The organism is Brevibacterium sp. FAM 27836 (genome assembly GCF_051351055.1).
Lineage (GTDB): Bacteria > Actinomycetota > Actinomycetes > Actinomycetales > Brevibacteriaceae > Brevibacterium.
In genome coordinates, this window is sequence record NZ_CP195711.1 from 3957320 (window position 1) to 4014990 (window position 57671).

The 57671-nt window shown below is 64.4% G+C and carries 50 protein-coding genes and 2 pseudogenes (2 of these 52 running past the window's edge); 30 read left to right on the forward strand and 22 right to left on the reverse strand.

Translation table 11 applies throughout. The features are described from left to right. The 6 genes from ACSE4D_RS17670 to ACSE4D_RS17695 form a co-directional block, all read left to right on the forward strand. On the forward strand, window positions 1-594 hold the 3' portion of the coding sequence (locus ACSE4D_RS17670) for a DUF5058 family protein (protein ID WP_135540835.1). The gene continues 153 nt to the left of window position 1, outside the view; only the last 594 of its 747 coding nucleotides appear in the window; the start codon falls outside the window, past its left edge; the stop codon is at window positions 592-594. 10 nt (window positions 595-604) lie between these two features. Further along, window positions 605-1333: a hypothetical protein gene (locus ACSE4D_RS17675; RefSeq protein ID WP_135540833.1), complete on the forward strand. Its 729-nt coding sequence runs from the start codon at window positions 605-607 to the stop codon at window positions 1331-1333. Between the two features lie 77 nt (window positions 1334-1410). Then, complete coding sequence (locus ACSE4D_RS17680; RefSeq protein WP_436326333.1) at window positions 1411-2643, forward strand: amidohydrolase; 1233 nt, start codon at window positions 1411-1413, stop codon at window positions 2641-2643. Window positions 2644-2647: 4 nt separating this feature from the next. Next, a complete protein-coding gene (locus ACSE4D_RS17685) occupies window positions 2648-4081 on the forward strand; it encodes an amidase (protein WP_436326334.1) in 1434 nt (477 codons plus the stop codon). 137 nt (window positions 4082-4218) lie between these two features. Then, window positions 4219-4734 carry a ferritin gene (locus tag ACSE4D_RS17690; protein ID WP_135540827.1) on the forward strand — a complete coding sequence of 172 codons (516 nt, stop codon included), beginning with the start codon at window positions 4219-4221 and terminating at the stop codon, window positions 4732-4734. Between the two features lie 295 nt (window positions 4735-5029). Beyond that, complete coding sequence (locus ACSE4D_RS17695) at window positions 5030-5515, forward strand: Hsp20/alpha crystallin family protein (protein WP_135540826.1); 486 nt, start codon at window positions 5030-5032, stop codon at window positions 5513-5515. 94 nt (window positions 5516-5609) lie between these two features. On the opposite strand, the gene ACSE4D_RS17700 is transcribed toward ACSE4D_RS17695, so the two are convergent. Beyond that, complete coding sequence (locus tag ACSE4D_RS17700; RefSeq protein ID WP_135540824.1) at window positions 5610-6344, reverse strand: class I SAM-dependent methyltransferase; 735 nt, start codon at window positions 6342-6344, stop codon at window positions 5610-5612. Between the two features lie 154 nt (window positions 6345-6498). Here ACSE4D_RS17700 and ACSE4D_RS17705 point away from each other — a divergent pair, with 154 nt between their 5' ends. Continuing rightward, the gene (locus tag ACSE4D_RS17705) at window positions 6499-7758 is read left to right on the forward strand and encodes an aminotransferase class I/II-fold pyridoxal phosphate-dependent enzyme (RefSeq protein WP_135540823.1); all 1260 of its coding nucleotides are present in this window, start codon (window positions 6499-6501) and stop codon (window positions 7756-7758) included. Window positions 7759-7924: 166 nt separating this feature from the next. Here the strand turns inward: ACSE4D_RS17705 and ACSE4D_RS17710 are convergent, their stop codons facing one another. From ACSE4D_RS17710 to ACSE4D_RS17720, 3 genes are all read right to left on the reverse strand, one after another. Continuing rightward, window positions 7925-8779, reverse strand: coding sequence for a 3-hydroxybutyryl-CoA dehydrogenase (locus ACSE4D_RS17710; protein WP_135540821.1), 855 nt, complete (start codon window positions 8777-8779; stop codon window positions 7925-7927). 70 nt (window positions 8780-8849) lie between these two features. Continuing rightward, a complete protein-coding gene (locus ACSE4D_RS17715; RefSeq protein WP_135540819.1) occupies window positions 8850-9356 on the reverse strand; it encodes a peptide deformylase in 507 nt (168 codons plus the stop codon). Further along, complete coding sequence (locus tag ACSE4D_RS17720) at window positions 9349-12750, reverse strand: pyruvate carboxylase (protein WP_135540817.1); 3402 nt, start codon at window positions 12748-12750, stop codon at window positions 9349-9351. The genes ACSE4D_RS17715 and ACSE4D_RS17720 overlap by 8 nt, the downstream gene beginning before the upstream one ends. A 176-nt stretch (window positions 12751-12926) precedes the next feature. On the opposite strand from ACSE4D_RS17720, the gene ACSE4D_RS17725 reads away from it, so the two are divergent. Further along, the gene (locus tag ACSE4D_RS17725) at window positions 12927-13769 is read left to right on the forward strand and encodes a ParA family protein (RefSeq protein ID WP_135540815.1); all 843 of its coding nucleotides are present in this window, start codon (window positions 12927-12929) and stop codon (window positions 13767-13769) included. 212 nt (window positions 13770-13981) lie between these two features. Here the strand turns inward: ACSE4D_RS17725 and ACSE4D_RS17730 are convergent, their stop codons facing one another. Then, window positions 13982-14563 carry a MerR family transcriptional regulator gene (locus tag ACSE4D_RS17730; protein WP_135540813.1) on the reverse strand — a complete coding sequence of 194 codons (582 nt, stop codon included), beginning with the start codon at window positions 14561-14563 and terminating at the stop codon, window positions 13982-13984. A gap of 227 nt (window positions 14564-14790) precedes the next feature. After that, the gene (locus ACSE4D_RS17735; protein ID WP_135540812.1) at window positions 14791-15624 is read right to left on the reverse strand and encodes a lysophospholipid acyltransferase family protein; all 834 of its coding nucleotides are present in this window, start codon (window positions 15622-15624) and stop codon (window positions 14791-14793) included. 105 nt (window positions 15625-15729) lie between these two features. Here ACSE4D_RS17735 and ACSE4D_RS17740 point away from each other — a divergent pair, with 105 nt between their 5' ends. The 3 genes from ACSE4D_RS17740 (at window position 15730) to ACSE4D_RS17750 (ending at window position 18834) form a co-directional block, all read left to right on the forward strand. Continuing rightward, a complete protein-coding gene (locus ACSE4D_RS17740; protein ID WP_135540810.1) occupies window positions 15730-16521 on the forward strand; it encodes an alpha/beta hydrolase in 792 nt (263 codons plus the stop codon). Between the two features lie 28 nt (window positions 16522-16549). Next, window positions 16550-17002 carry a hypothetical protein gene (locus ACSE4D_RS17745; RefSeq protein WP_135541117.1) on the forward strand — a complete coding sequence of 151 codons (453 nt, stop codon included), beginning with the start codon at window positions 16550-16552 and terminating at the stop codon, window positions 17000-17002. 74 nt (window positions 17003-17076) lie between these two features. Then, complete coding sequence (locus tag ACSE4D_RS17750) at window positions 17077-18834, forward strand: DEDD exonuclease domain-containing protein (RefSeq protein WP_135540808.1); 1758 nt, start codon at window positions 17077-17079, stop codon at window positions 18832-18834. Here the strand turns inward: ACSE4D_RS17750 and trpD are convergent. Continuing rightward, complete coding sequence (gene trpD, locus ACSE4D_RS17755) at window positions 18802-19923, reverse strand: anthranilate phosphoribosyltransferase (protein WP_436326335.1); 1122 nt, start codon at window positions 19921-19923, stop codon at window positions 18802-18804. The genes ACSE4D_RS17750 and trpD overlap by 33 nt on opposite strands. A gap of 215 nt (window positions 19924-20138) precedes the next feature. Between trpD and ctaE the strand changes: the two genes are divergently transcribed. The 6 genes and pseudogenes from ctaE to ACSE4D_RS17785 all read left to right on the forward strand — a co-directional run. Then, window positions 20139-20777 carry an aa3-type cytochrome oxidase subunit III gene (gene ctaE / locus ACSE4D_RS17760; protein ID WP_436326336.1) on the forward strand — a complete coding sequence of 213 codons (639 nt, stop codon included), beginning with the start codon at window positions 20139-20141 and terminating at the stop codon, window positions 20775-20777. A 57-nt stretch (window positions 20778-20834) separates the two neighbouring features. Further along, window positions 20835-21620 (forward strand): cytochrome bc1 complex diheme cytochrome c subunit, encoded by a 786-nt coding sequence (qcrC, locus tag ACSE4D_RS17765; RefSeq protein WP_135540804.1) that lies wholly within the window; start codon window positions 20835-20837, stop codon window positions 21618-21620. 49 nt (window positions 21621-21669) lie between these two features. After that, window positions 21670-22713, forward strand: coding sequence for a cytochrome bc1 complex Rieske iron-sulfur subunit (gene qcrA / locus ACSE4D_RS17770; protein ID WP_426936287.1), 1044 nt, complete (start codon window positions 21670-21672; stop codon window positions 22711-22713). Continuing rightward, window positions 22710-24335 carry a cytochrome bc1 complex cytochrome b subunit gene (qcrB, locus tag ACSE4D_RS17775; RefSeq protein WP_135540800.1) on the forward strand — a complete coding sequence of 542 codons (1626 nt, stop codon included), beginning with the start codon at window positions 22710-22712 and terminating at the stop codon, window positions 24333-24335. Before qcrA ends, qcrB begins: the two co-directional genes overlap by 4 nt. Window positions 24336-24537: 202 nt before the next feature. Further along, on the forward strand, window positions 24538-25008 hold the full coding sequence (locus tag ACSE4D_RS17780; RefSeq protein ID WP_425119425.1) for a hypothetical protein: 471 nt from the start codon (window positions 24538-24540) through the stop codon (window positions 25006-25008). Window positions 25009-25212: 204 nt separating this feature from the next. Beyond that, a pseudogene (locus ACSE4D_RS17785) lies at window positions 25213-25374 on the forward strand (ISL3 family transposase); the annotation flags it as partial. 243 nt (window positions 25375-25617) lie between these two features. Here ACSE4D_RS17785 and istB read toward each other — a convergent pair. Continuing rightward, a complete protein-coding gene (gene istB / locus ACSE4D_RS17790) occupies window positions 25618-26394 on the reverse strand; it encodes an IS21-like element helper ATPase IstB (RefSeq protein ID WP_426936288.1) in 777 nt (258 codons plus the stop codon). Further along, the gene (gene istA, locus ACSE4D_RS17795) at window positions 26394-27923 is read right to left on the reverse strand and encodes an IS21 family transposase (protein WP_426936289.1); all 1530 of its coding nucleotides are present in this window, start codon (window positions 27921-27923) and stop codon (window positions 26394-26396) included. The genes istB and istA overlap by 1 nt, the downstream gene beginning before the upstream one ends. A 349-nt stretch (window positions 27924-28272) precedes the next feature. Between istA and ACSE4D_RS17800 the strand changes: the two are divergent. Next, window positions 28273-28419 (forward strand): annotated as a pseudogene (locus ACSE4D_RS17800) (ISL3 family transposase); the annotation flags it as partial. A 98-nt stretch (window positions 28420-28517) separates the two neighbouring features. Here the strand turns inward: ACSE4D_RS17800 and ACSE4D_RS17805 are convergent. The 6 genes from ACSE4D_RS17805 to ACSE4D_RS17830 all read right to left on the reverse strand — a co-directional run bounded on the left by ACSE4D_RS17805 (window position 28518) and on the right by ACSE4D_RS17830 (window position 34112). Next, a complete protein-coding gene (locus tag ACSE4D_RS17805; RefSeq protein ID WP_426936290.1) occupies window positions 28518-28919 on the reverse strand; it encodes a cytochrome c oxidase subunit 4 in 402 nt (133 codons plus the stop codon). After that, window positions 28916-30613 carry an aa3-type cytochrome oxidase subunit I gene (ctaD, locus tag ACSE4D_RS17810; protein ID WP_426936291.1) on the reverse strand — a complete coding sequence of 566 codons (1698 nt, stop codon included), beginning with the start codon at window positions 30611-30613 and terminating at the stop codon, window positions 28916-28918. Before ctaD ends, ACSE4D_RS17805 begins: the two co-directional genes overlap by 4 nt. Beyond that, the gene (gene ctaC, locus ACSE4D_RS17815) at window positions 30610-31482 is read right to left on the reverse strand and encodes an aa3-type cytochrome oxidase subunit II (RefSeq protein ID WP_135542340.1); all 873 of its coding nucleotides are present in this window, start codon (window positions 31480-31482) and stop codon (window positions 30610-30612) included. Before ctaC ends, ctaD begins: the two co-directional genes overlap by 4 nt. A 110-nt stretch (window positions 31483-31592) precedes the next feature. Then, the gene (gene aat / locus ACSE4D_RS17820) at window positions 31593-32270 is read right to left on the reverse strand and encodes a leucyl/phenylalanyl-tRNA--protein transferase (RefSeq protein WP_135542342.1); all 678 of its coding nucleotides are present in this window, start codon (window positions 32268-32270) and stop codon (window positions 31593-31595) included. 32 nt (window positions 32271-32302) lie between these two features. Continuing rightward, the gene (locus ACSE4D_RS17825; RefSeq protein ID WP_135542344.1) at window positions 32303-32656 is read right to left on the reverse strand and encodes a HesB/IscA family protein; all 354 of its coding nucleotides are present in this window, start codon (window positions 32654-32656) and stop codon (window positions 32303-32305) included. A gap of 79 nt (window positions 32657-32735) precedes the next feature. Beyond that, window positions 32736-34112 (reverse strand): dipeptidase, encoded by a 1377-nt coding sequence (locus tag ACSE4D_RS17830; protein ID WP_426936292.1) that lies wholly within the window; start codon window positions 34110-34112, stop codon window positions 32736-32738. 23 nt (window positions 34113-34135) lie between these two features. Here ACSE4D_RS17830 and ACSE4D_RS17835 point away from each other — a divergent pair, with 23 nt between their 5' ends. Beyond that, the gene (locus ACSE4D_RS17835) at window positions 34136-34747 is read left to right on the forward strand and encodes a DUF3043 domain-containing protein (protein ID WP_425120066.1); all 612 of its coding nucleotides are present in this window, start codon (window positions 34136-34138) and stop codon (window positions 34745-34747) included. Here ACSE4D_RS17835 and ACSE4D_RS17840 read toward each other — a convergent pair. Further along, window positions 34722-35828, reverse strand: coding sequence for a quinone-dependent dihydroorotate dehydrogenase (locus tag ACSE4D_RS17840; RefSeq protein WP_425120065.1), 1107 nt, complete (start codon window positions 35826-35828; stop codon window positions 34722-34724). The genes ACSE4D_RS17835 and ACSE4D_RS17840 overlap by 26 nt on opposite strands. Before the next feature lie 97 nt (window positions 35829-35925). Here ACSE4D_RS17840 and ACSE4D_RS17845 point away from each other — a divergent pair, with 97 nt between their 5' ends. The 3 genes from ACSE4D_RS17845 (at window position 35926) to sucB (ending at window position 40824) form a co-directional block, all read left to right on the forward strand. Next, the gene (locus tag ACSE4D_RS17845; protein WP_426936293.1) at window positions 35926-37401 is read left to right on the forward strand and encodes a leucyl aminopeptidase; all 1476 of its coding nucleotides are present in this window, start codon (window positions 35926-35928) and stop codon (window positions 37399-37401) included. A 153-nt stretch (window positions 37402-37554) separates the two neighbouring features. Beyond that, on the forward strand, window positions 37555-38943 hold the full coding sequence (gene lpdA, locus ACSE4D_RS17850) for a dihydrolipoyl dehydrogenase (protein WP_135542354.1): 1389 nt from the start codon (window positions 37555-37557) through the stop codon (window positions 38941-38943). 21 nt (window positions 38944-38964) lie between these two features. Further along, window positions 38965-40824 (forward strand): 2-oxoglutarate dehydrogenase, E2 component, dihydrolipoamide succinyltransferase, encoded by a 1860-nt coding sequence (gene sucB, locus ACSE4D_RS17855; RefSeq protein WP_425120062.1) that lies wholly within the window; start codon window positions 38965-38967, stop codon window positions 40822-40824. A gap of 94 nt (window positions 40825-40918) precedes the next feature. Here the strand turns inward: sucB and ACSE4D_RS17860 are convergent, their stop codons facing one another. Next, window positions 40919-42427: a hypothetical protein gene (locus tag ACSE4D_RS17860; protein WP_436326337.1), complete on the reverse strand. Its 1509-nt coding sequence runs from the start codon at window positions 42425-42427 to the stop codon at window positions 40919-40921. A gap of 157 nt (window positions 42428-42584) precedes the next feature. On the opposite strand from ACSE4D_RS17860, the gene lipB reads away from it, so the two are divergent. The 3 genes from lipB to ACSE4D_RS17875 are packed head-to-tail and all read left to right on the forward strand — an operon-like array spanning window position 42585 to window position 45079. After that, window positions 42585-43223: a lipoyl(octanoyl) transferase LipB gene (gene lipB, locus ACSE4D_RS17865; protein ID WP_135542360.1), complete on the forward strand. Its 639-nt coding sequence runs from the start codon at window positions 42585-42587 to the stop codon at window positions 43221-43223. 10 nt (window positions 43224-43233) lie between these two features. Then, window positions 43234-44286 carry a lipoyl synthase gene (lipA, locus tag ACSE4D_RS17870; protein ID WP_135542362.1) on the forward strand — a complete coding sequence of 351 codons (1053 nt, stop codon included), beginning with the start codon at window positions 43234-43236 and terminating at the stop codon, window positions 44284-44286. Window positions 44287-44341: 55 nt separating this feature from the next. Then, the gene (locus tag ACSE4D_RS17875; RefSeq protein WP_135542364.1) at window positions 44342-45079 is read left to right on the forward strand and encodes a DUF4191 family protein; all 738 of its coding nucleotides are present in this window, start codon (window positions 44342-44344) and stop codon (window positions 45077-45079) included. A 208-nt stretch (window positions 45080-45287) separates the two neighbouring features. On the opposite strand, the gene ACSE4D_RS17880 is transcribed toward ACSE4D_RS17875, so the two are convergent. Further along, entirely contained in the window at window positions 45288-45728 is a 441-nt protein-coding gene (locus ACSE4D_RS17880; protein WP_135542365.1) for an RDD family protein, read from the reverse strand. Window positions 45729-45871: 143 nt separating this feature from the next. On the opposite strand from ACSE4D_RS17880, the gene glnA (ACSE4D_RS17885) reads away from it, so the two are divergent. Both glnA (ACSE4D_RS17885) and ACSE4D_RS17890 read left to right on the forward strand, forming a co-directional pair. Beyond that, on the forward strand, window positions 45872-47296 hold the full coding sequence (gene glnA / locus ACSE4D_RS17885) for a type I glutamate--ammonia ligase (protein WP_425120057.1): 1425 nt from the start codon (window positions 45872-45874) through the stop codon (window positions 47294-47296). Between the two features lie 126 nt (window positions 47297-47422). Further along, on the forward strand, window positions 47423-48889 hold the full coding sequence (locus ACSE4D_RS17890; RefSeq protein WP_135542369.1) for a mycothione reductase: 1467 nt from the start codon (window positions 47423-47425) through the stop codon (window positions 48887-48889). 27 nt (window positions 48890-48916) lie between these two features. Here the strand turns inward: ACSE4D_RS17890 and ACSE4D_RS17895 are convergent, their stop codons facing one another. The 3 genes from ACSE4D_RS17895 to ACSE4D_RS17905 are packed head-to-tail and all read right to left on the reverse strand — an operon-like array spanning window position 48917 to window position 53530. Further along, window positions 48917-51958, reverse strand: coding sequence for a bifunctional [glutamine synthetase] adenylyltransferase/[glutamine synthetase]-adenylyl-L-tyrosine phosphorylase (locus ACSE4D_RS17895; protein ID WP_135542371.1), 3042 nt, complete (start codon window positions 51956-51958; stop codon window positions 48917-48919). 5 nt (window positions 51959-51963) lie between these two features. Next, the gene (glnA, locus tag ACSE4D_RS17900; protein WP_135542373.1) at window positions 51964-53322 is read right to left on the reverse strand and encodes a type I glutamate--ammonia ligase; all 1359 of its coding nucleotides are present in this window, start codon (window positions 53320-53322) and stop codon (window positions 51964-51966) included. A gap of 4 nt (window positions 53323-53326) precedes the next feature. Then, a complete protein-coding gene (locus ACSE4D_RS17905) occupies window positions 53327-53530 on the reverse strand; it encodes a hypothetical protein (RefSeq protein WP_135542375.1) in 204 nt (67 codons plus the stop codon). A gap of 297 nt (window positions 53531-53827) precedes the next feature. Here ACSE4D_RS17905 and ald point away from each other — a divergent pair, with 297 nt between their 5' ends. Then, the gene (gene ald, locus ACSE4D_RS17910; RefSeq protein ID WP_425120055.1) at window positions 53828-54946 is read left to right on the forward strand and encodes an alanine dehydrogenase; all 1119 of its coding nucleotides are present in this window, start codon (window positions 53828-53830) and stop codon (window positions 54944-54946) included. 124 nt (window positions 54947-55070) lie between these two features. Here ald and ACSE4D_RS17915 read toward each other — a convergent pair whose 3' ends face one another. Then, entirely contained in the window at window positions 55071-55796 is a 726-nt protein-coding gene (locus ACSE4D_RS17915; RefSeq protein WP_135542379.1) for a FadR/GntR family transcriptional regulator, read from the reverse strand. Between the two features lie 209 nt (window positions 55797-56005). On the opposite strand from ACSE4D_RS17915, the gene map reads away from it, so the two are divergent. Beyond that, window positions 56006-56914, forward strand: coding sequence for a type I methionyl aminopeptidase (map, locus tag ACSE4D_RS17920; protein WP_135542380.1), 909 nt, complete (start codon window positions 56006-56008; stop codon window positions 56912-56914). 1 nt (window position 56915) lies between these two features. Continuing rightward, a protein-coding gene (ppgK, locus tag ACSE4D_RS17925; protein ID WP_135542382.1) for a polyphosphate--glucose phosphotransferase crosses the window boundary here: on the forward strand, window positions 56916-57671 show its 5' portion. 87 nt of this gene lie beyond the right edge of the window; 756 of the gene's 843 nt are visible here — the first part of the coding sequence; the start codon lies at window positions 56916-56918; its stop codon lies beyond the right edge, outside the window.

A 57671-nucleotide genomic window follows, 5' to 3' on the forward strand; every position in this document is an offset into this window, starting at 1 on the left:
CAACGGGAAGTGCGCACTGCCTTCCGTGCCGGAGGTGTGGCCGCGATCGGCCCGTCCCTGTCCGTGGTGCTTGTGGCCATCGCCCTTCTGCCGCTGTTCGGCACTCCCCCGGTCATCGTCCGCGTCGGCCTCATCGGCTCGGCGGCCACCGAGGTGGCGTCGGCCTCGCTGGCCGCCGGCACGATGGGCGCGAACCTCGGTGACGAAACCTTCACTCGCGGTGTCTTCATCGTCGCGCTCATGGCGATGAGCCTCTCGGGTGCCGGATGGATGATCTCCACCCTCATCCTCACTCCGATCTTCAAGCGCAGCACCCACAAGCTCGAGAAGGTCAACCCGGCGCTGATGTCGATCATCCCCGGTGCCGCACTGCTCGCGGCCTTCGCGGCACTGACCTTCCGCGAGATCCCGAAATCGCCCACTCATGTCATCGCCGTCATCGTCTCGGCCGTCGTGATGAGCATCTGCCTGTTCCTGGCCAAGGTGCTCAAAGCGAACTGGCTCAAGGAATGGGGGCTGGGAATCTCCCTGCTCGTCGGCCTCGTCGCCGCCTACTTCGCCCACTATGCCGGTCTCGGCCTGCCCGAAGCCTGAGGAGCACATCATGTCATCGATCATCACTTCGCCTTCGCACGCGGCCTTCGAACGCACCACGACTCGCTGGGGCTCGATCACGCTCTTCATCGGCTTCCTCATCGCCACCTCGGTGCCGTTCTATCTCCTCTTCGTCGCCGACGCGAACGTCGACTTCGGAAACATCCTCAAGGGATTCCTCGCGGTCTTCGCCGTCTACGGTGTCTTCTACATCGTGGAACCGCTCACCTACTTCCCCATCCTCGGCCCGGCCGGTATGTATCAGGCCTTCATGATCGGCAACGTGTCGAACAAGCTGCTGCCCTCGGCCATCGTCGCGCAGGACACGATCGGCGCGAAGCCGGGCACCCGCAAGGGCGAGTACGCGGCCACCATGGCCATCTGCGGTGCCGCGATCATCCACGTGGCCTCGATGGTCATCTTCGTCGGCATCCTCGGAACCTGGCTCGTCGCCCTCATTCCCGCACCGATCACGCTCGTGGCCAAGCTCTATATCCTCCCGGCCATCCTCGGCGGCGTCACCGTTCAGCTCATCGCCTCCCTCCGGCAGGTGAAATCGACGCTCATCGCCCTCGGATTGGCGGCTCTGGTCATCCTCGTGCTCATACCGCTGGTGCCGGTGCTGGCTCCCGGCGACGTCGCCATCGTCGTCTTCCTCACCATCCTCATCACGTGGTTCACACGCAACAAGAAGGTCACGGACACGAGAAGCGGTGGAGACACCGTGGGCATCAACTGAGGTCCGGACCCCGAACACCGAAGACGAAACCGCAGACACCTGCCAAGATGGCAGAAGACCGGTTCAGAAAGGACACCATGTCTCTCAACCCCGTACTCCGCCAGTCACTCACGGCCGACCTCGGCCAGATCGTCGCGGACTACAAGGACTTCCACCGCACCCCCGAACTGTCGATGCAGGAGACCCGCACCGCAGCAGAGATCGACTCCCGACTCACGGCGATGGGACTGACCACGCACCGCTTCGGCGGCACAGGAGTCGTCGCCGTCATCGAGAACGGCAGCGGACCGGTGGTCGGCTACCGTGCGGACACCGACGGACTGCCGATCGCCGAGGACACCGGACTCGACTACGCCTCCACCGCCGAAGGCACCCTGCCCGACGGCACGACGACGCAGGTCATGCACGGCTGCGGCCATGACACCCACATCACCGTCGGGCTCTACCTCGCCAAATACCTCGTTGAGCACAAGGATCTGTGGACCGGCAGCGTGGTCATGCTCTTCCAGCCCGGTGAGGAGACCGGTCAGGGGGCCCGCGCCATGCTCGACGACGGACTTTGGGACCGGATCGTGCGCCCCGAGGTCATCTACGGTCAGCACGTGTGGCCCGTTCCTGCCGGACACATCTACGTCAGCAAGGGCACCGCGATGGCGATGTCCGACTGTCTGCGCGTGACGGTCAAGGGCAAGCAGGCCCACGGCTCACAGCCGGAGAGCGCCATCGATCCCATCGTGCTCGGCGCCTACATGATCACCCGTCTGCAGTCGGTCGTGTCCCGTGAGATCGCCGGCAACGACATGGCGGTCGTGACCGTCGGCACGTTCCACGGCGGGCTCAAGGAGAACATCATTCCGGATTCCGCGGAGTTCAAACTCAATATCCGCACCTTCACCGAGGAGGTCCGTGAGGTCGTCCTCGACCGAGTCCGACGCATCATCCTCGCCGAGGCGCTGGCATCCGGTGCTCCGGAGCCCGAGATCGAGGAGATGTACGGGTTCCCCCGCTGCTTCAACGACCCGGAGGAGACGGCAGGCTTCCTCGAGCATGTCGGTGCCGAGCTGGGAGCCGAACAGATCCACCTCCAGAAGCCGGCCACCGGCAGCGAGGATGTCGGTGCCTTCGGCGACGACATCGGAGTCCCGTACGTGTATTGGTTCTTCGGCGGCTACTCCCCCGCCAAGTTCTCCGGCTCCGAAGCCCCGGCCGGCAACCACTCCCCGTTCTTCGCCCCCGACGACGTCGAGACCACATTGGAAACGGGCATCCGCGCCGCGCTGTCGGCGGTGCTGAGCAAGGTCGGACGGTGATCCGATGAGTGAGGAATCGCTGTGGTGGTCGACCCGGGAGCTCGCCGCCCGGATCGCTGCCAAGGAGATCTCGGCCCGCGAGGCGCTGGAGGCCCACCTTGAGCGCATCGATGCGGTCAATCCGATCCTCAACGCGGTCGTCACCCGCGATGACGAGGCGGCTCTCATCCAGGCGGAGGCGGCGGATGCGGCTGCGGCGCGCGGGGAGAGTCTCGGGGCCCTTCACGGGGTGCCGATGACGCACAAGGACACGCATGACACCGCCGGGATGCGCACAACCTGGGGCTCACCGCTCATGGCCGACCGTGTGCCCGAGTCCGACTCGCTCATCATCGCCCGGCTCAAGCGGGCAGGGATCACAACGACGGGCAAGACGAATGTGCCTGAGTTCGCCGCCGGTTCGCACACGTTCAACCCGGTGTTCGGTACGACCGTGAATCCCTATGATCCGACGAAGTCGGCGTCAGGGTCCTCCGGAGGGGTGGGAGCGGTGCTGGCCGTCGGCATCCAAGCGTCCGGCGACGGTTCGGACATGGGCGGTTCGCTGCGCTCCCCGGCCTCGTTCAACAATGTCGTGGGGATGAGGCCGAGCAACGGTCGCATCCCGCACATACCTCCGGCCGATCCGTATGCGTGGCTGGCTCAGGGCGGCTTCATGGCCCGCACGGTCTCCGACGTCGCTCTGCTCATGTCCGTGGCCGCCGGCCCCGATCCGCTGTGCCCTCGGTCCTGTCCGGAGCCCGGCAGCGTGTTCGACCTTCCTCAGTTCGCTCTCGGCGCTTCCCACTCCCCCGACCTCACCGGAGTCAGGGTCGGGTTCTCCCCGGATCTCGGCGGGCTCTTCCCGGTCGCCGAGGAGGTGGCCCGGATCGTTGCTGACAGTGCCGGCGTCTTCACCGATCTCGGTGCGGACGTCGACGACACGATTCCCGACCTGCGCGACGCCGATGAAGTCTTCGGTGTCCGCCGCGCGCTGGACTTCGTCGGATCCTGGGGGCGGCTGGCTGCGGCCCATACCGACCAGGTCAAGGCCTCGGTCCGCTGGAACATCCGCATGGGGCTCGATCTCACCGGCGCCGAGGTGGCCTCGGCGGAGGCGGCCCGTGCGCGTCTGCACAGCGAAGTCGAACGATACTTCGCCGACCATGACGTGCTCGTGCTCACAACCTCTCAGGTGCTGCCCTTCGACGCGGGCATCGAATACCCGACCGAGATCAATGGCGTGCAGCTGGAGAACTACCTCGACTGGATGCGGTCCCTGTGCCTCATCTCGGCCACGGGCTGTCCGGCGATCTCCGTCCCTGCGGGCTTCTCCGCTTCGGGACTGCCGGTGGGCGTGCAGATCGTCGCCAGGCCGGGCGCCGATGTCGATCTGCTGCGCATCGCCCACGCCTTCGAAGTCGCCACCGGGCACCACGCTTCACATCCGCGGCTCTGAGGGCGAGTGCGGAGAGGTTTGGCAAACCTGCGTGGAGTTTGCCGAGCCTTTCCACACTGGAACGGTTCTAGAAAAGGTGTCACTATATTCTTGTACAGGCGGAATCGATCCGCTTGAGAATCGCAAAGGAGTAACAGATGCACCTGAGCCCCGCCATGCAGAAGGTCCTCAACGAGCAGGTCACCCTCGAACTCGAGGCCTCGCTGGTCTACCTGCAGCTGTCGATTCAGCTCGACGACCTCGACCTCCCCGGAATGACTCGCTGGATGCGCGCCCAGTCCGAGGAAGAGCAGGTTCACGCCGCCAAGTTCACTCAGCACTGCCTCGACCGCGGATTCGCTCCTCAGATCGGCGATATCGCTGCTCCGAAGGTCTCCGGCTCGCAGCCGATCGACTTCTTCAAGGCCGCACTGGCCCATGAGGAGAAGGTCTCCGAATCCATCCGCAACCTCTACCGCACCGCTCAGGCCGAAACCGACCTCGACGTCCTGCCGCTGCTGCACTGGTTCATCGACGAGCAGGTCGAGGAGGAGTCGAGCATCTCCGAGATCATCGGCCGCCTCGAGCGCGTCGGCGAAGACGGCTCGGGCGTGCTGCGCATCGATTCCGAACTCGGATCGCGTCACCCCGACATCACCGCCGACGGCGAGTGATCAGAACTCACGACGGTTGAGCCCGCTGCGCCCGCAGTGACGAAGGGCGGTCGATTCCCAGTGAATCGGCCGCCCTTCGTCATCGTCGGAGACGAAACCAGAGCCCTCGGCTCGCTGGCCAGCGCACCGGAAGGAACGACTCCGCGAAGGACCGCCTCAGCGATGAGCACGGTGACGGCGGGCCGGTCACGCAGCACCCGAACCGGACTCGCAGAACTGTGAGTTTCATGAGTTCGGAATCATTTCAAAGTTGAGTGTGTTTGACTCAATAGAGCAACCGAACGAAAGGACGCACATGGCTACACGATTCGATCCCATCCGTGACCTCGACCGCTTCTTCTCCGAGGTCACTCGCACCCCGAACTCAACGACCCTGCCCATGGATCTCTACCGCGACGGCGAGGTCTTCATCGCCCGCATCGACATGCCCGGCGTCGACCCGAGCAGCATCGATGTCGATGTCGAGGACCGCACGCTCACGGTTCGCGCACGCCGCGAATCCGAGGTCGCGGACAAGGACGTGAAGTGGCTGACCCGGGAACGGACGAACGGCACCTACGCGCGCCAGCTCACGCTCGGCAACCGCGTGGCACTCGACCGCATCCGCGCCGACTACAGCGACGGCGTGCTCACCCTGACGATCCCCGTCGCCGAGGAGGCCCGCCCCCGGAAGATCACCGTGTCCCACACCTCCGCGTCCGGCAGCGCCGAGGTCGTCGAATCGACATCGACCGACGGCGGACCGGCCGCTGACACCGCGACCGGCGGCTCTGCCGACTGATCGACCGGCAGATCCGACACGGCGGGCCGCACCTCGGGTGCGGCCCGCCGTTCGTCGTTGTCGGACACTCCTGCCCTTCCAGACAGCACCGCGCTCATGACAGCTCGAGCAGGTAGGCCAGACACATGTACGGGACATCCACGGTGCCTGAGACCGGATGTTCGTCGCGGAAGTATCCGCGCAGATTCGTCTCCACCCGGGTGCGGGTCGCTTCGTTCGATCGCAGCCAATAGGAGCGGGTGCGAGCGAGGTCGACGATGCCGTCGACGTCGAGTGGGGTCGTGAACTCGACGAGCCGATCGGCGATGAGTTCGAGCCCAGCACCCGGCTGCGGACGATACTGCGGACGGTAGACGTCACCGGCATGCATGATCCGGCTCAGACGAAGCACCCAGTCGACGCGCACGTCGAGCTGGTTGATGAGGATGAGCAGCCTGCCGCCGGGCACGAGGATCCGAGCGATCTCGGCGGCCGCGGCCGCCTCGTCGAACCAATGCCAGGCCTGCGCGACGGTGACGAGGTCGACGCTGCCTGCTTCCAGTCCCGTCGCTTCGGCCGTACCGACCCGACTGGGTGCTCGATTGCTCTCGAGTGCCACCGTGTCGGGGTCGACGGCAGTGACCTCGCTTCCGCGTTCGAGCAGCTCTCGGCTGAGAATTCCCGTTCCCGCGCCGAGATCGCACACCCGCAGACCGGCCCAGCCGTGTGTCCGGCCGGTGAGGGCGAGATCGACAGCGGACCCGGGATAGCCGGGACGGACCTCCTCGTAGATCTCGGCCTGGGCACCGAAACCGCGCCCGTGTGAGGCCCGCGCCCGTGGTCGCACCATCGTGTCCGCCTTTCGACTCATCGGTTTCGGCGCTCGACGTCACCGCTGTGCACAACTCTATCCTTGCCGCTCAGAACTGGGTCGATAGTCCACCGCGCCGGGCGGGGTCGTTAGGATGGAGGCACCGGCCCGATCCCAGCTCGAAGGAGCCCTCATGTCCTCACCGTCCGATCTGCAATCACGCCTCGATGAGGCGTCCGCCGCGTACGAGGAATTCGCTTCCCGTGGACTCAAGCTCGACATCACCCGCGGCAAGCCCGCTCCCGCACAGCTCGATCTCGCAGCCGATCTGCTCACCATGGTCTCCGGTGACGATGTGTTCACGCCCAGCGGGGTCGACACCCGCAACTACGGCGGCGCGGAGGGGCTCATCGAACTGCGCGAGATCTTCGCACCGCTGCTCAAAGTCCCGGCCGCTCAGCTGCTGGCCGGCGGCAATGCCTCGCTGACGTTCATGACCCAGGCCCTGACGTTCGCGCTCCTGCACGGAACCGCCGTCGACGATCGTCCATGGGGTCAGGGACCGCATAAGCTGCTGTGTCCCGTGCCCGGCTATGACCGGCACTTCACGCTGGCCGAATCACTCGGATTCGAGCTGCTGTCGATTCCCATGGACGATGAGGGTCCTGACCTCGCCGAGGCACAGCGTCTGGCCGAGGACCCCGCAGTCAAGGGGATGTGGGTGGTGCCGATGTATTCGAACCCCACCGGAATCACCATCACGGACAAACGCGCCCGCGAGCTGGCGCAGATGCCGGCCGCTGCCCCGGATTTCGCGCTGCTGTGGGACAACGCCTATGCGCTGCACCATCTGCGGGAGGACCATCCGGACAACGTCGACATCCTCAGCCTGTGCGCCGAGACCGGACACCCCGAACGTGCGTGGATCTTCGCCTCCACCTCGAAGGTCACCCATGCCGGTGCCGGTGTCTCGTTCTTCGGCGGAGGACCCGCCACCGTCGGCTGGATGACCGCGAACCTCGGCAAGGTCGCGATCGGCCCGGACAAGATCAACCAGCTACGCCACGTCCGCTTCTTCACCGACTCCGCCGGTGTCGAGGCGCATATGCGCAGACACGCTGAGATCATCGCACCGAAGTTCGACGCCGTGCTCAAGGCCCTCGGAGACGGGCTCGGACCCGATGACCTCGCTCGGTGGACCTCCCCCGAGGGCGGGTACTTCATCACGCTGACGACGATGGACGGCATCGCCGACCGGGTCGTCAAGCTCGCCGCCGAGGCCGGAGTGAAGCTGACTCCGGCCGGGGCCACCCACCCCTATGGGCTGGATCCGAGCAACAGCATCATCCGCATCGCCCCGACGATGCCGACCCTCGAGGAGGTGGAGCTCGCCGCCCAGGGTCTCGTCGCCTGCGTGCGCCTGGCGAGTTTCGAGAAGCTCAAGGTCGGCTGAGCCCATTCGATCGGAGTCCGACGCACACCACGGGCTCGGACGAGCAGAGAGGAGGGCCGCTGCGAACCCATCGGTTCGCAGCGGCCCTCCTTCTCTGTGTGCGAGTCTCTGTGCGCGAGGCCCGAACCGAGAAGCTCGGTGCAGGCGCCTCCACGGCCGCGCAGGCTCAGTATTCGTAGAAGCCGCGTCCGGACTTCACACCGAGCAGACCGGCGTCGACCATGCGTGAGAGCAGCACGGGCGGCTTCGCCGCCGGGTCACCGGTCTCTTCGAAGATGCTCTGCGCCGCGTACAGGCACGTATCGAGCCCGACGAGGTCGGTGAGCTTGATCGGACCCATCGGGTGGGCGCAGCCGCCGACCATCCCCGCGTCGATGTCCTCCTTCGTCGCGAACCCGGACTCGAGCATCCGGATGGCGCCCAAGAGGTACGGGATGAGCAGCGCGTTGACGATGAAGCCGGGACGGTCCTCGGCCTGGATCGGGTTCTTCCCGAGCACATCGGCGACGAACGAGGTCACGGTGTCACGGACATCATCGGCGGTGAGCACGGAGGACACGATCTCAACCAGCGGCTGCACGGGAGCCGGGTTGAAGAAGTGCACACCGAGCACGCGTTCGGGACGCGCGGTCGACTGGGCGAAGCGGACGATCGGCATCGAGGATGTGTTCGAGGCGAGAATCGCCTCGGGGTCGGTGACGACTCCATCGAGTTCGGCGAAGATCGACTTCTTGATCTCCTCGTTCTCGCTGGCGGCTTCGATGACGAGCTGACGATCGGCGAGTTCGGCGATGTCAGTGGTGAACCGCAGACGGCCCAGGGCTTCGTCTCGGGCCTTCTCGTCGAGCTTGCCCTTCTCCACGGCACGGCCGAGCGACTTCTCGATCCGGGCGCGTCCTGCGGCGGACGCCTCTTCGTTGATCTCACGGACGATCACGTCGAGCCCGGACTTCGCGAGCACCTCGGCGATACCTGCTCCCATGAGCCCGCTGCCGATGACTGCTGTGCGCTGAATATTCACTGGCGTCTCCTTCTTTGTTCATAGTTGATGATCGGGGACCGTTCGAGGTGCGGTCGGGACGATGCGTCGATCAGGCGTTGCGGCTGAGGAACCAATCGGCCGACCGGATCGCCTTCATCGCCTCGCGGCGGCGCTCGGTGGGCAGGGTCTGGATGTAGACCTGGCCGTCGAGGTGGCCGACTTCGTGCTGGAGCATCTGGGCGAACACCTCGCGGCCCTCGATCTCGACCGGACGGTTCTGCGCATCCACCCCGCGCACTCTGGCGAATTCGTAGCGTGGGGTGGGGAAGAACAGTCCGGGGACCGACAGGCAGCCCTCTTCGATGTCGCGCAGCTCTCCCCCGACTTCGACGATCTCCGGGTTGATGACATAACCGGTGCGTCCGTCGAGGTCGTAGCCGAAGGCGCGCAGCCCCACACCGATCTGTGGGGCCGCGACGGCGGCACGGCCCTCCGGCCGTGCCGTGTCGACGAGGTCGACCGCGAGAGCTTCGACGCTGTCGTCGAAGACCGTCACCGCTTCGCAGCGGCTGCGGAGGACGGGATCGCCCCACAGCCGGATATCGCGCTCAGGCATCGATCACCACGACGAGGTCGCCGCCTTCGAGCTGCTGGACATCGGAGATGGCCACCCGGGACACGGTGCCGGCCGTCTGCGTGGTGATCGTCGCTTCCATCTTCATCGCTTCGATCGTGGCGACGGTGTCGCCGGCCGCGACCCTGTCCCCCTCATGGACCTGCATGGTCACGACGCCGGCGAAGGGACTGCCGACATGGCCGCGGTTGTTCGGATCGGCCTTCTCTGCGGTCTTGACTTCGCTCTCGACGGAGCGGTCGCGCACCTGCAGCGGGCGCAGCTGTCCGTTGAGGGTGAACATCACCGAACGCATGCCGCGTTCGTCGGTGCCGCCGACGGCTTGGACTCCGATGAGCAGGTTCTTGCCCTTGGACAGTTCGACCGCGTGTTCCTCTCCGGCGGTGAGGCCGTAGAGGTATTCGGAGGTCTCGACCACGGAGAGGTCTCCGTAGTTCGAGCGCATCGACTCGAATTCCTTCGTCGGTCCGGGGAACAGAAGCTCGTTGAGCTTGTCCTTGCGCTCCCGGCCCGGGGTCTCCAGTGCGGCCGCGTCCTCGGGTTCGAGGTGTTCGGTCAGCGGTTTGGGCGAGCGTCCGGCCAGGGCCTTGGTCCGGAACGGCTCGGGCCATCCGCCCGGAGGGTCACCGAGGTCGCCGCTCAGGAAGCCGATGACCGAGTCCGGGATGTCGAATTTATCCGGGTTCTCCGCGAACTCCTCCGGTGAGACACCGGCTCCGACGAGGTGGAGCGCGAGGTCGCCGACGACCTTCGACGAGGGGGTGACCTTGACGAGGTGGCCGAGGATCGAATCGGCGGCAGCGTACATGTGCTCGATGTCTTCGAACCGCTCCCCCAGACCGAGGGCGACGGCCTGCTGACGCAGGTTCGACAGCTGTCCGCCGGGGATCTCGTGGCGGTAGACGCGACCGGTGGGTCCGGCGAGACCGGACTCGAAGGGTGCGTAGAGTTTGCGCACGGACTCCCAGTAGGGTTCGAGGTCGCTGACGGCGTCGAGGCTGATACCCGTGTCGCGTTCGGTGTGCTCGAAACCGGCGACGAGGGCCGAGAGGCTCGGCTGGCTGGTCGTGCCGGCCATGGCCGCCGAGGCGGCGTCGACGGCATCGGCGCCGGCAGCGGCTGCCGCGTACAGAGTGGCCAGCTGTCCGCCCGCGGTGTCGTGTGTATGGACGTGGACGGGCAGGTCGAAGTTCTCGCGCAGTGCGGTCACGAGCTTCACCGCCGCCGCCGGACGCAGCAGTCCGGCCATATCCTTGATCGCGAGCACGTGGGCACCGGCCTCGACGATCTGGCCCGCCAGACGCAGGTAGTAGTCGAGGGTGTAGAGCTCCTCACGCGGATCGAGGATGTCCGAGGTGTAGCACAGGGCCACCTCGGCGAGCGAGGAATTCGTCGCACGCACCGCTTCGATCGCCGGACGCATCTGTTCGACGTCGTTGAGTGCGTCGAAGATGCGGAAGATGTCGATGCCGGTGCGGGCGGCTTCGTCGACGAAGGCGTCGGTGACCTCGGTCGGGTACGGGGTGTAGCCGACGGTGTTGCGCCCGCGCAGCAGCATCTGGAGGTTGATGTTGGGCACCGCCGCACGCAGAGATTCGAGACGCTCCCAGGGGTCTTCGCCGAGGAAGCGCAGGGCCACATCATAAGTGGCTCCGCCCCAGGCCTCGATGCTCAGCAGCTCAGGGGTCATCCGCGACACGTGTCCGGCCACGGCCAGCAGGTCGCGGGTGCGCACACGGGTGGCGAGCAGGGACTGGTGGGCGTCGCGGAACGTCGTGTCGGTCACTGCCAGTGCGGTCTGCTCACGCAGGGCGCGGGCGAATCCCTCGGGGCCGAGCTCGGCGAGGCGGTCGCGGCTGCCGGGTGCGGGAGTCGCCGACAGGTCGATGTCGGGAAGCTTGTCGCCGGGGCGGATGCGCAGCCCGGGCTCGCCGTTCGGGCGATTGACCGTGACGTCGGCGAGGTAGTCGAGCAGCTTCGAACCGCGGTCGGCGCTGACACGAGCGTCGAGCAGCTGCGGGCGCTCTTCGATGAACGAGGTGGACAGGTCGCCGGCGACGAACGAGGGATCGTCGAGGACGGCCTGGAGGAACCCGATGTTCGATGACACACCGCGGATGCGGAACTCGGCGAGGGCCCGCTTGGCGCGGCCGACGGCCTGCGGGAAGTCACGCCCGCGGCAGGAGAGTTTGACGAGCATCGAGTCGAAGTGGGGGCTGACGGCGGCCCCGGCGTGGACGGTGCCACCGTCGAGGCGGACACCCGCACCGCCGGCGGACCGGTAGGCGGTGATCGTGCCGGTGTCGGGCCGGAAGGAGTTCGCGGGATCCTCGGTGGTGATCCGGCACTGCAGGGCGGCGCCCTTGATGCGCATGTCCTCCTGGTGCAGGCCGATCTCGTCGAGGGTGGCACCGGCGGCGACGCGCATCTGCGAGGCGACGAGGTCGATGTCGGTGATCTCTTCGGTCACCGTGTGCTCGACCTGGATGCGCGGGTTCATTTCGATGAACACGTGTTTGCCGGCGCGCGGGCCGTCGGTTTCGAGCAGGAACTCGACGGTTCCCGCGTTCTGGTAGCCCAGTGCCTTCGCGAACTTCAGGGCATCGGCGTGCAGCTCGGCCGCGATCGCGGGATCGAGGTTCGGTGCCGGTGCGATTTCGACGACCTTCTGGTGACGACGCTGGACCGAGCAGTCACGTTCGAACAGGTGGATGGCGTTCGAGTCGTTGTCGGCCAGCACCTGGACCTCGATGTGGCGCGGACGCTGCACGGCCTGCTCGATGAACACCGTCGGGTCGCCGAAGGCGCCTTCGGCCTCACGCATGGCGGCCTTGAGAGCATCTTCGAGGTCGGTCGGGTCGGCGACACGGCGCATGCCGCGACCGCCGCCGCCGGCGACGGCCTTGACGAAGAGGGGGTACTCCATCGATTCGGCATCGGCGAGCAGCTGCGCGATATCGGCCGAGGGACGTGTCGAGTCGAGCACGGGAATCCCGGCGTTGCGGGCTGCGGCCAGGGCCTGGACCTTGTTTCCGGCGAGTTCGAGGACATCGGCCTGCGGGCCGATGAAGGTGATTCCCGCCTCGGCGCAGGCGCGCGCCAGGTCGGGGTTCTCCGAGAGGAAGCCGTAACCGGGGTAGATGGCGTCGGCACCGCTCTCCTTGGCCACCCGCAGCATCTCTTCGATGCTGAGGTAGGCGCGGACGGGATGGCCCTCCTCACCGATCATGTAGGCTTCGTCGGCCTTCATTCGGTGCTCGGAATTGCGGTCCTCATACGGGAAGACCGCGACGGTGGAGGCTCCGAGCTCATAAGCGGCACGGAACGCACGAACGGCGATCTCTCCGCGGTTGGCCACGAGAACTTTAGAGAACATAGGTGTCTCTCACTTCTGTAACGGCCGCACTGGGCGACTGGTCGACAAGCTGTCGGGAACATACTCTACTCAGTGACCTGAGACACCTTCGCGGGCGGGGGTCGACTTCGGACTGAGACGTGAGTCTCGGCGTGGTCGGCTCAGCCCCGCAGGCCCCGATACGTTACCGTAGGAGAGTGCTTGTCCTCAGTATCAGCAGCCTCAAAGGCGGAGTCGGTAAGACGTCCGTGACGCTCGGTCTAGCTTCGGCGGCCTACAACAGGGGAATTCCGACCTTGGTCGTCGACATGGATCCGCAAGCGGACTCGTCGACGGGGCTCGATGTGCCGACCTCGACGCGCGTCGACATCGCCGACGTCCTCGCTGCCCCGAAGTCCCAGAAGATCCTGTCCGAGGCCATCATCCCCTCGGGGTGGGTCGGTGACAGGCTCGGTCATCTCGATGTGATCTCCGGTTCGCCTCGGGCCGCGGAGTTCGATCGCCCGTCCTTGTCCGAACGCTACCTGCGTCGCCTCGAGGATGCCCTGGCACGGATTGCCAAAGGCTACCGGCTCGTCCTCATCGACTGCCCGCCGAGCCTCAACGGGCTGACCCGGACGGCCTGGACGGCGAGCAACCGGGTTGCCGTCGTCACCGAGCCGAGCCTGTTCTCCGTGGCGGCCGCCGATCGAGCCCTGCGCGCCACGGACGAGCTGCGCCAGCGCGGCGCCAGCGATCTGCAGCCTCTCGGCCTCGTCGTCAACCGCGTTCGGGCCGGTTCGACCGAACACGACTACCGCATCCAAGAGATGCGTGAGATGTTCGGTCCCCTCGTTCTCAACCCGCCGCTGGCCGAACGTGCCGTCATGCAGCAGGCCCAGGGTTCGGCGCGTCCGATCCACTCCTGGCCCGGCAAGCCCGCAGAAGAGGTCGCCGGCTCCTTCGATGCCCTTCTCGAACGAGCACTGCGTTCGGAGAACATCCGGGGACGCCGCGGAGGCGATGCGAAGCCGACCAGGACGGCGTCGGAGAAGAAGTAGCCACTCCCCCAGATCAGAGATCTCAGAAGTGCCGCCCGAGCTTCCGTTCGGGCGGCACTTCTGTATCTGCCAAGCACTCACTTCTGTATCTGCGCAGCACTTCAGGTGACATGCCGCGGCCACACACCGGGCCGGCGGTGAACGACTAAGGCGGCCCATCCTTTCCGGATGGACCGCCTCGGCGAATCAGGTGCAGTGGAGCGCTGCGGAGGTCAGCCGCTCTTACGGGCGCGACGGGCCGCGAGCTCGTCCATCGCTTCGATGGCCGCATCGTCTTCGGGGATGCGCTCGCTCGGCAGCTCTGACAACGTGCCTTCGACTTCGTTCCAGACCCGACCGACGGCGATTCCGAACACGCCCTGTCCTCCCTGGAGGAGGTCGACGACTTCGTCGGGTGAGGTGCATTCGAAGACGCTGGCGCCGTCGGACATCAGCGTGATCTGAGAGAGATCTTCGACGCCGCGGGAACGCAGGTGCTCGACCGCGGTGCGGATCGACTGCAGCCCGACGCCGGTGTCGAGGAGCCGTTTGACGATCTTGAGGACGAGGATGTCGCGGAAGCTGTAGAGCCGCTGGCTGCCGGACCCGGTGGCATTGCGGATCGACGGGGTCACCAGGTCGGTGCGCGCCCAGTAGTCGAGACGACGGTAGCTGATGCCGACGACCTTGCAGACGGTGGGACCGCGGTAGCCGGCCTCTTCGTCGAGAACGGGCAGATCATCATCGAACAGCAGCCCTTGGGCCGCTGACGGCATCGGCGTCATGTCGACGCTTTCGTGACTTGAGCGGTTCACACCGACTCCTCCTTAAAGTCCCTGGGGGAAGCGAAGGTCGCTTGGAAGGACCGAGAACATAGTCATTCTAGCCCTCTTCCCAGCGAACCTACAGTGGGATTCAACAACTCCAAGCTATTCTGCCGGGCCGGTCTGGACAAACACCCCAAGGTAACAATTTCTGCGTGTCGCCGTTATCGCAGTATTCGAACATGTCATCCAGCCGCCATGGGGCCGGAACCGACAGCTCATTCGGCCGCGTCAGAGCGGCCCTCCGGCTGGCTGTCCGGATCGGATGACGTCCGGTCGGAGTCCTTGGCCTTCTTCGGCGAATCGGCCTTTCTGCCGGAGCCGGACTTCTTCGCCGTGTCCTTCGCCGACTCAGCCTTCTTCGGCTTCGCACTCGTCAGCAGCTTGGTCTTGACGGTCGAGGCGTAGGTGTCGACGTATTCCTGGCCCGACAGCCGCATGATCTCGTACATGATCTCGTCGGTCACCGAACGCAGGAGGAAACGGTCGGTGGGCAGGCTCGAGTACTTCGAGAAGTCCATGGGAGTTCCGAAGACGACTCCCACTCGGCGCAGCTTCGGCACGAGGCGACCGGCAGGTTGGAGTTTGTCCGTGCCGATGATCGCCACCGGGATCACCGGTGCTCCCGATTCGAGGACCAGCCGGGCGATTCCGGTCCGGCCCCGGTAGAGCTTGCCGTCAGGTGAGCGCGTTCCCTCCGGGTAGATGCCCAGGGAGTTGCCTTCTCCCAGGACCTTCAGCCCCGATTCGAGTGAGGCCTGGGACCCTGAGCCGCCGCCGCGGTCCATGGGCAGCTGATTGTTGAGTTTGAAGAACCATCGGGTCACAGCCCCTTTGATGCCGCGCCCGGTGAAGTAGTCCTTCTTCGCCAGGTAGACGACGGGCCGCGGTGCGAGCAGCGGGACGAAGATCGAATCCATGAAGTGGTTGTGGTTTCCCGCGATGATCGCTGGGCCGTCCGCCGGAAGATTGTCCAGGCCGCGCACCCATGGACGGAACAGGATCCGCAGGATGGGTCCAGCGAGGACTCGCTTGAGAAACCAGTAGAACACGCGCACCCTTCCATGTACGACCCTTTGTCGTCCTCGGCAATCATATATCGTCACCAACTGTGAAAAGCCATGCCGGGATCATCTCATCCGTGCCATGCTGGTTGCATGGAGATCGATTTCACTGTGCGGTCCGAGCCGAGATCTGCCTACCGCAGTCTCAGTGCCGGATCATCGACCGCGGTCCTCTTTCTGCACGGACTCACCGGTTCTCCCGTGGTCTGGGTGCCGATCGCCCGCGCGCTCGCGGCCGAGGGCATCGATGTCGCTGTGCCCTGCCTGCCCGGGCACGGCACGACATGGCAGGACATGGCTCGCACCGGCTGGTCCGACTGGCTCGGCGCGGCACGCCTGGAGCTGAGTCGGCTGCAGGCCGACCACGAACGCGTGGTCGTCGCCGGTCTGTCAATGGGCGGATCTCTGGCATTGGCCCTGGGCACGGCTGGGGCGGCCCCCGATGAGATCGTCGCCGTCAATCCGGCACTCTACGTCGACTCCCCTTTCGCACCTCTCCTGCCCGTGCTCCGCCACGTGGTCCGCACGATTCCAGCGATCGGCGGGGACATCGCCCACCCCGAACGCGATGAATACGCCTACCATCGGACCCCGCTGGCCCCCTTGGCCTCGTTCCACCGAGCGCTGAAGATTCTCCGCGAGGATCTGTGGAAGATCGAGTCCCCGGTGACCGCGATGATCTCCGGTGAGGACAACGTCGTCGGGCCTCGCACCCTGCGTGTCCTGCGGTCCGATCTGCCGAACCCGGCCCGGATCGTGGCGCTGCGGCAGTCGCGTCACGTGGCGACTCTCGACTTCGATGCCCGAACCATCGCCGAGGCGGTCCTGGCCAAGGCGCGCAGCGGTGCCGCCGAGTCGGCCCCGTCAGACACTGCCGGGGAATAGCCGTGACCGCAGAATTGCTGTGACAGATATGGACGACGAGGGCAGCGCTTCGAATTCCGGCGAAGAGGGCCGGGACGATTGGCGGCAGGACGTTCCCGATCCGGAGCGGATCGGCAATGACCGTTCGCGCATCAGCGATGAAGAGTGGGACGACCTCATCCAGCAGATCTCCGAACCGGCGGCGACGATGGGCGATATGCCCGTCGAGGACGTCCGTGAGGCGCTCGCCGACACCGAGCACTGGCATCCCGAACCTGCCGAGCCGATCGGTTGGCGCACTGCCTCGCCCACGCTCGTGCTCTCTTGGGCTGCGGCCCTCAGCGCGGTGGTGCTCCTGCTCATCGGAGTCGTCTTCTTCCGCCCGCTGCCCGGCTGGTACCTGCTCATCGGCCTCGCCGTCGGAGTCGGCGGAGCCGTGGGCCTGTTCTTCCATCTGCCCTCCCACCGTTCCGTCGATGACGGCGACGGCTCCTCCGTCTGAGCGGCGATGTCCGCATTCGCCCGACGGGACAGTCCGACCCTCCCGTGTCACCTGTGCCTGACACACTGGGCACCATGACCGTCCCATTCGATCGGGCTCCGACCGCCCTGGAGAACACTCAGCTGTCCTTCGACAGCCTCGGCACTGACCTGTCCGCTGTCACCTTCGTCATCGTCGACCTCGAGACCACGGGAACGCGCGCCGGCCAGTCGGAGATCACCGAGATCGGTGCGGTCAAGACCCGCGGAGGTGAGGTCATCGGGGAATTCCAGTCACTGGTCAAACCCGAACAGTCCGTGATCAGCCCGTTCGTCGCCCGGCTCACCGGAATCACCCACGCCATGGTCGACGATGCTCCCTCGATCCGCTCGGTGCTGCCCAGCTTCCTCGAGTTCTCCCTCGGCGCTGTGCTCGTCGCCCACAATGCGCCCTTCGACATCGGATTCCTCCGCTCGGCCTGCGAGAGGCTCGACTACCACTGGCCGGCACCCACGGTGCTCGACACCGTCACCTTGGCCCGCCGCGTCGTCGGACGCGATGAGGTGCGCAACCACAAGCTTGCGACCCTGGCCGCGCATTTCGGCACCGAGGTGGCCCCCGACCACCGTGCGCTCTCCGATGCCCGCGCGACCGGTGAGCTGCTCCATCACCTGTTCGAACGTTTCGGCGGTTACGGAGTGACCACCCTCGAGGAGCTCTCGACCGTCCGGCAGGCGGGGTGGGCCAAGCGGCAGGCGAAATCCCATCTGGCCAAGGGCGTGCCGGCCGAGCCGGGAGTGTATATGTTCCTCGATGGGACCCGCCGCGTGCTCTACATCGGCAAGTCCGGCAATATGGCTCGCCGCGTGCGCGCATACTTCACTGCTTCGGAGAACCGCGGTCGGATGGCCGAGATGATCACGGCAGCGCAGGAGATCAGCTGCCTGCCCTGTGCACACGCCCTTGAGGCCGAGGTCCGAGAGATCAGGCTCATCGGTGAGCTGGCCCCGCCCTACAACAGGCGCTCGAAGAACCCCGAACGGAACTCGTGGATCGTACTCAGCGACGAGCTCTTCGGGCGCTTGTCGGTGGTGCGCGCGAATTCGGCGATCGAACGGTCACCCGCCCCGCCGCTGGGGCCGTTCCGGTCGCGGAAGAGCGCCCAAGCAGTCAAAGAGCTCCTCGACACCCTCTACCCCGTCAAGCGGTGCACGGCGAAAGTCACGCAGCGCAACCTCGGTGAGCATCGGCCCTGTGTGAGTGCTCAGGTCGGCCAATGCGGAGGACCGTGCGCGGGCATCACCGATGCTGCGGCCTATCGAGACAGCATCTCTGAACTCCGCGACCTCCTCGACGGAGATCTGGGGTCTCTGCAGCGCTTGGCCGCCGCACGGATGCGGCGATTGGCCGATGAGTCCCGGTACGAGACGGCAGCAGAGGTCCGTGATGCCATGCGATCAGCTGTGGCAACCGCGTCCCGAGCAGAAGAGGTGGCGGCTCTGCGCGCAGTCCCGGAGCTTGTGGCTGCGGCTCCCGGATTCGACTCGGGATGGGACCTCGCCGTCATCCGCCACGGCAGACTCGCCAACGCCGGTCATGTCACGAGCAGGCAGGGATTGTCGGAGTCCATAGCAGCTCTGCAGTCCACCGCCGAATGGGTGCCCGAGCCGGGACCGCTGCCCCGTGACACCGATTCTCTGCCGGAGGAGACACGCCTGCTTGCAGGCTGGCTGGAGACCGCAGAGCTGCTCTCCGCGTCCGTTCGGGGCGGGGCGGGCTGGTCGCTGCCCCGAAGCGGAGCGACCAGCCACGCACGATCCTCAGGAGCGGTTCGCCTCGGCCAGTCGGTGTGAGACCTTGATGAGCTGATCGAGCTTCGCGGCCCCGCCGCCGTTGTCGATCGTGGCGATGGCAGTGTCGAGTTTGGCGGCGAGACGTTCGGTGAAACTGCCGACCGCCGATTCGTCGGCCGCGACCAGCGCGGCGGCGGCGTTGATGGCGACGATGTCACGGACCGCGGACCGTTCGCCGGCGAGCACGGCACGAGTGATGCCCGCGTTCTCCTCCGGCCCGCCACCGCGCAGATCGTCTTTCGTCGCGCGTGCGATGCCCAGGTCGAGCGCATCGAAGGTCGTGTGTTCGATCTCTCCGTGGCGGACTTCCCAGACATCGTTGACGTCGGTGTTGCTCAGCTCGTCGAGCCCGTCGCGGGAACGGAACACCACGGCCTGGTGACCGCGTTTGGCCAGCGTCCCGACGACGAGCGGTGCCATCTGGGCGTCAGCAACTCCGATCGCGGTGTGACGAGCACGTGCCGGGTTGGTCAGCGGGCCGAGGATGTTGAACGCCGTGGGAACGCTGATCTGACGGCGCACAGCCGCGATGAACTGCATCGAGGGATGGAAGACGTTGGCGAAGCAGAAGGCCAGACCGACCTCGTGTGCGATCTGCCCGGTCTGTTCCGGAGTGATGTCGAATCGGACGCCGAGTGCTTCGAGGACATCGGCAGAGCCCGACGCCGAGGATGTCGCGCGGTTGCCGTGCTTGACCACGCGCTGGCCGGCGGCCGAGATGATCATGGCCGCCGTCGAGGAGATGTTCGCGGTCTTCGCGCGGTCGCCTCCGGTGCCGACGATGTCGACGGAGTCCTCGAGACCGGGCAGGGGCACCGCATGGTCCATCATCGCGGCGACCAGACCGGCGATCTCTTCGACCGTTTCACCTTTAGTGTGATGTGCGGCAAGGAATGCGGCCATTGTCACATCGGGAGTCTTGCCGGACATGATCTGGTCCATCGCCCAAGCGGCCTGATCCCCCTCGAGGTCCTGTTGGTGCATGAGCGCCATGAGCAGATCGGGCCAGTTCTGCGGGACTGCCTCGACCTCGCTGCGGGCCTCGGACACGTGCGCTGCCGGGGCGGTCAGGGGCTTGGAATCGGTCATCCGTTTGAACTCTCACTAGGCTTTGCCGCCGTCCCGGAACACGGAACGGACCTTACCTGCGGCATCCTATCCTGAGTTCGACACGCTGACAGAAGCAGCTTCCGGATCGAGACTTCGGCACCAAATCGGGCTTTTCGCTACATCGTGTAGAAATTTCTTTCTCGAAACCTGGGTAAAAGATGAAAACTCACCCCGAGACGGGTAATAATGGGGTTGTGTCAACTGCCACTGCATCTCAAACAGCGCCAACGCATCCGGTTGTCAATCGTCCGAATGTGACCACGGTGGGCTTCATCGTGTTCCTCGCGAGCGACCTGATGTTCTTTGCCGCGCTCTTCGCCATGTACTTCACCATCCGGTCCGTTGTTCCGGAGCTATGGGAAGCGAGGACCCAGATCCTCGACATCCCCTACGCTCTCGGCAACACGTTGATCCTGGTGTCGTCTTCGTTCACCTGCCAGATCGGTGTGTTCGCAGCCGAACGGTTCCGCCCCCGGCGGACCGGTTCCCTGTTCAACATCGCCAAATGGGGAATGGTCGAGTGGTTCTACCTGACCTTCCTCCTCGGCGCGATCTTCGTCTCCGGTCAGGTCATGGAGTACGCGACTCTCGTCAGCGAGGGAATCGCGATCAACTCCGACGGATACGGTTCCGTCTTCTACTTGACGACAGGGTTCCACGGCATTCACGTGACCATCGGGCTCATCTGCTTCCTCCTCGTCATCGGACGTGCCTACGGAGCGAAGAAGTTCGGTCATCACGAGGCCACATTCGCAATCTGCGTGTCCTACTACTGGCACTTCGTCGATGTCGTCTGGATCGGTCTGTTCGGCGTCATCTACCTGCTTCAGTAAACGGCCAGAGATGCTCGGCCCCCAGGACTCACAACACTTCAAGCAAAGGACGATCAAGTGAAGCTTCTAGCAGATCGCCGCAGACATCCCATGGCGCTGGTCGCGCTGCTTCTCGTGGGACTGCTGCTGACCGGCGGAGCCTATGCACTCTTCACGCAGACTTCGAGCGCCAAGGCAGACACAGCCAGCGCCTCTGACATCGAAGAAGGCAAGAAACTCTTCGCGGCCAACTGCGCTACCTGCCACGGACTCAACGCCGAAGGTTCGAAGGCCGGCCCCGGCCTCATCGGTGTCGGCGCCGCTGCTGTCGACTTCCAGGTCGGCACCGGTCGTATGCCGTTGCAGGCCAACGGCCCGCAGGCGCGTGTCAAGGAACCGCAGTTCGATGAAGAGCAGACCGCTCAGCTCTCTGCCTACGTTGCTTCGCTCGGTCCTGGACCGGCAGTTCCCGAAGACGAGTACCTCGATGCGTCGAAGGGCGACCCCGCAGCCGGCGGTGGCCTTTTCCGCACCAACTGCGCCATGTGCCACAACGTGGTCGGCTCCGGTGGTGCACTGACTCGCGGTAAGTATGCGCCGAACCTCGCCGATGTCTCGGAGAAGCACCTCTACGAAGCGATGCAGACCGGACCGCAGAACATGCCGATCTTCAACGACGCGAACCTGACTCCCGACGACAAGCGCGATGTCATCGCCTACGTCAAGGAAGTCTCGGACAACCCCTCCCCCGGCGGATTCAAACTCGGATCCCTGGGGCCAGTGGCAGAGGGTCTGTTCATCTGGTTCTTCGGACTGGCAGCAGTCATCGGTTTGACAGTGTGGCTGTCATCCAGGTCCAAGTGAGTCCGACAGTGTCGTTCACCATCAATTACGAGAATAGACGGGGAATTCAATGACCTCGAAAGAGCACTCCGGCGGCGGCAGCCAGCTCGAGGAGTTGAACGGGTTCACGAACCCAGGCCTGCCCGAGCACACGCCGCGACTGACCGACGCGGATCCGCGTGCTGAGAAGGTCGCCGAGCGACAGGTGGCGGGATGGTTCGTCCTGTCGATGATCGGAACCATCTGGTTCATCGTCGCCTACTTCCTGTTCACCCCCGGTGAGTCGATGCAGAGCATCCGCCTTCACAACATGTTCGTCGGCCTCGGCGCCGCCGTTGCGATGTTCTCCATCGGCTTCGGCGCCGTGCTCTGGGCCAAGAACCTCATGAGCGATCATGAGGGCATCGACGAACGTCACGACATCAACGGCAGCGACGAGGATCAGGCCGTTGCGCTCGAGATCCTCCACCAGGCCAAGGAAGAGTCGGGCATCGCCCGTCGTCCGCTTCTGCGCAACACGCTCATCGCGGCGCTGGCGATCGCTCCCCTGCCCGCGGTCCTCGTCTTCCGCGATCTGGGACCGCTGCCCGGCAACAAACTCTTCAACACGCTGTGGGAGAAGGGCACCCGCCTCATCCGTGACCCGGGCGGCATCCCTTCGATGGATTCCGAACGTCCGATCAAGGCTGACGAAGTCACGATCGGCTCGGCTTACCACGTCCTGCCCTCGGGCATCGGCGACCGTGAAGCCAGCGATCACCCGATCAACGAGAAGGCCAAGGCAGCCGTGCTGCTCATGCGCATCGATCCCAAGGAACTCAAAGAGGATCCGGATCGCAAGGACTGGTCGCACGACGGCATCGTCGCGTACTCGAAGATCTGCACCCACGTCGGCTGCCCGGTCGCTCTGTACGAGCACCAGACCCACCACCTGCTGTGCCCCTGCCACCAGTCGACCTTCGACGTGACTGAGCACTGCAAGGTCATCTTCGGCCCGGCCAAACGACCGCTTCCTCAGCTGCCCATCACCGTGGACAGCGAAGGCTACCTGGTTGCCCAGTCGGACTTCCCTGAGCCTGTCGGACCTACGTTCTGGGAGATCAACCACCCATGAGTACTACACAGCCAACCACCACCATCGGGAAGGCGGCGAACTTCGCCGAAACCCGCGTCGGGGCATCGGCCCTCGTGCGCGAGTTCGGTCGCAAGATCTTCCCTTCGCACTGGTCGTTCATGCTCGGCGAGGTTGCTCTCTACAGCTTCATCATCGTCGTTCTGTCCGGAACGTTCCTCACGTTCTTCTTCCAGCCCGCCATGGGCGAGATGCACTACGAGGGCCCGTGGCTGCCGCTGCGCGGCGTCGAGATCTCCGAGGCCTACAACTCCACCCTGGCGATCTCCCTGGAGATCCGCGGCGGTCTGTTCATCCGTCAGATGCACCACTGGGGCGCGCTGCTGTTCGTTGCCGCTCTGAGCGTGCACATGCTCCGTGTCTTCTTCACCGGTGCATTCCGCCGGCCGCGTGAACTCAACTGGGTCGTCGGTGTCCTGCTGGTCATCATGGGCATGGCTGCCGGATTCACCGGCTACTCGCTGCCCGATGATCTGCTGTCGGGCAACGGTCTGCGAATCATCGACGGCATCCTCAAGTCGCTCCCCCTCGTCGGCACCTACATCTCGTTCTTCCTCTTCGGAGGCGAGTTCCCGGGAATCGACATCGTGGCGCGCCTGTACACCCTGCACATCATGATCGTGCCGGCACTGCTCATCGCGCTCATCGGCATCCACCTGATGTTCGTCGTCGTGCACAAGCACACCCAGTACCCGGGTGCCGGCAACACCGAGAAGAACGTGGTCGGCGAGCCGGTGCTCCCGACGTTCGCGGCCAAGGGCGGAGGATTCTTCTTCCTCATCTTCGGTCTCCTCTCTCTGATCTCGGCACTGTTCACGATCAACCCGATCTGGAACTACGGTCCTTACGACCCGTCGCCGGTGTCTGCCGGTACGCAGCCGGACTGGTACATCGGTTGGGCGGACGGATTCCTGCGCATCGTTCCGGGCTGGTTCGAGTTCTATATCTTCGGATGGCCGATCTCGTTCAACATCAACAGTGCTGTCATCGTCATGGGCGGTCTCTTCGCGGTGATGTTCATCTACCCGTTCTTCGAAGCGTGGCTGATGAAGGACCATCGGGAACACCACATCCTCGATCGCCCGCGCAACAATCCGACTCGTACCGCAATCGGTGTTGCAGGAATCATCTTCTACTGCAACATGTGGGCGGCCGCTTCGGGCGATATCGTCGCGGTGTTCTTCCAGATGTCGCTCAACGATATGATCTATATCTTCCGATTCCTGTTCTTCTTCGGACCGATCATCGGATATATCATCACGAAGCGCATGTGCATCGCACTCCAGCGCAAGGACCGCGAGATCGCATTGCACGGTCGCGAGACCGCACACATCATCCGTCTCCCCCACGGTGAATTCCTCGAACGCCACGAGGCTCTTCCCCCGCACAAGCTGTGGAAGATCACCGCATTCGAGTCGCCGGAGTACATTCCGGCCCAGCCGAATGCCGAGGGCAAGGTGACGGGTATGGAGAAGCTGCGTGCACGTCTGTCGCGATTCTTCTTCGAAGATCGCGTGGCACCGGTGACGAAGCAGGAACTCGAAGCTTCTCACCACAGCCACGACTCGGTCGAGGGTTCGAGCAACAACCAGCTCGGCCACTGACCGGTCAGGTTCACGATAGCCGAGGGGCCCAGCAATTCACATTGCTGGGCCCCTCGGCTCATTCACACTCGCCCGCCAGTCGATCGGCACCGATCGAGTACGAAGCACACATCTCGTCGGCTTCGCCGGCAGCGTGATGCTCCTGCTGACCATATGGCAGGACTTCGCATACACTCTGAAGTGCGAGGTGTCAGGAGGAGCAATGGAGGTGTCAACCAGCAGCGTGGAGAGCGGAAGCACATCGTCTTCGCCGTTGATTCGTGGGAGATACTGGGACTACGTTCGAACCGAAGGTGTTGTACTGCTGGTCAGTTTTGCCGTGCTGGTCCTTGTATCGGCAGTCGGGATGCCTGCCTATGCGACAGTCATGGGCTGGTTCGGAGCGATCTACCTCATGGCCGCAGCGATTGCGCTGTGTGTTCTGGGTTTGGTCGCAGTTCGCTCTCGTCAAAGCGTCAGCGAACTGCTTGCGTTCGGTTGGCTCGCGCTCATCGGAGCGGTCGCTGTGGGGTTTTCAGCGCTCTACGCTTTCACGTTCGGGGCAGCCGGAAGCGATTCCCCGACCACGCTCGTGGTCAGCGTCCAGCTGATCCATTCGTCTCTCTTCTATATTGCTGCATTGATCGTCGGATCCGTATTCCATCTCTGGCGTTCACGAAGAGCGTCAAAGTAGTTAAGGGCCCGTCCTCGACGATTGACAGACTTTCACGTGGCGCTCCGAGCTCGGAGATTACGGGCAGGTTATCGTCGAAAGTGTGGGTCAGGGATTGTCAGACACGGCGAGTCGCTGCCCGGATAAGCCTCGAAGCCTTCCGCCGATGGAACGACCTTCACCGTCCATCCGAAAGACCTCGACGTGGCCAAGTCCACTTACTCGATGGCTGATCTCACGAGATTCTGCAGACTCAATCACCGCGATCTGAGCTGCGCCGGCCAACACATCACCGGGCACAATGCCCTTCTGGAATATCGCCCCAACACCGCTGATGACTGGTGCCGACGGTGTGGTGGCCATGGGACTGGTCGCGATATCGTCATCATCGTCCTCCACCCCCACATCAGTGAAGGAACGGGCCCGGCACTGTTGTTCGACATGGTGCCCAGACGCTCGAAACAGGTGTTCAAACAACGGCTGAAGACCCGATGTCAACGGTCAGTAGGAACTGCCCATAGACGGCCACGAGAATTGCCCACTGGTGGCCAATAAAACTGCCCGCTGGTGGCCACGATTTCTGCCCATCGACTCGTTGTGTCCAGTCGTGACCACCCGGGGCCGTCGATATCAGCTCAAAGCAACCACCCCTGCCCCAGAAACGGCCTGGCTGAGTCGAATCGATTCCCCACTGGTCTGGACCAAATGAGCATGATGAAGGAGCCGATCAACCGTCGCCGTAGCCACGGTCTTGGGCATCAACTGGTCGAAAGCAGAAGGATGGAGATTCGACGAAATCGCGACGGATCTCTTCTCATAAGCAGCATCGACAAGCCGATACAGACCTTCGGCAGCATCATCACTGACCGGCAGCAGCCCGATGTCGTCAACGATCACGAGATCGGCTCGCAACAGCCGCTGAACAGTCTTCGTCACCTGGTCATCAGGACGATGAGCACGAACGAGTCCGCCCAGATCTTCCAGCTTCAGCCAGGACACGCGTCCACCGCCGTCGATGACTTTCTGTCCCAGCGCTTCCAGGAAGAACGATTTGCCGGTTCCCGCGGGCCCACAGATGGCCAGGTTCTCCTTCCGCCCCACCCACTCCAGCGTCGACAGCGCCTGCTGCGTGGGTACAGGAATCGATGACACTTCCTCATCCCAGGACTCGAACGTCTTGCCCGTGGGAAACCCGGCCTGCTTCCGCCGGGTCGCTAACATCGCCGCCGATCGGCCACGAGATTCCTCGACTAACAATGCCCGCACGACCTCGACCGGCTCCCACCGTTGCGCTTTCGCCGTGGCCAACAACTCGGGGGCAAGACTGCGCGCATACGGCATCTTCAACCGTCGCATCAGCGCCTCGACCTCGGTATCAAGGACTGGAGCCTGGGCAGAGACAACCATCACAGCTCACCCCCGTCCGCAGTCGTCGACGGTGAGCTCATCGCCTGCCATCCCACAGTCCCCTGCGCCAGGGACGCATCCTCACCCGCACTGCGACTGCCTTGATCAGCAACCCGGTGGGCCAGCAGCGACGCCACATCACCAGTGCCGAAGCGACCATAGGCAGCCGCCGTACCCAGGACCTCATCGACACGTTCTCGACCATGCAACCGCGACAGTGCCACGGCCTGGCCCATCTTCTGTCGCATCCTCGACGTCCCTGCCGCGGCCGCCTCACGTAACCACTCGTGAGCACCATGCCCAATCATCAGGAACGCTTCCTCATCAGGACTGTTCGCTGTGACCGCATACACTCCGGGCACCTTCTGTGTGGCATCAGTCGGGAAATGCTCGTCATCGATCTTCGGCGATCCGGGCCGGGCCCTGCCGTGTCGGGCGACTTCCCGAACCCCATCACGACCGGCAGCTACGATGATGATCTGTTCTGCCTCGGCGACACCGTGGACGCGGACGAAGACCTCGGACCCCAGGAGTGCATGCGGTACCGAATACTGCCCGGACTCGAAAGCGACCATCGGCGTATTGACCGGAACCTTCCTCGACAGACCGAACGCGATCGTATGCGCCCGATCCGGGACCGGATGCATCCTCTCCTGCTCCTGACCGATCAAGTCGATCGGACATCGTTTCGTCACCCGATGCTCTTTCTCGTTGATCTCGGACATAAAGGCTTGGCACGCGGCCTCGAGGTCAGCAAACGAAGCGTACTCATTGCGCAGGTTCGTGGCTGTGGGCACCAGATCAGCCTTCGCGATCTGGACGGACCGCTCCACCCCGCCCTTCGACGCCGGATCGGCCGGCTGACACGTCAGGACCGTCGTTCCGTAGTACTTCGCGAATGAGACTGTGTCGCGATTGCGCACCGGAACCCCGGCGATATGCATCGTCGTGACGGTCTTCTCGTTATCAGTCAACACATAGGTCGGGATGCCGCCGATGAGTCGAAACGTGCGGTCTAAGACCATAAACACCGACGCCAGCGTCTTATCCCGAAGCGGAATGACGATGCGAAACCGCGAGAACGCCAACCACGCGATGAACAACACCGTCTTCACGCCACCGACGACGGGCCCGTCACCGTAGTCGTATTGAAGCCACAGTCCCGGCTCTGCCACCCAGGGACGATGCACACGACGACCCGCTCTTTCATGGACCGCTTTGGCGTGGGCGACGGCACGGCGAGTTGATCTCTCCGAACCTTCATAGCCGAGTCCAAGAAGGCGTTCGTGGACCTTATCGGCACGGATCCGGCCCCCTGAACGAGCTACCAGCTCCGTGATTTTGTCCATGAACTCGTCCGTGACCCGATCACGGCGGACGGGCACGCCCACCGGGCGGCCTTGAGCGCGGGCGGTGACGTGGGCCTTGACTGTGTGGTGTGAACACCCTGCCAACTCGGCTGCGGCTCGGTAGGACCCTGTGGAGTCATACGCTTCTAGAATTTCCATGATTTCTCCGTCAGACTTCATACGCGGCCCCGAACCCTCTCGTGGTGGATGTTGATCGATTAGACACCGTCATCATCTCCCGGAAGTGGTTCGGGGTCGTGTCTCAATGAGAGGTTCTACATGCTCGGATGGGCAGAAATCGTGGCCGCCACTGGGCAGTTCTTGTGGCCAGGAACGGGCATTTCTACTGTCCGCCTATGGGCAGTTTTCCATGGCCGCCAACAACCCGAGCGAAGGACTTTGGCGTGATGGTATCGGCGTCGTCGCCATCGACGGATTCTCCGGCTTCACAACAGCTCCGTCGAGGAGCTGTCCGAAGCTGTCGAAGTCATGGACCCCTTCCCCGTCCACAAGCTCGCCGCAGTAGCACCGAGTAGCCGACGTGGTGGTGCTCTTCACCGAGCAGGGAACATCGAACGGGTCCCCCGAATCGAGGAACGGACGGCTCGAGCCTCTGCGGGGATCAGCACTCGGGTTTCGAAGCCTCACGCATTACCTCGCGAGATGTCCGCTCGACGGTACAACGGTCGCAGACGCTGTGAATGGCACTGTGGCCCGAACTCTTATGAGTTCGGGCCACAGTGTGCGGCTGAGTACATCACGCCGGAGCTCAGATCAGTGGGCGAAGTCCCCACGATCGTGTTCGTAGGACAGGCCCACGAGAGCGATGATGCCGAGCAGAGCACCGAACGGGAAGATCCACCAACCCATGGCGATTCCATAGAACGCAATGGCAGCGGCACCCGCACACGCAATCGGCCACCAGCTCCACGGGCTGAAGAACCCGTAGTCGGCATCCGCATCCGAGATCTCGGCATCTTCGTGGTCCTGGGGCTGACGACCGACACGGCGGTCCGTCAGCCACAGGTAGATACCGATCATTCCTGACATGCCGCCGGTGAGCAGCAGGGCCGGGAACCCGACCATCTCGCCCCAGTCGGTGGCGAATCCGTAGACCACGGATACGGCGAAGAAGAACACCGCGTTGACGAGGAAGACTACGATCGAAGATTTCATTTGACGGAACCTCCAATCAGCTGTTCCTCAGAGGAGTTGTGACCTGCGTATTCGAGCAGCTCCGGATGGTTGAGGTCGAAGGCAGGACGCTCAGAGCGGATCCGCGGCAGCGAGGTGAAGTTGTGACGCGGGGGCGGGCACGAGGTCGCCCATTCGAGCGATGCTCCGTAGCCCCACGGGTCGTCGACCGTGACCTTCGGTGCGTTGCGCGAGGTGATCCACACGTTCCAGAAGAACGGAACCATGGACAGACCCAGCAGCAGCGAGCCGACCGTCGACACCTGGTTCATCCAGGTGAAGCCGTCCTGCGGCAGGTAGTCGGCGTAACGACGGGGCATGCCGTCGACACCGAGCCAGTGCTGGACGAGGAACGTGCCGTGGAAGCCGACGAACAGCATCCAGAAGTGGATGTGTCCGAGCTTCTCGTTGAGCATCTTGCCTGTCCACTTCGGCCACCAGAAGTAGAACCCGGCGAACATCGCGAAGACGACGGTGCCGAAGACGACGTAGTGGAAGTGGGCGACGATGAAATAGGTGTCCGAGATCTGCTGGTCCAAAGCGGGGCTGGCCATGATGACACCGGTGAGACCACCGAAGAGGAACGTGGCCAGGAAGCCGATCGACCACACGATGGGTGTCTCGAAGGTGATCGAGCCTCTCCACATCGTGCCGATCCAGTTGAAGAACTTCACACCCGTGGGAATCGCGATGAGCATCGTCATGAACGCGAAGAACGGCAGGGCCACAACACCGGTGACGTACATATGGTGAGCCCACACGGTCACCGACAGCGCCGCAATGGCGATCGTGGCGAACACGAGCTCCTTGTAGCCGAACACGGGTTTGCGGCTGAAGACCGGGAAGATCTCGGTCACGATGCCGAAGAACGGCAACGCGATCACATACACCTCGGGGTGGCCGAAGAACCAGAACAGGTGCTGCCACAGAATCGGGCCCCCGTTGCCCGGACTGAACACATGCGAGCCCAAAATTCTGTCAGCACCGAGGACCAGCAGAGCAGCAGCCAGCGGCTGGAAGGCCATGAGCACGAGGATGCCGGTGATCAGAGTGTTCCAGGTGAAGATCGGCATCCGGAACATCGTCATCCCCGGTGCACGCATCGTGATGACGGTGGTGATGAAGTTGACCGAGCCGAGGATGGTGCCGAAGCCCTGCAGCCCCAGGCCGAGGACCCACAGATTGCCTCCGACGCCGGGAGTGAACGTCGTGTTGTTCAGTGGAGCGTAGGCAGTCCACCCGAAGGCCGCAGCCCCTTGCGGGGTGAGGAAGCCCGACAGCGCGATCAGCGAACCGAAGAGGAACATCCAGAACGCGAAAGCGTTCAGCCGCGGGAATGCCACATCCGGGGCACCGATCTGCAACGGCATGATGACATTGGCGAACCCCGCGAACAACGGTGTCCCGAACATCAGCAGCATCAGGGTGCCGTGCATGGTGAACAGCTGGTTGTACTGTTCCTTGGTCTCGACGATCTGCATTCCGGGCTCGAAGAGCTCGAGGCGGATGATCAGCGCCATCACCCCGCCGATGCAGAAGAATGAAAACGACGCGATCAGATACATGTATCCGATCGTCTTGTGGTCCGTCGACGTGATCCAATCGACTATTGCCTTGCCCTTGCTCCGTGGAACCACTGGAGCGTCAAGGGCCGCCTGATCCATCGTGGCGGTCATTGTTCAGCACCTTCTTTCGGGTACCAGTTGCGATCGTACTCCGGTCCCAGCTGGCCTGTGTTGCCCTGATCGGCAAGAGACTTCGTATAGTCGGCGAACTCTTCCTTCGACACGACCTTGACGTTGAAAAGCATCTCAGAGTGGTACTCGCCGCACAGCTCGGCACACTTGCCGACGTACTCGCCTTCCTTCTCGGCACGCAGATGCAGGCTCTGGTCGTGGCCGGGGATCATATCGCGCTTCTCGAGGAAGGCGGGAACCCAGAAGGAATGGAGGACGTCGCGGGAGTGCAGGCGGATCTCCAGGTCGGTGTCGACCGGGAGGTAGAGCACGGGAGCCGTTTCCTCCGGCGCCTCGGTGCCGTCGAGTTCGACCTGTGTTCCGGCGTAGTAGACGTCCTCGGTCTCGTAGTTGAAGTCCCAGGCCCACTGTTTGGCTGCGACCTCGATGACCTGCTCGCCGGGAGTCGTATCATCGGTCGTCTGCTCCATGACCTGGACGTTCTGGAAGAAGAACCCGAGGACGAGGACGACCGGTGTCACCGTGAAGAGGATTTCGATCGGCATGCTGTAGCGCATCTGGACCGGCAGTCCACGATCGTGCTTGCGACGACGGTACGCGACCATCGCCCACAGGATGAGGCCCCACACGATGAGACCCACCAGCAGAAGGGCGATCCAGGCGCCGTTCCACAGTGCTGTGTAGGCGTCCGTGTGGTTCGTCGCGCCCTTCGATTCGACGGGAAGGAATCCTGTGGCGATCTGCTCTTTCGTGCAACCCGATAGCAACGCCGGTATCAATACGGCGCTCAGAATGCCGAGCCGCTTCGCCCAGGACCGCTGCGGTCCTGACTGATTCGGAGAATCCACGTGCAGCCTTTCACAACGTTCTTTCGTCTCTGGTCAGGCCGAGAGACGAGTACTTACTCTGTCGAGTCTAAGACTACCGCTACAGACGGTAGAAATTCACCTGCAGATGTTCATTTGTTGAGAATATGCTGACAGAGATCGCCGCGGAGCGCGGAATCTAGCCGTGCCGAGTACTCGAGACCACTGAGCTCCGACACGCCGAGGCTCTGCAGATGTGATGTCTGCCACTGAGTGTCGATGAGCCACTCCCCCGGCTCCGGCGGGATGTTCGCCGTGGCAGCTGGTGCGTTGCTGGTGGTCACGTCGACCCCGTCGAAGAGACCGACAAGGTAGACCAGAGCTGCTTTCGAGGCGTCCCTGGCGGTGTGGAACATCGATTCGCCGGCGAAGAACGATCCGATCGCCACGCCATAGAGCCCTCCGACGAGTTCGTCCTCGGCCCAGACCTCGACCGAATGCGCCCACCCGTCCCTGTGCAATCCGCAGTAGAGGGAGATGATCTCCTCGGTGATCCAGGTTCCCGACCGGTTCGGATCGGCGCAGGCGCGCATGACCTGCTCGAAGGCGCGATCAGTGCTGTAGGTGAAGTGCTTCATCGATTTGCGCAGACTCTTCGTCACCCTCAGGTCGCCGGGCAGGAGCACTCCGCGCCGCCGCGGCGCCCACCAACCCATGCGACCGGTGCCCTGTGCGCCGACCCCCATCGGGAACAGTCCGGCCCGATACGACAAAAGGACCTGGGGCTGCGTGGCCGTGAACGACACGGCACGCAGATCCTCCAGGTCCATGAGAAGCGGTCCTCCTCGTCAGCGACAGCAGATCAGTGGAACGAATCTCCGCAGGCGCAGGATCCGCCGGCATTCGGGTTGTCGATGGTGAAGCCCTGCTTCTCGATGGTATCGGCGAAATCGATGGTCGAACCGCTGAGGTAGGGAACGCTCATCCGGTCGACGATGACCTCGACGCCGTCGAAGTTACGCACCGCGTCACCGTCGAGGTAGCGCTCGTCGAAGTAGAGCTGGTAGATCAGCCCGGAGCAGCCGCCGGGCTGGACAGCCACGCGCAGGCGCAGGTCATCGCGACCTTCCTGTTCGAGCAGGCTGCGGACCTTGTCGGCAGCGGTGGACGACAGCTCGACCTCGTGGGTGGCCTCGGCTTTTTCAGTCACAGTCATGGTTACTCCTTCTCACGTTCCTGTCCCCAGGCTACACCGCAAACAACGTCCCCGGCGCGGATCCTATTCCCCGGCGCGCTCATCGCGTCGGTGCCAGCCGCTGCAGCAGCAGCGCCTCGGCGACGATCGCGGCCTTGAAGTCGGGCAGGTAGAGCGATTCATTGGCACTGTGGGCCCTGGCATCGGGGTCTTCGACACCGGTGACGAGAATCGACGCGTCCGGGAAGATTTCGAGCAGATCGGCGATGAAGGGAATCGAACCGCCGATGCCCATCGTCACCGACTCAGTCCCCCACGCGTCTGTGAGGGCCCGCCGGGCAGTCTGGACGACGGGATCGGATTCATCTGCCTGCCACGGGCTGCCGCCCTCGGTCTCGCCGATGCTCAGCTGCGCGCCGAAGGGCAGGTTCGCTCGGAGGTGCTTCTCCACGGCCCTCACCGCCGAGGCGGGGGTGTTTCCGGGTGCCAGGCGGATCGAGAGTTTGGCCCGGAGCGAGGACTGCAGAGTATTCGAGGACACGGCCACACCCGGGATGTCGAGGCCGATGACGGTGATGGCCGGCTGCGTCCACAGCCGCGAGGCGAGTGTGCCGGCTCCGATGAGCGTCGTGCTGTCCAAGACTCCCGAGTCGGCGCGCAGGGTCGCCTCGTCGTAGTCGATGTCGGTCCCGTGCTCTGAGTGGAGGCCCGAGACTGCGACCGATCCGTTCTCATCGTGCAGGCTGGCGAGCACCTTGGTCATCGCGAGCATCGCATCCGGTGCGACGCCGCCGTACATGCCCGAGTGGACTGCGTGATCGAGGGTGGAGACTTCGAACTCGATCGCGCACATTCCGCGCAGGCTCGTCGTCAGCGCGGGGACTCCCGCGGCCCAGTTGCCGGAGTCGGCGACGACGATGACATCGGCGCGCAGGCGTTCCCGGTAGGTCTCGAGGAAATTGCGGAAACTCGGGCTGCCCGCTTCCTCTTCCCCTTCGAAGAAGAGTGTGGCGCCGACGCCGAGGCGGTCGGCCAGCAGACGCAGAGCAGTGAGGTGGACCATGATGCCGGCTTTGTCATCGGCCGCACCGCGGCCGAAGAGACGATCTCCGCTGCGGGTGGCGACGAAGGGCTCCGTGTCCCAGTCCTCGTCGCGTCCGGGCGGCTGCACATCGTGGTGAGCGTAGAGCAGGACGGTCGGAGCCCCTTCGGGCGCGGGAATCGATGCGACGACTGCGGGGTAGCCGTCGGTGCCGTCGGACTGCGGCGCGGTGAGGATCTCGGCTTCCAGGCCGAGGTCCCGTGCCAAGCCCGCCACCGCCTCGGCGCTGGCGGTGACATTGGCGGCGTCGAAGCTCGGCCAGGCCACGGAGGGAATGGCCACCAGACCCGTGAGATCGTTGAGGACCTCGTCGAAGATGGCGTCCAATTCGGCATGCAATTGTGCACTGTCAAGTGCTGAAGTCGATTCGCTCATTCTCCAAAGGTAGTATTCATCAGGTGTTCGGAAGTAAAAAATCTCGTGCCGAGGACAAAACCTCCGCCTCTCAGCCAGTCCATGACGACAACTCCGCAGAAGCCGACGCTCGGCGCGATGCGGAGGCGAAGAAGGGACGGCCCACGCCCAAGCGCAGTCAGCAGGAGTCCGCGCGCCGTCAGCCCTTGGTGAACAAGGATCGCAAGGTTGCGAACAAGAAGGCCAAGGAGCAGCAGCGCCAGGACCGCGATCGTGCACGCATCGGAATGATGAATGGTGAGGAGAAGTACCTCACCCGCCGCGACAAGGGTCCCCAGCGCCGCTACATCCGCAACTACATCGATGCCCGTTTCTCGGTCGGGGAGATCTTCATCCCCGCCGCGATCCTCATCCTCGTCATTGCCTTCACGCAGCCGGTGCAGATCCAGCAGTACTTCACCTACGCGGTGTGGGGGCTCATCGCACTCATCATCCTCGATGCGTTCGTGCTCAACTACATCCTCAAGAATCGGCTGCGCAACAAGTTCGGTTCGGTTGAACGCGGCATCACCTTCTACGCGGTCATGCGCAGCATCCAGCTGCGGCCCCTGCGCATGCCCAAGCCTCAGGTCAAGCGCCGCCAGTACCCCGAGTGAGCAGACGAGTCGACTCGAGGCCGCGGATGACGCGGCCGGGGAAGAACGGTCCGGAGTAGATCATCTCCGAGTAGACCTGGACCAGATCGGCGCCCGCGGCCACTCGTGCCCGGGCGTCTTCGGCATCCGCGATTCCCCCGACGGAGATGACCGTGAGGCTATCGCCCACATGCTCCTTTACCAGGCGCAGCACCTCGAAGGAACGTTCGGCCAGCGGGCGACCGGAGATTCCGCCGGCTTGAACCTCGGCGAACGGGGCCTCCTGCCCGCCCAGCACGGATCGGTCGATCGTCGTGTTCGTCGTGATGAGGCCGTCGACTCCGGAGCGCAAGGCGAGCTCGCAGATCTCGGCAACGTCGTCATCGGCGAGGTCGGGGGCGATCTTGACCAGCAGCGGCACGTGACCGAGCGTCGAACGCGGCGCCGCCACCACCTCAGCGGCGGTGTCACGGACTGCGGTGATGATCGGTTCGAGGCTGCTCACTGACTGCAGATCCCGCAGTCCCGGGGTGTTCGGCGAGCTGACATTGATGACGAGGTAGTCGGCCAGAGGGGCCAGCACTCGAGTCGACGCCGCATAGTCGGCGACCGCATCGGCCGCCTCGACGATCTTCGTCTTCCCGATGTTGACTCCGACGATCGGACGCAGGCCAGGTGGGAGCGCGTCGATCCTCTTCCGCTCCTCGGCGATGTTGAACGAAGCCTGCCGCGCACCGTCGTTGTTGAAGCCCATGCGGTTGAGCAGCGCGAGATTCTCCCGCAGCCGGAACAGGCGCGGACGATCGTTGCCGGGCTGCGCATGGGCGGTGATCGTTCCGACCTCGATATGACCGAAGCCCAGGGCGGACATGGCCCGCACCCCGACCCCGTTCTTATCGAATCCGGCGGCCAGGCCCACTCGGTTGGGGAACGGCAGGCCCAATACCGATACGGGGCGGACGGTTCGGCGCGCACAGACAAAGCGCAGAACACGGCCGAGCAGCGGAACACGGTCGAGTGCACGCAGTGCGGAGAACGAGAGATGATGGGCCCGTTCGGCATCCATCGGTGCGAAGAGAAGTCTGAAGATCAATGAGTACACATCCCCAGAATATGTCACAGTCACCCGCCGCTTCCGCATCCCGCGTTGTTTGGCATTAGGATCGAATCAACGTTCAAAGACGACTGAAAGGGAACTCATGGCTGGTGCATCCACCCCAAGCAGCTACTCCACGACCTCACCGGTGAAGGCCACCGCCTCCGTGCTGGTGCTGGGCGCCGCGGATTCGACGGTCCTCGCGCTCGAAGGAGCAAAGGCCGCGCGGACCGCGCTCGACGAGGCTGCGAAGGCCATCGGGTTCACCGGAAAGGCCGGTTCCACCGCTCGGATTCCCTCGCCGAAGGGCGTCGCTGCGGACTCCGTGGTGCTCGTCGGCCTCGGCGACTTCGACGCCGCCACCGAGGACGTCGCCGCCACTCTTGAGGCACTGCGCCGAGGCGCCGGTGCGGCGCTGCGCGCACTCGACGGCGTCGACTCGGTCGCCCTGGCTCTGCCGGCGGCCACCCCCGCCGAAGTCGAAGCCGTCACCGTGGGCGCCGGGCTCGGTGCCTACCGTTTCCTCGACTACCGCAGCGAAGGCGAAGCCCCGGGCGAAGTCAGCGTCATCGGGCCCAAGGGCAAAACGTTCGCCGCCGCCCATGACGCCGGAACCGCGATCGCGGCCGCGACGAATCGTGCCCGTGACCTCGTCAACACTCCGCCCCTGGACCTCTACCCCGAGTCCTACGCCGAGATCGTCAAGACGCAGGCCAAGGAACGCAGACTCAAAGTCACCGTCCTCGGCGACAAGGAACTCAAGGCCGGGGGCTACGGCGGCATCATCGGCGTCGGACAGGGCTCGACCCGCGGCCCCCGTCTCGTCAAGGTCGAATACGCGCCGAAGGGTGCCAAGCGCCATCTCAGCTTCGTCGGCAAGGGCATCACCTTCGACTCCGGCGGAATCTCGCTCAAGCCGGCCAAGAGCATGGAGGACATGAAGTCCGACATGGCCGGTTCGGCCGCCGTCGTGCAGGCACTGTTCGGCATCGCCGACCTCGGACTGCCCGTGCGTGTGACCGCCTGGCTGCCGATGGCCGAGAACATGCCCGGCTCCTCAGCACAGAGGCCCAGCGATGTGCTGACCATGCGCAGCGGCAAGACGGTCGAAGTCACGAACACCGATGCCGAGGGCCGCCTCGTCCTCGCCGATGCACTCACCGACGCCGACGCCGAGAACCCCGACCTGCTCATCGACGTCGCCACTCTCACCGGCGCCCAGATCGTCGCCCTCGGCGAACGCACCTCGGGGGTCATGGGATCGACGACGGCGCGGGAAGAGGTCATCGCCTCGGCAGGCGTGGCCGGTGAGAACATGTGGGCGATGCCGATTCCGGAGGAGATGCTCTCGGGCTTCGACTCCACCTCGGCGGACCTCACGAACTCGGGGCCGCGACCCGGCGGCATGCTCGCTGCGGCCGCGTTCCTGCGCGAGTTCGTCGGCGACGGCACCGAATGGGCGCACATCGATATCGCCGGGCCCAGCTTCAACGGCTCGGCACCCTTCGGATACACCCCGAAGGCGGCGACCGGAGCGGCGGTGCGCACGCTCATCGAAATCGCGAAGTCGGAGGGCTGAACAACGAAGTTCTACACGCTGTCGAGGTCAACGTGATGATCCCCACCTGTGTCCAATCAGACAGCGTTTCCTTTCGCCCCGAGCGAGAAAAGTGGAAAGATAAGACAGAAAGCTGCTTAGCGCAGGCTTATTCACAGCTACGAGGAGTAATCCGTGAGTGATTCATTGACCTACGACCTTGTCGTTCTGGGCGGCGGAACCGGCGGTTATGCCGCTGCTCTGCGAGCCGCAGAACTCGACATGAAGGTCGCTTTGATCGAACGCGACAAGGTAGGCGGCACCTGCCTCCACCGTGGCTGCGTGCCGACGAAGGCCCTTCTGCATGCCGCAGAGGTCGCCGACTCCGCCAAGAACTCCGAAGCATTCGGCATCGAAGCCGAGTTCAAGGGCATCGACATCAACAAGGTGCTCGAGTACAAGGACGGAGTCATCACCCGCAACTACAAAGGGCTGCAGGGCCTGGTCAAGGCTCGCGGAATCGACACGTACTTCGGCACCGGCAAGCTCGTCGGCAAGGGCTCCGTCCAGGTCAGCGGCGAAGACGGCAACCACACCGTCACGGGCACGAACGTTCTGCTCTCGACCGGTTCGACTTCGAAGACCATCGGACTCGAGCTCACCGATCGCGTGATCACGAGCACCGAGGCTCTCGAACTGGACAAGGTGCCGAACTCGGCCATCGTCCTCGGCGGCGGCGTCATCGGCGTCGAGTTCGCCAGCGTCTGGAACTCCTTCGGCGCCGACGTCACGATCGTCGAGGGTCTCAAGCACCTCGTCGCGAACGAAGACGAGACGATCTCGAAGAACCTCGAACGCGCCTTCAAGAAGCGCAAGATCAAGTTCAAGCTCGGCACCATGTTCAAGGGTGTCGAGGAGACCGCTGACGGGGTCAAGGTCACGCTCGAAGACGGATCGACTCTGGAAGCCGAATACCTCCTCGTGGCCGTGGGCCGCGGTCCCGTGACCGAGGGCTTCGGATTCGAAGAGCAGGGCATTCCGATGGAGCGCGGATTCGTCCTCGCCAACGAACGTCTCCACACCGGCGTCGGCAACATCTACGCCTGCGGCGATATCGTGCCCGGCCTGCAGCTGGCCCACCGCGCCTTCGGCCAGGGCATCTTCATCGCCGAGGAGATTGCGGGCCTGAACCCGGTGCCCGTGCTCGAATCGGGCATCCCCCGCGTCACCTACTGCGAACCGGAGATCTTCTCCGTCGGGCTCTCCTCGGCTCAGGCCGAGGAGAAGTACGGCAAGGACCAGGTCGAATCGCTCGAGTACAACCTCGGCGGCAACGGCAAATCCGTCATCCTGGGAACCACCGGACTCATCAAGGTCATCCGCGAGAAGGACGGTCCGGTCGTCGGTGTCCACGGCATCGGCGCGCGCCTGTCCGAGCAGGCCGGTGAAGCTCAGCTCATCGTCAATTGGGAAGCATTCCCCGAGGAAGTCGCACAGCTCATCCATGCTCACCCGACGCAGAACGAAGCTCTCGGCGAAGCTCACCTGGCTCTGGCCGGCAAACCCCTGCACTTCCACTCATAAGATCCGAGGAGACGAAAACTCATGTCGAATTCCGTTCAGATGCCGGCTCTCGGAGAGTCGGTCACCGAGGGCACAGTCACCCGTTGGCTCAAGTCCGTCGGCGACGAGGTCGAAGTAGACGAGCCCCTGCTCGAAGTGTCGACCGACAAGGTCGACACCGAGATCCCCAGCCCGTACGCGGGCACACTGGAGAAGATCCTCGCCGATGAAGACGACGTCGTCGAGGTCGGCGGAGATCTCGCCTACATCGGCGACGGCAGCGGATCGTCCTCCGACGATTCCGCTCCGGCTGCCGAAGAAGCTCCCGCCGAAGAGCCCGAAGAGGACTCGGCCCCCGCCGAGGACTCGACTCCCGCCGAAGACGAGAGCACGGACAAGGAACCGGCCGCCGAGACCGCACCGGCTGCACAGTCCGAAGGCTCAGGTGAAGGCACCGAAATCACGATGCCGGCGCTCGGCGAATCCGTCACCGAAGGCACCGTGACCCGCTGGCTCAAGGAAGTCGGCGACGAGATCGAGGTCGACGAGCCGCTGCTCGAGGTCTCCACCGACAAGGTTGACACCGAGGTGCCCTCCCCCGTCGCCGGAATCGTCCAGGCACATCTGGCCGAAGAGGACGAGACCGTCGAGGTCGGCGCACCCCTGGCACGTGTCGGAACCGGAGCACCTGCGGAAGAGGCTCCCGCCGAGGAGGCCCCGAAGGACGAGGCGCCCGCCGAGGAAGCTCCCCAGCAGGAAGAACCTGCCGAGGAAGCCCCCAAGCAGGAAACCTCCGCCGAGGAAGCCCCCAAGCAGGAGGCGCCCGCACAGGAGGCCCCGAAGCAGGAGTCGGCGCCCAAGCCGGCACAGGCACCCTCCGCCCAGACTGCTTCGGCAGCGCAGGCCGAGGAACCGGTCGAGGCCGCGACGCAGGCTCCTGCTGCAGCGGACACGGTCGGTGAGAACGCCGCCTATGTCACTCCGCTCGTGCGTCGTCTGGCACGCGAGAAGGGCGTCGATCTCTCGCAGGTCACCGGCACCGGCGTCGGCGGTCGCATCCGCAAACAGGACGTCGAGACGGCGGCCAAGAACGGACCCACGGCACCTGCCGCTGCCGCCGCACCATCCGGTGCGCCGAAGGCACCGTTCAAGGTCGAGATCCCCGAGGAGGTCGCGAAGCTGCGCGGCACCACGGAGAAGGCCTCGCGGATCCGCCAGACCATTGCGAAGAGGATGAGCGAGTCCCTCGAGGTCTCTGCTCAGCTCACGCAGGTCGTCGAAGTCGACATGTCTCGCATCGTCAAGCTGCGCAAGGCGAACAAGGAAGCCTTCCAGTCCAAGCACGGCTCGAAGCTGACCTACCTGCCGTTCTTCGCCAAGGCCATCGTCGAAGCGCTTCAGGTGCACCCGAAGGTCAACGCGCAGTACGATCTCGAGTCGCAGCAGATCACCTACTTCGATCACGAGCATCTCGCCGTCGCCGTGGATACCCCACGCGGTCTGCTGGTGCCGGTGGTCAAGGATGCCGGTGACCTCAGCGTCGCTGGTCTGGCCAAGGCCATCGATGATGTCGCCGACCGGACCCGCAACAACAAGATCATGCCGGACGAGCTCTCGGGCGGCACGTTCACCGTGACCAACATCGGTTCCGTGGGGGCGCTGTTCGATACGCCGATCATCAACCAGCCGCAGATGGGCATCCTCGGCACGGGTGCCATCGTCCGTCGCCCCATCGCCGTGCAGACGGCCGACGGTGACGAGTCGATCGCCATCCGCGACATGGTGTATCTGCCGTTGACCTACAACCACCAGCTGGTCGACGGTGCGGATGCGGGTCGATTCCTGCAGACCATCAAGGCACGTCTGGAAGAGGGCAACTTCGAGGCCGACCTCGACCTCTGAGGCTGCGGTCTTCCGCACACCCTGAAGAGGGGCCGACCATCCGTGGTCGGCCCCTCGGGTCATTCATGACCAGGTTGCAGTCCTGCCGCGATCATCAGTGCTGTCCGACTGCCGTCTCGGTGACCTGTTCGACCCGCCAGCGGCCGTCAAGGCGTTTGAGTTCGAATTCGACCGACAGCATCCCGAAGTCCTCGGTCTCGCTGCCGCTTCCCGCGGTGGAGTGCATCTGCGCCGAGGCGACGATCCTGTTCGCATCGGCATCGATGATCTCCACCCCATCGACTGCGATGGAATAGTCGGAGCCGATGAACCGGGAAGGATCGATGAGCTCATCGGCGGCTGCGGCGGCCGATCCCGGCACAGTCAGCACTTGCAGGGCCGCCTCGTCCCCATCGCTGAGCGCCTGAGCACGGTCGGCGCAGAGTCGCGAGAGAACGTGTGCCACCTCCTCAGCGCTGAGCTCTGCCGTATCGCCCGACACGGTCTGGGAGTTCGGGGCAGTCCTCCGCCAATCGAGTTCACCGGCCGTCCACGACTGCCAGACGAGGAGACCACCGACGAGAGTGAGGCACGCGGCCGCGGCGACCAGCCACTGTCCTCGGCCTGCTCCCCTGAGACGATGCAGCCAGGTTCTCAACAACCCGCGAAACCGTCCGGCCGCCTGTTGAAGCGCGGAGGATCCGGGGCCCCGACGGCGCGAGCGCTGACGCCCCCTCAGGGACCGTCGGCTGGCCGCACGCAGGGTTTCAGCGGCTGAGCCCGGGGCGGACACGGTCCGTGCTGCGTGAGTCTGAGTCGAATCAGCGGTCCTCGACTCGGTTCCAGTGGCCGGTGAGCCCGTGGCCACCGGCTCACTCGTCCGGGTCGGGAACCTCGTGGCGCTGCGTTCGACCGGCACCGCATCTCGGCCGGATCCGCGACCGAGAGGTTGACCGGCTACAGCACGCAGACGCGCCGTCAGAGCTGTTTCGGGCGCGATTTCCCGATCGGCCGGCACCAGCGGGAGCGGAGCCGGGCTGGCCAGTGACCGCATCGATTCGGCCACTTCGTCGAGTGCCGCAGCCAGCCCGGTGTCGGGACCCGAATCCGCGAGCAGGTCGCCGACGACGGCCCGCAGCGCCTGTGACGAATCAGCCAGCGCAAGGTTGACCGGCAGCAGGCATTCGGCCCACGGACGGCCGCAGCCGGCGTGGTAGAGCATCTCCCCCACGGCACGCCGCGGTGACGTCTCCAAGGGCACCGAGAGACCGGGGATGAGCACCGGACGTCCTGCGGCTTCGAGTGCGAACGCCTTCAGACTCAGCCGCTGTTCGGGACATGAGCAGCCGCGAAGTTCCGTGACGATGCCGAGGAACAGAGTGCACAGCTCGGCATCGGTCAGTCCCTGATAGGCGCGCACAACGTCGAGGACGAGGCCGCCGGGCAGAGTGGGGACGAGGAGCAGTGACCGTCGACCGGTCGGCAGTTCCACTTCGGCAGTGCCGAGGGCCTCCGGATCGTCGACATCGAAGGAATCGTTGTCGATCCCCCAAACGGCTTCTCCTGAGGGACCGCTCACACGGTAGACGTCGTCGGAGATCTGTGCCTGAAGCTCCCATGTCATGTTTCGTCATCTCCGTTGATGGCTTTCTATGCTATTTGTGTTTATTTAATAGTGATAGCGTCGGCACCTCGATGTCAAGGGTCACATTCCGGGAACCGGGTTCTCGACGGCCCGCGGTCAAATTGAACCCGGGGTGCAAGAGTCATAGTGTGGAGCCATGCCCTTGGCCACAGAAACGCTCGGGTTCGCTCCGGTCCTCTCGGACTATCGGCAGACCTGGGATATGCAGAAGAGATATCACGAAGAAGTGCTCGCAGGACGGAGGGAGTCGACGGTGCTGTACCTCGAGCATTCCCCCGTCTACACGGCCGGCAAACGCACCGAGGAGGCCGACCGGCCCACAGATGGCACCGAAGTCATCGATGTCGACCGTGGCGGGAAGATCACCTGGCACGGCCCCGGCCAGCTCGTCGCCTACTTCATCTACCGCCTCAACGACCCCAAAGAGGTCCGCCTCTTCGTGTCCCAGCTCGAGGACGCGATGATTCGACTCCTTGCGGAATACGGCATCGAAGCCACCACCGTCGAAGGACGCGCCGGCGTCTGGCTGCTCGGCGACGGGCTCCGCCGTGACCGCAAGGTCGGAGCCATCGGCATCCGCATCCACGAGGGTGTCACGATGCACGGATTGGCCCTGAACTGCAGCAATGAACTCGGCGCCTATGAAAGCATCATCCCGTGCGGGATCAGCGACGCCGACACCACTTCCATCAGCGCAGAGATCGGACGGACGGTGACGCCGGAGGACACGGCAGACCGTCTCAACGAGATTCTGCAAGAGACCATCACAGCCTAGGAGAACGCCGATGACGATTGCACCAGAAGGCCGCCGGATGCTTCGGGTCGAAGCCCGCAACTCCGAGACTCCGATCGAGGACAAGCCCGCCTGGATCAAGGCCAAAGCCCATATCGGGCCCGAATACACCTCCCTGAAGTCCTTGGTGCGCAAGCAGGATCTGCACACCGTGTGCGAGGAAGCGGGCTGCCCGAACATCTTCGAGTGCTGGGAGGACCGCGAAGCGACCTTCCTCATCGGCGGCGAACAGTGCACCCGACGCTGTGACTTCTGCCAGATCGACACAGGCAAACCGGCCGCATTCGATGCGGACGAACCTCGCCGCGTGGCCGCCTCGGTGGCCGAGATGGGGCTGCGCTACTCCACGATCACCGGCGTCGCCCGCGACGATCTCGAAGACGGGGGTGCATGGCTGTACGCGGAGACGGTGCGCCAGATCCACGACCTCGAATATGTCGACGGCCGCGGCACCGGCGTCGAGCTGCTCATCCCCGACTTCAGTGCGAAGCCGGATCAGCTCGCCGAGGTGTTCTCATCCCGCCCCGAGGTGCTCGCCCACAACGTCGAGACGGTTCCGCGCATCTTCAAGCGCATCCGCCCTGCCTTCCGGTACGAGCGTTCGCTGTCCGTCATCACTCAGGCCCGAGAGGCCGGACTCGTGACGAAGTCGAATCTCATCCTCGGGATGGGTGAGACGAACGATGAGATCATCTCCGCACTGCAGGACCTCCACGACGCCGGCTGCGACCTCATCACGATCACCCAATACCTGCGCCCCTCCCCCAGACACCACCCCGTCACCCGGTGGGTCAAACCGGCCGACTTCGTGATGCTGCGCGATGCCGCCGAGGAGATCGGCTTCCTCGGCGTCATGTCGGGCCCGCTCGTGCGTTCGTCCTACCGCGCCGGTCGCCTGTGGGCGACTGCGATGCGCCGTCGCGGAGAGGAGATTCCCTCCCACCTGCAGCATCTCGACAAGCACACCCCGGCCAAGCAGGAGGCTCAGGCCGTCGTGGATACCTTCGGACCCGGCGAAGAGGTAGACTTGACAGCTGAGCAATGAAGGCGTTCGTCACCTGGTGATGTCGCCGCGACGCCCCTCAAGAGCAAGTGAGAGAATGAGCGAAGAACCGCGCAAGGGAATTTTCCGGCGCAAGCCGAAGGATCCGAACAAGAAACCCGGTCGTCTGGCACAGATGCGCCAGGTCTACGAGCTGTCCGCCAAGCACAACAAGGCGACGCCGTGGCTGTTGGCCGCGGCGGTGCTCGGACTCACGCTGATCGGGCTCTTGGTGGGTCTGCTGATCGGCGGAACCACCGTGATCTTCACGACGATCCTCGGTCTCATGCTCGGTCTGCTGCTGGGCATGTTCATGCTCGGCCGCTTCGCCGAGACTGCGGCCTTCGCGCAGATGGACGGACAGCCGGGCGCCTTCGGCGCCGTCCTCAACACTGCTCGTCGCGGCTACCTCATGGATGAGAAGCCGATCGCCATCGACCCGAAGAGCCGTGACCTCGTGTTCCGCTCCACCGGTCGCGCCGGCGTCGTCCTGCTCAGCGAAGGGCCCAAGGGACGCAGTGCGAAGCTGCTGGCCAAGGAGAAGAAGCGCCATGAGCGCATCCTGCCCAATGTTCCCGTCCACACCTTCCAGGGCGGCAAGGAAGACGGTCAGCTGGCGATGAAGCAGGTCGTGCCGACCGTGCAGAAGCTGCCGCGCAAACTCAACCGGGCAGAAGTCCTCGCCGTGCGCAACCGCCTGGCGGCGCTGGGCACACAGGGATCGCGTCCCCCGATTCCCAAGGGCATCGACCCGAACAAGGCCCGCCCGAATCACAAGGCGATGCGCGGACGCTGATCGACAGGCGCTGATCGACCCTCGCAACGGCGGCGGCAGCACCCGGATCGCGCACAGAAGCGGCGCCGGCTCGATACGAGTCGGCGCCGCTTCAGTCTCTTCTGCGCTTCTGTCCTGAACGCCGCTTTCTTCTGCGCTTCTGTCCCGGCGGAAGTGTTCCGAGGCCAGGCAGGTGGTCTGGTCGGGCCGGTTCGCCCCTCGCCGGGTGTCAGCGGCGGAGGATGACGGTTCCCGCGGCGAGGTCGTGCAGTCCGCGGTTGTCCCGGTCGAAGATCAGAGCGGGGATGACGAGCACGACGAGCACCGCACGGATGAACGATTTGAGCAGCCCGGGAACATGCCCGGACAGCCGGCGCACCTCGATGCCGAAGAGGCGATGGCCGACCGAGTAGCCGAGGGTGCCGACGAGCAGGAGATTCTCCAAGGCGAAGAAACCGGGGGCCAGGAAGGGATTGGCCGGGTCGATGACGTTGGCGATCGCCAGACACATCAGCCAGTCGACGAGAAGAGCGAGGATCCGCTTCCACGCAGGAGCCAGAGAATGCGAACCGGAGACAGGCAGACCGAGCCGTTTGCCGGGCCAGTCGTCTTCTTCCCTGTCGAACCGGGGTCCTTCGAGCCAGGAACCGAGGTCGTCACGATTGATCACCCTCCCACCCTACGAAATCCGGCCTGAGTGAATCCTCAGGAAACATGCCCGAAACATGAGCGTCATCACCACTTCATTCCGGGGCGACTAGGATTGACCGTGGTCAGGACAAACGGCCACCGTACTCGAACTAGGAGACCTAAGTGTTCTCGTCTGCTGAAGAACTCGTCAACTACATCTCGGAGAACGACGTCAAATTCGTCGATGTCCGGTTCTGCGACCTGCCCGGTGTGGTCCAGCACTTCAACCTCCCCGCCGCCTCCTACGGCACAGAGGAGATCACCGAGGGTCTGCTCTTCGACGGGTCCTCCATCACGGGGTTCCAGGGCATCCACGAATCCGATATGAAGCTGCTCGCGGATGTCACCTCGGCGTACATCGATCCGTTCCGCGACGCGAAGACGCTGGTCATCACGCATTCGATCGTCGATCCCTTCACCGATGAGCCGTACTCGCGCGACCCTCGTCAGGTGGCGGCGAAGGCAGAGTCCTACCTGGAGAGCACCGGAATCGCCGACACCGTCTTCTTCGGTGCCGAAGCGGAGTTCTACCTCTTCGATTCCATCCGGTACGAGAACACCCCCGGCAGCAGCTTCTACAAGATCGACTCGCAGGAAGCGGCCTGGGACATGGGCACCGACGAGCCCGGCGGCAACCAGGGATACAAGACCCCCTTCAAGGGCGGCTACTTCCCCGTCTCGCCGCAGGATCAGTACGCCGACATCCGAGATCACATGTCACTGACGCTCGAGCAGATCGGCTTCGAGATGGAGCGTGCCCACCATGAGGTCGGCACCGCCGGTCAGCAGGAGATCAACTACAAGTTCAAGACTCTCCAGCATGCAGGCGATCAGCTGCTCGACTTCAAGTACGTGATCAAGAACACGGCATTCGAGCTCGGGAAGTCCGCGACCTTCATGCCGAAGCCGCTGTTCGACGACAACGGTTCGGGTATGCACTGCCACCAGTCGCTGTGGAAGAACGGCGAGCCCCTCTTCTACGACGAGAACGGCTACGGCGGTCTCTCCGACCTCGCCCGCTGGTATATCGGCGGACTCATCGAACACGCCGGTGCCGTGCTCGCGTTCACGAACCCGACGATCAACTCCTACCGCCGCCTCGTCCCCGGCTACGAAGCCCCGGTCAACCTCGTGTACTCGGCCCGGAACCGTTCGGCAGCGATCCGCATCCCCGTCACCGGCTCCTCCCCGAAGGCCAAGCGTCTCGAGTTCCGTGTGCCCGACCCCTCATCGAACCCCTACCTCGCGTTCTCTGCGCAGCTCATGGCCGGCATCGACGGCATCCGCAACCGCATCGAACCGCCGGAGCCGATCGACAAGGACCTCTACGAGCTGCCCCCGGAGGAGGCCAAGGACATCAAGATCGTCCCCGGCACCCTCGACGAGGCGCTCAATGACCTCGAGAAGGACCACGACTTCCTCACCGCCGGTGACGTCTTCACCCCCGACCTCATCGAAACCTGGATCCGGATCAAACGTGAGAACGAACTCGACGTCGCACGCCTGCGTCCGACTCCCACAGAGTTCGAGCTCTACTACGCGCTCTGACCTTCGCCTGCGCACAGCAGGACAGGAATAGAGTGGGGGCGTCACGGGTTTTCACCCGTGGCGCCCTTTCGCCTCTTCGCCTCGTGACCGCACGGGCCGGAACACTGACCATTGGAGGGTTGGATCTTGACGCACTACGACCTGCTGCTCATCGGCACCGGATCGGGGAACATGTTCCTCGACAAGCGATTCAAGGGACTGAAGACGGCCATCGCCGAGGAATGGCATTTCGGGGGCACCTGCCTCAACGTCGGCTGCATTCCGACGAAGATGTTCGTCTACCCCGCCACTCTGGCCGAGCAGGCCGCGCAGGCCGACCGCTACAACCTCTCCCCCACACAGCCGCAGGTCGATTGGGCAGGACTCCAGGACCGCATCTTCTCTCGCATCGACGCCATCGAATCCGGCGGTCGCGACTACCGCAGCAGCGATCGACAGCCGAACATCACCGTCGTCGCCGAACACGTTCACTTCACCGGCCCGAAGAGTGTGCGCACCGCCTCGGGTGAGGAGATCAGCGCAGACCGCATCGTCATCGCCGCCGGTGCACATCCCGTCATCCCCGACATCGACGGGCTCGACGCCTCCCGCGTCGACGGCGAAGACTACCCGGTGTTCACCTCGAACACGGTGATGCGTCGCCCCACCCAGCCCGAGCGCCTGGTCATCATCGGCTCCGGCATCATCGCCATGGAGTTCGCCCACATCTTCTCCTCCCTCGGCACCGAGGTCACCGTCCTCGCCCGCGGGCCTCGCCTGCTGGGCAACATCGACGCCGAGGCGGCCGACGAGTTCACTCGCATCTTCGACTCGTCCCATTCCGTCCTCCACGGCGTGCAGGCCGGGCACATCGACGTCGACCACGGCGAAGTCACGATCGGCCTCGAACCCAGCGGCCGCCTCGGCGAGGTCGACCGGCCGGAGACGATCACCGCCGACGCAGTGCTCGTCGCCACCGGCCGGGTGCCCAACACCGCCGAACTCGATGTCGCGACCGCCGGATTCGACGTCAGCGACGGGCACCGGCTGGCCGTCGACGATCATCAGCGGGTGCTCTCCGAGGGCTCGCCGGTGCCCGGTGTCTTCGCCCTCGGCGACATCTGCTCACCGCATCAGCTCAAGCACGTGGCCAATCACGAAGCGAAGATCGTCGGACGCAACCTCGACGCCGATGTCGCCGCAGGGCAGCCGGGGGCGGCTCGCGAGGAGGACCTCGCCAGGGTGAACCACCATGCGGTGCCCGGAGCGGTATTCTCCTCCCCGCAGGTCGCCTATCTGGGGATGAGTGAAGAGGAAGCCGAGGAGGCCGGTCACGACATCACCGTGAAGGTCCAACAGTTCTCGGATGTCGCCTACGGGTGGGCGATGGCCGACGACCCGGGCATCGTCAAAATCATCGCCGACCGCCGCAGTCGGCTGATCCTCGGTGCATTCATCGTCGGACACGAAGCGTCGATGCTCATCCAGCCCCTCATCCAGGCGATGGCCTTCGGCCAGACCGCCGACGAGGTGGCCACGGGACAGTACTGGATCCATCCGGCCCTGCCCGAAGTCATCGAGAATGCACTCCTCGGCCTCGAATTCGAGGACTGAGCACCAGCGGCCGTCGGCAGGCTCGGCTCAGAAGCCGTAGAAGCGGTGCTCCATGACGGCACGGGCATGCCGGGTGGTGCGCAGATAATCGTCCTCGAGGTCATGGCCCTCGCCGGCGGCGTAGCCGAGCAACCGAGCCGTGGCCTCGAGCTCGGTGTGGTCACCGGGCAGTGATTCCGCGGTGCGACCTCTGAAGAGCATCACGGCAGACCGCACATCCGTGGCCAGCTGCCATGCCTCCGCCAGCTGCGCGGCATCCTCGGCGGGCAGCAGCTGCGCCTCGGTGGCGGCAGCGAGTGCCTGCAGGGTCGAGGTCGTGCGCAGACTGGCCAACTCATGCCCATGCTCGAGCTGGAGGAGTTGGACGGTCCATTCGACGTCGGAGAGGCTGCCGCGGCCGAGCTTGAGGTGCCGCCGTTTGTCCGCATTGCGGGGCAGGCGTTCGTCCTCCATCCGCGCCTTGAGCGTGCGCACCTGCGTCAGCGCCTTGTGCGGCATCTCGGCGGGGTACCGCAGCGGGTCGATGAGTGAGAGGAAGTCCTCGATCAGTCCTTCGTCTCCGGCGACCGGACGCGCCCGCAGCAGCGCCTGGGCTTCCCACGGCTGTGACCATTTCGCGTAGTAGGCCTGGTAGGAGGAGAAGCTGCGCACGAGCGGTCCGTTCTTGCCTTCGGGCCGCAGATCCGCGTCGAGGTCGACTCCCTGTGCGCTTTCGCTGGCCTTGAGCCGTGAGGACAGCTGCAGCGCCACCTTGTTGGCATGTTTGCTCAGCTTGCCCTTCGCCTCGGCGTCGAGATCGTTCGACTTCGCTCGGACGACGTACATCGCATCGGCGTCGGAGAAGTACCCGATCTCCCGTCCGCCCCAGCGGCCCATCGCGATGACGGCGAATTCGTAATCGGGCGTCTCCGGTGTCTCGAGGTCGGTGCGCACGGCTTCCAGCGCACCGCGGACGGCAAGATCCATGAGATCTGAGAGATCGCCGGGGATCGCGGATCGGTCGCCGACATCGAGGACGTCGCGCAGGGCGATGCGCAGCAGTTCTCGACTGTAGGTCTCGCGGATCGGCGTGACAGCGGCGCCTCCGTGACGTTTGAGCAGTCCGTCGACTTCGGCCGACAGCACGTTGAGGTCACGGGCAGCGAGATTGTCGTACTTGTCCAACCAGGCCACCGCCGCGGGCTGGCGCAGCAGCAGCTCGGTGGCGTAGCCGGACAGGGACAGCACATCGGCGACCGACTTGGCGGCGAGTCCGGAATCCCTGAGCATCTTGAGGAACCAGCCGGAAGAGGCAAGCGATTCGCTCAGTCGCCGGAACGCCAGAAGTGCCCGGTCGGGTTCGACTCCGTCGGAGAACCAGTCGAGCAGCGCCGGCAGCACCTGTTTGATCACCATCGCCGTGCGCGATACGCCGGTCGTCAGGGCCTTGATATGGCCCAGAGCACCCTGCGGATCCCGATAGCCGAAGGCCCGCAGACGATCGGCTGCGGCCTGCAGACTCGAGCCGCGCTTGTGGGCTTCGACGACGGCCCCATGGACGCCGACGGCGGCTTCGAGGATCGGCCGGTAGAAGATCTGCTCATGCAGTCGGGTGACGTGTCTGGCGTAGTCGCGGCGGGTCTCTTCGAGGCGGGCACCGGTGCGGGAGCCGGAGCGGAAGACCGACCGGGCGAGCATCCTCAACTTCGCATCGTCATCGGGGATGAGAGCATTGCGCATCATCCGGGGAATCTGCACCCGATGCTCGACGACGCGCATGAACCGGTAGGCGGCGGAGAACACGGAAGCATCCTGTTGGCCGATGTATCCGTGCTCGCCGAGCTCTTCGAGCGCCATGAGAGTGTTCGGGGTGCGGATGTCCTCGTCGGTGCCGCCGTGGACGAGCTGGAGCATCTGGGCAGAGAACTCGACATCACGCAGGCCCCCGCGACCGAGCTTGATCTGACGCGGAGCCTCAGCGGCCGGGATGAGGTCGACGACGCGACGACGCATCGATCTGACACCGTCGATGAAGCCCTCACGACTGGCCACCTTCCACACCAGCGGCAGAAGCGAGTCCGAGAACCGTCTGCCGACTTCGGCATCACCGGCCACCGGCCTGGCTTTGAGCAGCGCCTGGAATTCCCAGTTCTGGGCGATGTCGGCATAGTAGTGCTCGAACTCCGAGAGAGTGCGCACCAGTGCTCCGGCCTTGCCTTCGGGACGCAGCGCGGTGTCGACTTCCCACAGCGCAGGTTCGCCTCCGGCGTCGGAGAGGACTGCCCGTGTCCGCTGGGCCAGATCCGTGGCGAGATCCCGCGCGTCGCCGTCGTCGGCGGAGTCGAGGACGAAGACGACATCGACGTCGGAGACGTAGTTGAGTTCGCGGGCACCGGTCTTACCCAGAGCGATGACGGCCAAGCGGATCCCGTCTCCCCCGTCGACTTCGGCTCTGGCGATCGCCAGAGCAGCATCGAGCGCGGCGGCGGCAAGATCGGACAGGACCGCCATGACGTGGTCGACGATCTCCTCAGGCGCTTCGGCCGCGAGATCATCGGCGACCAGCCGCAGCACGGCGTCACGATAGTTCCGGCGCAGCGAGCGGATCCCCTCGTCTCCGGTCACGGTGGCGAGCGGTGCCGGGGACTCGGGGTCGGCACCGACGGCCTGGAGCATCTCGGCCCGCAGCGACACCGCCGAGGCGGCGGGTGTCGAGATCAGCAGGAACGGTTCGGGCACCAGCAGAAGCGGCAGCGAATCAGGATGTCGGACCAGGTGGTCGACCATCGCCTCCGAGGTGCCCATGACCGCGAGCAGGCGCGCCAGCAGCGGCCGGTTGAGTTCGTCTTCTGCCAGCGTCTCCGCAGTGCCGGAGCGAACGGCCGAGAGCAGCGCCGCGGAGTCCTGCCCAGCGGCCTCGACGACCCGGAGCAGCCCGAGGGCGGCACCGTGCGGATCCGGGGTTGCCAGAAGCAGCTCGACGAAGCGCGAATCCGTGGCCAGAGGCTGGCCCAGGAGCTCATCGAGCTCGTGGAGGAATCGGGCTGTCGCATCCGGGACGCTGGTCGTGCGTGAAGTGATTCCTGCCATGGGGATTACATCGAAGTGAAATGCTTGGCGAGTTCATAGGGTGTCACCTGGGCACGGTAGTCGTTCCACTCCTGACGCTTGTTGCGCAGGAAGAAGTCGAAGACCTCTTCGCCGAGGGTCTCGGCCACGAGATCCGAGCTCTCCATGATCTCCAGCGCATGAGACAGACTGCGCGGCAGCGCCTCGATACCCATCGCCCGCCGTTCGGTGTCCGAGAGCTGCCAGACATTGTCCTCGGCCTCCTCGGGAAGCTCGTAGCCTTCCTCGATTCCTTTGAGCCCGGCGGCGAGCATGAGGGCATAGGACAGATACGGGTTCGCCGAGGAGTCCATGGCCCGGTATTCCACCCTCGCCGAGGAGGACTTGCCGGAGTTGTACTGCGGCACCCGGACGAGGGCCGAACGGTTGCGGTGACCCCAGGAGATGTAGGACGGAGCCTCATGACCGGTCCACAGCCGCTTGTACGAGTTCACGTGCTGATTCGTCACCGCCGAGATCTCGGCGGCGTGTGTGAGCAGACCGGCGATGAATTGGCGCCCGGTCCTCGAGAGCTGATACTCCGCTCCCGGTTCGAAGAAGGCATTGTTCTCCCCTTCGAACAGCGACACATGTGTGTGCATGCCGTTGCCTGGGTGCTCCGACAGCGGTTTGGGCATGAACGAGGCGTAGACGCCCCTGGAGATCGCGACTTCCTTGATCACTGACCGGAACGTCATCACATTGTCGGCCATGGTCAGGGCGTCTGCGTAGCGCAGGTCGATTTCATTCTGCCCGGGTCCGGCTTCGTGGTGGGAGAACTCCACCGACAAGCCCATGGCTTCGAGCATGGTCACCGCTTCGCGTCGGAAGTCATTGGCTGTGCCGCCGTTGACATGGTCGAAGTATCCCGCGGTGTCGACGGGTTTTGGCGCGGTGCCGTCGGTGATGCCGGTGACCGGGTCGAGGTTGTCGGTCTTGAACAGATAGAACTCGATCTCAGGGTGCACGTAGAAGGTGAAGCCGCGTTCGGCGGCTTTCGCCAGAGTGCGTTTGAGGACATTGCGCGGATCCGCCGGTGCCGGTTCTCCCCCGGGCACATGGATGTCGCAGAACATCCGCCCGGTCGGTTCGGTCTCTCCCCGCCAGGGAAGCAGGGAGAACGTCGAGGGGTCGGGTTTGAGCACCATATCGGCCTCGTAGACCCGGGCGAGCCCCTCCACCGCCGAGCCGTCGAACCCGATGCCCTCGGAGAAGGCGCCTTCGAGTTCGGCCGGCACGATGGCCACGGACTTCAGCTGCCCGAGGACATCGGTGAACCAGAGTCGGATGAATCGCACATCACGATCCTCAACGGTCCTGAGAACGAATTCCTCCTGACGTGACATCCGATCAGCCGTTCCACTTCTCGTCGTCTTCGTCCCACTTCTGGCTGCGTTCGCGAGCCTTGTCCAGGGCGGCGCGTGCGACCTCTTCGGTCTCGTACGGGCCCATCCGGTGCGTCCAGTCGCTGACCAGGCCCTTTTCGACGGTGTTCGTCTCAAGATTGAAGTAGTACTTCGAGTCAGGATCGTCGATATCTTCGTAGAGTCCCATGTCGAGCCCTCTCTCCTCAGCGGGGTTCTGCGTTGACAGTTTCAGCTTACCGTTTCGCAGGGAGTTCGCGGTGCATCCCGTGTTCTCAGACCTGCCAGCCGATCACGCCCGGCTGGAATCATGTTTTCCGCGTCATCTGGTACCGAAATACACTGATTCCGTATCTGACAAGACGAAAACAGCCTTAAAGGTTTGCTCTCCAAACCTTCTAAGGAATACAGTTGAACCATCGTCGACCGACGTCGAAGTCGGCGGCCTTCGCCCCAGCGGCGCTCAATCATGAAAGAAGGACACACAATGCGCATTTCAGTGCCCACAGAGGTCAAGAACAACGAGTTCCGAGTCGCCATCACAGCTGCCGGCGTGCACGAGCTCGTCGCCCACGGCCACGAAGTCACCGTGCAGGCGGGAGCCGGCGAAGGCTCTTTCATCACCGACGAAGAGTATGCCGCCGCGGGTGCGAAGATCGCTCCCGATGCTGAGAGCACCTGGACCGCAGGCGATCTCGTCCTCAAGGTCAAGGAGCCGATCGCTCAGGAGTACGGCTTCCTGCGCAAGGACCTCATCCTCTTCACCTACCTGCATCTGGCCGCCGACGAGGCGCTCACCCGTGCCCTCATGGAGGCAGGCACCACCGCGATCGCCTACGAGACCGTGCAGCCCGACGGCGGCGGACTCCCGCTGCTGGCTCCCATGAGTGAGATCGCCGGGCGCCTGTCGACGCAGGTCGGTGCGCACAGCCTGCTCAAGGCCAACGGCGGCCGCGGCATCCTGCTCTCCGGCGTCCCCGGCGTCGAGCGCGCCAATGTCGTCGTCATCGGTGCCGGTGTCGCCGGCACGAACGCGGCCCGCATGGCGCTCGGCCTCGGAGCGACCGTCGAGGTCATCGACATCAACATCCCCCGCCTGCGCCAGATCGACGAGACCTTCGCCGGTGCGATCGGCACGAAGGTGTCAAACAAGTACGAGATCACGAAGGCTCTGGCCGGCGCCGACCTCGTCATCGGCTCCGTGCTCATCCCCGGAAAGAAGGCTCCGAAGCTCGTCACCGATGAGATGGTCGCGGGGATGAAGCCGGGTTCGGTCCTCGTCGACATCGCCATCGACCAGGGCGGCTGCTTCGAGAACTCGCGTCCGACGACGCACGATGATCCGACGTTCACCGTTCACAACTCGGTCTACTACTGTGTGGCGAACATGCCCGGAGCCGTGCCGAACACCGCTACGGCGGCGCTGACGAACTCGACGCTGCCGTTCGCTGTCAAGATCGCCGACCAGGGCTGGCACAAGGCCCTGTCGAATGATTCGGCACTGGCACGCGGACTCAACATCCACAACGGCCACGTCACCAACGACAACGTCGCCGAGGCATTCGGTCTCGAGGCCGTGTCCGTGGCCCACGCGCTCGCCAACTGAGTCCGACCGCGGTCACCGCAGATGCCGAAGGCCGGCGCTCCCATCCGGGAGTGCCGGCCTTCGGCAGTCGACTTCAGAACAATCCGGGCATGAGGCCCCCGGCCTGACGGGTCTCCCGGGCGGCTCAGTCGCGGGAGACGATGGTGGTGTAGCGGAAATGGTCCTCACAGAGCTGACCGGCTTTCTGCGCATCCCCCTCGGCGATCGCCTCGACGATCGCGGCGTGGTCGGCCACGGCGTGGTCGAAGAGCTCGGCAGAGAACGGGTCGTGGCGGAATCCCGCGTTGATCTTCGTGTCGATGTCGATGGCCATCCGCACGAGTTCAGGGTTGTGGCCGGCGCGGGCGATCGCGAAATGGAACTGCGCGTCCGCGGTTCGGGCGGCGGCTGCCTCGGCGCGTTGGGAATAGATCTGAGCCAATTCGTGCAGTTCGGCAAGCTCGGTCTCGGTGCGGCGACGGGCCGCCGTCGCGGCAAGGGAATTCTGAAACACGGCGCGGGCATCGAGCAGATTGCGCCGCTCGGCGTGGAACTCATCGATACGACCGGCCATGGGCGCCAGCGCTTCTGGGCGGGCGTTCTTGACGAAGGTCCCTCCCCCGCGTCCTCGGCGACGTTCGACGACACCGAGGCGCTCGAGGCGCAGCAGCGCCGCACGCACGCTCGACCGGGACACCTGCAGATCGGAGGCCAGGGTCCGCTCTCCCGGCAGAAGGGTGCCTTCCGGCAGAGCCCCGACCGCGATTCCGGAGAGGATGTGGTCGGCGATCTGCTGAGGCGCGCTCGTCAGGCTCACGACTTCGCCGAGGCCGGAGAACTCATGGTTCCCGGCCGTCGTCTCCTCGCTCACTCTGCCTCCCTCTGTTCGCGCCGTCTGTTCTCGCCGGCGGCCCGCGGTCACGCCCAGATGGTCGGGACCGGAGTCATTCGACGCGGGCGAGTCCGTTCCGAACGCCTCCCCTGTTTCGATTCTAGTCGTGCCCGCGGCCTGCCCGAAGCAGCGACAGGCGCCCGCGAAGTGGGACAAAGTCGGACAACCACCATAGAATCGAAGGCATCATGACTGCTCACACGCGCCTCCTCACCCCCGGCACCATCTCTCCCGAACGGACAGTGCCGAAGACCATCGCCCGCCCCGAATACGTCGGACGCGCCGACGCGAACGAAGGGCGCGGGAACAACTTCTACTCCGCAGAAGAGATCGAGACCGTCCGAGCAGCGGGACGGATCGCTGCCAATGCTCTGGCCGTCGTCGGAGAGATGATCGTCCCCGGCATCACGACCGACGACATCGACGCCGTCGCCCACGAGTACATGTGCGATCACGGCGCGTACCCCTCGACCCTGGGCTATCGCGGATTCCCGAAGTCCGTGTGCACCTCGGTCAATGAGGTGATCTGTCACGGCATTCCCGATTCGACGGTCATCGAAGACGGTGACATCGTCAATGTCGACATCACCGCCTACTATCAGGGGATGCACGGCGACACGAACTACACGTTCACCGCCGGGCAGGCCGACGAGGAGTCTCGGCTGCTCGTCGAACGCACCTATGAGGCGATGATGCGCGGCATCAAGGCGGTCAGGCCCGGACGCGAGATCAACATCATCGGTCGCGTCATCGAGAAGTACGCGAAGCGGTTCGACTACGGCGTCGTCCGTGACTACAGCGGCCACGGCGTGGGCCGCGAATTCCACTCCGGACTCATCGTCCCCCACTACGATGCCGCGCCCGCGCACGCGGAGACGATCGAACCGGGAATGATCTTCACCATCGAGCCGATGCTCAACCTCGGCACGATCGACTGGGATGTGTGGGACGATGCCTGGACCGTGGTGACGAAGGATCGGAGGCGTTCGGCCCAGTTCGAACACACCCTTGTCGTCACCGAGACCGGCGCGGACATCCTCACCCTGCCGGATGCCGACACGGCGATCGCTGCGGGACCGGTGAACGGTGGAAACTGAGATGAGCACCGAGGCGGCCCACAGGTTCGCAATCGGCATCGACATCGGCGGGACCGGGATCAAAGCGGCACTCGTCGACACCACGACCGGAAGACTGCCGTTCAAACGACTGCGGGTGCTCACCCCGAAGCCGGGCACCCCGACCGCAGTGGCTGAGACGATCGCCGTGCTGCTCGAGGACCTCACTCAGCAGGCCCTCGATCTCGAACTCGTCACCGATCGGGCAGAACTCGACTCTCTGCCCGTGGGCTGCGGCTTCCCCGGCGTGATCCGGCGCGGTCGCGTCGAATACACCGCGAACCTCGATCAGAGTTGGATCGGTTCGCACATCGACGCGGTCATCGGCGACCGCACTGGCAGGACTGTGTACTTCCTCAACGATGCCGATGCGGCCGGACTGGCCGAGATGATCTTCGGCGCCGGGCGCAGCCACCGGAAGAAGACCGTGCTCCTGACCACCCTGGGCACGGGCATCGGCACCGCACTGTTCACACAGGGACGGCTCGTGCCGTATACGGAGCTCGGTCATATCGAGATGAATGGTGCGGATGCGGAGACGCAGGCGGCCGAGTCGGTCAAGACCCGCCTGGGGCTGTCCTATTCGGAGTGGGCGGCACGCCTGCAGCAGTACTACTCGCTCGTCGAGCTGTTTGTGGCACCGGACGTCATCATCGTCGGCGGTGGGGTGTCGAAGTCGCATGCGCAGTTCCTGCCGCTCATCTCCACTCGCGCCAAACTCAAACCAGCGAAGCTGTTC

What these genes read in the sequence shown, in the direction of transcription:
- ACSE4D_RS17715 (WP_135540819.1), bottom strand. Translation starts at nt 9,356, where the DNA reads ATGCCTGAGCGCGATATCCGGCTGTGGGGCGATCCCGTCCTCCGCAGC.
- ACSE4D_RS17720 (WP_135540817.1), bottom strand. Translation starts at nt 12,750, where the DNA reads ATGTTCTCTAAAGTTCTCGTGGCCAACCGCGGAGAGATCGCCGTTCGT.
- trpD (WP_436326335.1), bottom strand. Translation starts at nt 19,923, where the DNA reads ATGACCGATTCCAAGCCCCTGACCGCCCCGGCAGCGCACGTGTCCGAG.
- istB (WP_426936288.1), bottom strand. Translation starts at nt 26,394, where the DNA reads ATGGTTGTCTCTGCCCAGGCTCCAGTCCTTGATACCGAGGTCGAGGCG.
- ACSE4D_RS17690 (WP_135540827.1), top strand. Translation starts at nt 4,219, where the DNA reads ATGCACCTGAGCCCCGCCATGCAGAAGGTCCTCAACGAGCAGGTCACC.
- ACSE4D_RS17740 (WP_135540810.1), top strand. Translation starts at nt 15,730, where the DNA reads ATGGAGATCGATTTCACTGTGCGGTCCGAGCCGAGATCTGCCTACCGC.
- qcrA (WP_426936287.1), top strand. Translation starts at nt 21,670, where the DNA reads ATGACCTCGAAAGAGCACTCCGGCGGCGGCAGCCAGCTCGAGGAGTTG.
- ACSE4D_RS17845 (WP_426936293.1), top strand. Translation starts at nt 35,926, where the DNA reads ATGGCTGGTGCATCCACCCCAAGCAGCTACTCCACGACCTCACCGGTG.
- aat (WP_135542342.1), bottom strand. Translation starts at nt 32,270, where the DNA reads ATGGACCTGGAGGATCTGCGTGCCGTGTCGTTCACGGCCACGCAGCCC.
- glnA (WP_135542373.1), bottom strand. Translation starts at nt 53,322, where the DNA reads ATGTCACGTCAGGAGGAATTCGTTCTCAGGACCGTTGAGGATCGTGAT.
- ACSE4D_RS17700 (WP_135540824.1), bottom strand. Translation starts at nt 6,344, where the DNA reads ATGGTGCGACCACGGGCGCGGGCCTCACACGGGCGCGGTTTCGGTGCC.
- ACSE4D_RS17695 (WP_135540826.1), top strand. Translation starts at nt 5,030, where the DNA reads ATGGCTACACGATTCGATCCCATCCGTGACCTCGACCGCTTCTTCTCC.
- qcrB (WP_135540800.1), top strand. Translation starts at nt 22,710, where the DNA reads ATGAGTACTACACAGCCAACCACCACCATCGGGAAGGCGGCGAACTTC.
- ACSE4D_RS17895 (WP_135542371.1), bottom strand. Translation starts at nt 51,958, where the DNA reads ATGGCAGGAATCACTTCACGCACGACCAGCGTCCCGGATGCGACAGCC.
- ACSE4D_RS17905 (WP_135542375.1), bottom strand. Translation starts at nt 53,530, where the DNA reads ATGGGACTCTACGAAGATATCGACGATCCTGACTCGAAGTACTACTTC.
- ald (WP_425120055.1), top strand. Translation starts at nt 53,828, where the DNA reads ATGCGCATTTCAGTGCCCACAGAGGTCAAGAACAACGAGTTCCGAGTC.
- lipB (WP_135542360.1), top strand. Translation starts at nt 42,585, where the DNA reads ATGCCCTTGGCCACAGAAACGCTCGGGTTCGCTCCGGTCCTCTCGGAC.
- ACSE4D_RS17745 (WP_135541117.1), top strand. Translation starts at nt 16,550, where the DNA reads ATGGACGACGAGGGCAGCGCTTCGAATTCCGGCGAAGAGGGCCGGGAC.
- ACSE4D_RS17685 (WP_436326334.1), top strand. Translation starts at nt 2,648, where the DNA reads ATGAGTGAGGAATCGCTGTGGTGGTCGACCCGGGAGCTCGCCGCCCGG.
- lipA (WP_135542362.1), top strand. Translation starts at nt 43,234, where the DNA reads ATGACGATTGCACCAGAAGGCCGCCGGATGCTTCGGGTCGAAGCCCGC.
- ACSE4D_RS17860 (WP_436326337.1), bottom strand. Translation starts at nt 42,427, where the DNA reads ATGACATGGGAGCTTCAGGCACAGATCTCCGACGACGTCTACCGTGTG.
- ACSE4D_RS17825 (WP_135542344.1), bottom strand. Translation starts at nt 32,656, where the DNA reads ATGACTGTGACTGAAAAAGCCGAGGCCACCCACGAGGTCGAGCTGTCG.
- ACSE4D_RS17805 (WP_426936290.1), bottom strand. Translation starts at nt 28,919, where the DNA reads ATGAAATCTTCGATCGTAGTCTTCCTCGTCAACGCGGTGTTCTTCTTC.
- ACSE4D_RS17675 (WP_135540833.1), top strand. Translation starts at nt 605, where the DNA reads ATGTCATCGATCATCACTTCGCCTTCGCACGCGGCCTTCGAACGCACC.
- istA (WP_426936289.1), bottom strand. Translation starts at nt 27,923, where the DNA reads ATGAAGTCTGACGGAGAAATCATGGAAATTCTAGAAGCGTATGACTCC.
- ACSE4D_RS17875 (WP_135542364.1), top strand. Translation starts at nt 44,342, where the DNA reads ATGAGCGAAGAACCGCGCAAGGGAATTTTCCGGCGCAAGCCGAAGGAT.
- ACSE4D_RS17680 (WP_436326333.1), top strand. Translation starts at nt 1,411, where the DNA reads ATGTCTCTCAACCCCGTACTCCGCCAGTCACTCACGGCCGACCTCGGC.
- map (WP_135542380.1), top strand. Translation starts at nt 56,006, where the DNA reads ATGACTGCTCACACGCGCCTCCTCACCCCCGGCACCATCTCTCCCGAA.
- ACSE4D_RS17830 (WP_426936292.1), bottom strand. Translation starts at nt 34,112, where the DNA reads ATGAGCGAATCGACTTCAGCACTTGACAGTGCACAATTGCATGCCGAA.
- ACSE4D_RS17780 (WP_425119425.1), top strand. Translation starts at nt 24,538, where the DNA reads ATGGAGGTGTCAACCAGCAGCGTGGAGAGCGGAAGCACATCGTCTTCG.
- ACSE4D_RS17750 (WP_135540808.1), top strand. Translation starts at nt 17,077, where the DNA reads ATGACCGTCCCATTCGATCGGGCTCCGACCGCCCTGGAGAACACTCAG.
- ACSE4D_RS17705 (WP_135540823.1), top strand. Translation starts at nt 6,499, where the DNA reads ATGTCCTCACCGTCCGATCTGCAATCACGCCTCGATGAGGCGTCCGCC.
- ctaD (WP_426936291.1), bottom strand. Translation starts at nt 30,613, where the DNA reads ATGACCGCCACGATGGATCAGGCGGCCCTTGACGCTCCAGTGGTTCCA.
- sucB (WP_425120062.1), top strand. Translation starts at nt 38,965, where the DNA reads ATGTCGAATTCCGTTCAGATGCCGGCTCTCGGAGAGTCGGTCACCGAG.